The 56,731-nt window shown below is 55.4% G+C and carries 62 protein-coding genes and 1 riboswitch (1 of these 63 cut by a window edge); of the genes, 22 read left to right on the top strand and 40 right to left on the bottom strand.

Features of this window, described 5'->3' with window-relative positions:
* On the bottom strand, positions 1-1,488 hold the 5' portion of the coding sequence (thiC, locus tag Q675_RS25765) for a phosphomethylpyrimidine synthase ThiC (protein WP_031211222.1). The gene continues 390 nt to the left of window position 1, outside the view; only the first 1,488 of its 1,878 coding nucleotides appear in the window; it begins with the start codon at positions 1,486-1,488; the stop codon falls past the left edge of the window.
* Positions 1,489-1,571: 83 nt separating this feature from the next.
* Positions 1,572-1,685, bottom strand: a riboswitch (TPP riboswitch).
* Positions 1,686-1,871: 186 nt separating this feature from the next.
* Between thiC and Q675_RS25760 the strand changes: the two genes are divergently transcribed.
* The gene (locus tag Q675_RS25760; RefSeq protein WP_023010960.1) at positions 1,872-3,233 is read left to right on the top strand and encodes a TolC family outer membrane protein; all 1,362 of its coding nucleotides are present in this window, start codon (positions 1,872-1,874) and stop codon (positions 3,231-3,233) included.
* Positions 3,234-3,289: 56 nt separating this feature from the next.
* Here Q675_RS25760 and waaA read toward each other — a convergent pair whose 3' ends face one another.
* A complete protein-coding gene (gene waaA / locus Q675_RS25755; protein ID WP_031211220.1) occupies positions 3,290-4,543 on the bottom strand; it encodes a lipid IV(A) 3-deoxy-D-manno-octulosonic acid transferase in 1,254 nt (417 codons plus the stop codon).
* Between the two features lie 17 nt (positions 4,544-4,560).
* Here waaA and lpxL point away from each other — a divergent pair, with 17 nt between their 5' ends.
* The 15 genes from lpxL to Q675_RS25680 all read left to right on the top strand — a co-directional run bounded on the left by lpxL (position 4,561) and on the right by Q675_RS25680 (position 20,471).
* Positions 4,561-5,619 carry an LpxL/LpxP family Kdo(2)-lipid IV(A) lauroyl/palmitoleoyl acyltransferase gene (gene lpxL / locus Q675_RS25750; RefSeq protein WP_227499520.1) on the top strand — a complete coding sequence of 353 codons (1,059 nt, stop codon included), beginning with the start codon at positions 4,561-4,563 and terminating at the stop codon, positions 5,617-5,619.
* A complete protein-coding gene (locus Q675_RS25745) occupies positions 5,616-7,034 on the top strand; it encodes a mannose-1-phosphate guanylyltransferase/mannose-6-phosphate isomerase (protein WP_023010957.1) in 1,419 nt (472 codons plus the stop codon). The genes lpxL and Q675_RS25745 overlap by 4 nt, the downstream gene beginning before the upstream one ends.
* Positions 7,031-7,930, top strand: a complete 900-nt coding sequence (locus tag Q675_RS25740; protein WP_023010956.1) for a lysophospholipid acyltransferase family protein — start codon at positions 7,031-7,033, stop codon at positions 7,928-7,930. Before Q675_RS25745 ends, Q675_RS25740 begins: the two co-directional genes overlap by 4 nt.
* Before the next feature lie 69 nt (positions 7,931-7,999).
* Positions 8,000-8,866 (top strand): glycosyltransferase, encoded by an 867-nt coding sequence (locus Q675_RS25735; RefSeq protein ID WP_161629038.1) that lies wholly within the window; start codon positions 8,000-8,002, stop codon positions 8,864-8,866.
* Positions 8,867-8,905: 39 nt separating this feature from the next.
* Positions 8,906-9,805, top strand: coding sequence for a mitochondrial fission ELM1 family protein (locus Q675_RS25730; protein ID WP_031211213.1), 900 nt, complete (start codon positions 8,906-8,908; stop codon positions 9,803-9,805).
* Entirely contained in the window at positions 9,802-10,902 is a 1,101-nt protein-coding gene (locus Q675_RS25725) for a glycosyltransferase family 4 protein (RefSeq protein ID WP_023010953.1), read from the top strand. The genes Q675_RS25730 and Q675_RS25725 overlap by 4 nt, the downstream gene beginning before the upstream one ends.
* 60 nt (positions 10,903-10,962) lie before the next feature.
* Complete coding sequence (locus Q675_RS25720) at positions 10,963-12,003, top strand: glycosyltransferase (RefSeq protein WP_023010952.1); 1,041 nt, start codon at positions 10,963-10,965, stop codon at positions 12,001-12,003.
* Positions 12,000-12,728 carry a YrbL family protein gene (locus Q675_RS25715; RefSeq protein WP_023010951.1) on the top strand — a complete coding sequence of 243 codons (729 nt, stop codon included), beginning with the start codon at positions 12,000-12,002 and terminating at the stop codon, positions 12,726-12,728. Before Q675_RS25720 ends, Q675_RS25715 begins: the two co-directional genes overlap by 4 nt.
* A gap of 12 nt (positions 12,729-12,740) precedes the next feature.
* Positions 12,741-13,808: a glycosyltransferase family 4 protein gene (locus Q675_RS25710; RefSeq protein ID WP_200861833.1), complete on the top strand. Its 1,068-nt coding sequence runs from the start codon at positions 12,741-12,743 to the stop codon at positions 13,806-13,808.
* A complete protein-coding gene (locus Q675_RS25705; protein WP_023010949.1) occupies positions 13,805-14,842 on the top strand; it encodes a glycosyltransferase in 1,038 nt (345 codons plus the stop codon). Before Q675_RS25710 ends, Q675_RS25705 begins: the two co-directional genes overlap by 4 nt.
* Before the next feature lie 12 nt (positions 14,843-14,854).
* A complete protein-coding gene (locus Q675_RS25700) occupies positions 14,855-15,661 on the top strand; it encodes a glycosyltransferase family 25 protein (RefSeq protein ID WP_023010948.1) in 807 nt (268 codons plus the stop codon).
* A 72-nt stretch (positions 15,662-15,733) separates the two neighbouring features.
* Positions 15,734-16,867 (top strand): non-hydrolyzing UDP-N-acetylglucosamine 2-epimerase, encoded by a 1,134-nt coding sequence (gene wecB / locus Q675_RS25695; RefSeq protein ID WP_031211206.1) that lies wholly within the window; start codon positions 15,734-15,736, stop codon positions 16,865-16,867.
* An 11-nt stretch (positions 16,868-16,878) separates the two neighbouring features.
* Positions 16,879-17,991, top strand: a complete 1,113-nt coding sequence (locus Q675_RS25690) for a glycosyltransferase family 4 protein (RefSeq protein ID WP_023010946.1) — start codon at positions 16,879-16,881, stop codon at positions 17,989-17,991.
* Entirely contained in the window at positions 17,988-19,370 is a 1,383-nt protein-coding gene (locus Q675_RS25685; protein WP_081698850.1) for an O-antigen ligase family protein, read from the top strand. The genes Q675_RS25690 and Q675_RS25685 overlap by 4 nt, the downstream gene beginning before the upstream one ends.
* A 72-nt stretch (positions 19,371-19,442) precedes the next feature.
* On the top strand, positions 19,443-20,471 hold the full coding sequence (locus tag Q675_RS25680) for an IS630 family transposase (RefSeq protein ID WP_023010944.1): 1,029 nt from the start codon (positions 19,443-19,445) through the stop codon (positions 20,469-20,471).
* A 22-nt stretch (positions 20,472-20,493) separates the two neighbouring features.
* Here Q675_RS25680 and Q675_RS25675 read toward each other — a convergent pair whose 3' ends face one another.
* From Q675_RS25675 to glnE, 3 genes are all read right to left on the bottom strand, one after another.
* Positions 20,494-21,444 (bottom strand): KpsF/GutQ family sugar-phosphate isomerase, encoded by a 951-nt coding sequence (locus tag Q675_RS25675; protein ID WP_023010943.1) that lies wholly within the window; start codon positions 21,442-21,444, stop codon positions 20,494-20,496.
* Between the two features lie 36 nt (positions 21,445-21,480).
* Positions 21,481-22,407, bottom strand: a complete 927-nt coding sequence (locus Q675_RS25670; RefSeq protein WP_023010942.1) for a branched-chain amino acid transaminase — start codon at positions 22,405-22,407, stop codon at positions 21,481-21,483.
* An 80-nt stretch (positions 22,408-22,487) separates the two neighbouring features.
* Entirely contained in the window at positions 22,488-25,388 is a 2,901-nt protein-coding gene (glnE, locus tag Q675_RS25665) for a bifunctional [glutamate--ammonia ligase]-adenylyl-L-tyrosine phosphorylase/[glutamate--ammonia-ligase] adenylyltransferase (RefSeq protein WP_023010941.1), read from the bottom strand.
* Between the two features lie 80 nt (positions 25,389-25,468).
* Here glnE and Q675_RS25660 point away from each other — a divergent pair, with 80 nt between their 5' ends.
* On the top strand, positions 25,469-26,662 hold the full coding sequence (locus Q675_RS25660) for a potassium channel family protein (RefSeq protein WP_031211204.1): 1,194 nt from the start codon (positions 25,469-25,471) through the stop codon (positions 26,660-26,662).
* On the opposite strand, the gene Q675_RS25655 is transcribed toward Q675_RS25660, so the two are convergent.
* The 5 genes from Q675_RS25655 to typA all read right to left on the bottom strand — a co-directional run bounded on the left by Q675_RS25655 (position 26,639) and on the right by typA (position 32,537).
* Positions 26,639-27,499, bottom strand: coding sequence for a CYTH domain-containing protein (locus Q675_RS25655; protein ID WP_022992051.1), 861 nt, complete (start codon positions 27,497-27,499; stop codon positions 26,639-26,641). The two genes, Q675_RS25660 and Q675_RS25655, sit on opposite strands and share 24 nt — an antisense overlap.
* A gap of 95 nt (positions 27,500-27,594) precedes the next feature.
* Positions 27,595-28,602 (bottom strand): porin, encoded by a 1,008-nt coding sequence (locus Q675_RS25650; RefSeq protein WP_022992050.1) that lies wholly within the window; start codon positions 28,600-28,602, stop codon positions 27,595-27,597.
* Positions 28,603-29,065: 463 nt separating this feature from the next.
* Positions 29,066-29,536, bottom strand: a complete 471-nt coding sequence (gene dtd, locus Q675_RS25645; RefSeq protein ID WP_023010939.1) for a D-aminoacyl-tRNA deacylase — start codon at positions 29,534-29,536, stop codon at positions 29,066-29,068.
* Between the two features lie 107 nt (positions 29,537-29,643).
* Positions 29,644-30,606 carry a prolyl aminopeptidase gene (gene pip / locus Q675_RS25640; RefSeq protein ID WP_023010938.1) on the bottom strand — a complete coding sequence of 321 codons (963 nt, stop codon included), beginning with the start codon at positions 30,604-30,606 and terminating at the stop codon, positions 29,644-29,646.
* A 119-nt stretch (positions 30,607-30,725) separates the two neighbouring features.
* Positions 30,726-32,537 carry a translational GTPase TypA gene (gene typA, locus Q675_RS25635; protein WP_011784289.1) on the bottom strand — a complete coding sequence of 604 codons (1,812 nt, stop codon included), beginning with the start codon at positions 32,535-32,537 and terminating at the stop codon, positions 30,726-30,728.
* Positions 32,538-32,930: 393 nt separating this feature from the next.
* On the opposite strand from typA, the gene glnA reads away from it, so the two are divergent.
* From glnA to ntrC, 4 genes are all read left to right on the top strand, one after another.
* On the top strand, positions 32,931-34,334 hold the full coding sequence (gene glnA, locus Q675_RS25630) for a glutamate--ammonia ligase (RefSeq protein ID WP_011784288.1): 1,404 nt from the start codon (positions 32,931-32,933) through the stop codon (positions 34,332-34,334).
* Between the two features lie 205 nt (positions 34,335-34,539).
* Entirely contained in the window at positions 34,540-35,064 is a 525-nt protein-coding gene (locus tag Q675_RS25625; RefSeq protein WP_031209479.1) for a DUF4124 domain-containing protein, read from the top strand.
* Positions 35,065-35,307: 243 nt separating this feature from the next.
* A complete protein-coding gene (gene glnL, locus Q675_RS25620; protein ID WP_023010937.1) occupies positions 35,308-36,408 on the top strand; it encodes a nitrogen regulation protein NR(II) in 1,101 nt (366 codons plus the stop codon).
* A complete protein-coding gene (gene ntrC, locus Q675_RS25615; RefSeq protein WP_023010936.1) occupies positions 36,405-37,835 on the top strand; it encodes a nitrogen regulation protein NR(I) in 1,431 nt (476 codons plus the stop codon). The genes glnL and ntrC overlap by 4 nt, the downstream gene beginning before the upstream one ends.
* A gap of 56 nt (positions 37,836-37,891) precedes the next feature.
* On the opposite strand, the gene ssb is transcribed toward ntrC, so the two are convergent.
* Positions 37,892-38,416, bottom strand: coding sequence for a single-stranded DNA-binding protein (gene ssb / locus Q675_RS25610; protein ID WP_031211201.1), 525 nt, complete (start codon positions 38,414-38,416; stop codon positions 37,892-37,894).
* 57 nt (positions 38,417-38,473) lie between these two features.
* Positions 38,474-39,844: an MFS transporter gene (locus Q675_RS25605; protein WP_023010934.1), complete on the bottom strand. Its 1,371-nt coding sequence runs from the start codon at positions 39,842-39,844 to the stop codon at positions 38,474-38,476.
* Between the two features lie 164 nt (positions 39,845-40,008).
* On the opposite strand from Q675_RS25605, the gene uvrA reads away from it, so the two are divergent.
* The gene (gene uvrA / locus Q675_RS25600; protein WP_023010933.1) at positions 40,009-42,831 is read left to right on the top strand and encodes an excinuclease ABC subunit UvrA; all 2,823 of its coding nucleotides are present in this window, start codon (positions 40,009-40,011) and stop codon (positions 42,829-42,831) included.
* A gap of 71 nt (positions 42,832-42,902) precedes the next feature.
* Here uvrA and rplQ read toward each other — a convergent pair whose 3' ends face one another.
* The 28 genes from rplQ to rpsJ all read right to left on the bottom strand — a co-directional run bounded on the left by rplQ (position 42,903) and on the right by rpsJ (position 56,526).
* A complete protein-coding gene (gene rplQ, locus Q675_RS25595) occupies positions 42,903-43,298 on the bottom strand; it encodes a 50S ribosomal protein L17 (RefSeq protein WP_023007570.1) in 396 nt (131 codons plus the stop codon).
* Positions 43,299-43,331: 33 nt separating this feature from the next.
* Positions 43,332-44,336, bottom strand: coding sequence for a DNA-directed RNA polymerase subunit alpha (locus Q675_RS25590; protein WP_008174911.1), 1,005 nt, complete (start codon positions 44,334-44,336; stop codon positions 43,332-43,334).
* A gap of 35 nt (positions 44,337-44,371) precedes the next feature.
* Positions 44,372-44,992, bottom strand: a complete 621-nt coding sequence (gene rpsD / locus Q675_RS25585; protein WP_014420494.1) for a 30S ribosomal protein S4 — start codon at positions 44,990-44,992, stop codon at positions 44,372-44,374.
* 18 nt (positions 44,993-45,010) lie between these two features.
* A complete protein-coding gene (gene rpsK, locus Q675_RS25580) occupies positions 45,011-45,400 on the bottom strand; it encodes a 30S ribosomal protein S11 (RefSeq protein ID WP_007153992.1) in 390 nt (129 codons plus the stop codon).
* Between the two features lie 13 nt (positions 45,401-45,413).
* Entirely contained in the window at positions 45,414-45,770 is a 357-nt protein-coding gene (gene rpsM, locus Q675_RS25575; RefSeq protein WP_011784262.1) for a 30S ribosomal protein S13, read from the bottom strand.
* A 142-nt stretch (positions 45,771-45,912) separates the two neighbouring features.
* Positions 45,913-46,026, bottom strand: a complete 114-nt coding sequence (gene rpmJ / locus Q675_RS37845; protein ID WP_008174902.1) for a 50S ribosomal protein L36 — start codon at positions 46,024-46,026, stop codon at positions 45,913-45,915.
* Between the two features lie 33 nt (positions 46,027-46,059).
* Complete coding sequence (gene secY / locus Q675_RS25570) at positions 46,060-47,382, bottom strand: preprotein translocase subunit SecY (protein WP_011784261.1); 1,323 nt, start codon at positions 47,380-47,382, stop codon at positions 46,060-46,062.
* Positions 47,383-47,399: 17 nt separating this feature from the next.
* Positions 47,400-47,834: a 50S ribosomal protein L15 gene (rplO, locus tag Q675_RS25565; RefSeq protein ID WP_011784260.1), complete on the bottom strand. Its 435-nt coding sequence runs from the start codon at positions 47,832-47,834 to the stop codon at positions 47,400-47,402.
* A 1-nt stretch (position 47,835) separates the two neighbouring features.
* On the bottom strand, positions 47,836-48,024 hold the full coding sequence (rpmD, locus tag Q675_RS25560) for a 50S ribosomal protein L30 (protein ID WP_008174894.1): 189 nt from the start codon (positions 48,022-48,024) through the stop codon (positions 47,836-47,838).
* A gap of 4 nt (positions 48,025-48,028) precedes the next feature.
* A complete protein-coding gene (rpsE, locus tag Q675_RS25555; RefSeq protein ID WP_023010932.1) occupies positions 48,029-48,529 on the bottom strand; it encodes a 30S ribosomal protein S5 in 501 nt (166 codons plus the stop codon).
* A gap of 12 nt (positions 48,530-48,541) precedes the next feature.
* Positions 48,542-48,889, bottom strand: a complete 348-nt coding sequence (gene rplR / locus Q675_RS25550) for a 50S ribosomal protein L18 (protein ID WP_011784258.1) — start codon at positions 48,887-48,889, stop codon at positions 48,542-48,544.
* Between the two features lie 9 nt (positions 48,890-48,898).
* Positions 48,899-49,432, bottom strand: coding sequence for a 50S ribosomal protein L6 (gene rplF, locus Q675_RS25545; RefSeq protein WP_011784257.1), 534 nt, complete (start codon positions 49,430-49,432; stop codon positions 48,899-48,901).
* A gap of 9 nt (positions 49,433-49,441) precedes the next feature.
* Complete coding sequence (rpsH, locus tag Q675_RS25540) at positions 49,442-49,834, bottom strand: 30S ribosomal protein S8 (protein ID WP_023010931.1); 393 nt, start codon at positions 49,832-49,834, stop codon at positions 49,442-49,444.
* An 88-nt stretch (positions 49,835-49,922) separates the two neighbouring features.
* Complete coding sequence (gene rpsN, locus Q675_RS25535; RefSeq protein WP_011784255.1) at positions 49,923-50,228, bottom strand: 30S ribosomal protein S14; 306 nt, start codon at positions 50,226-50,228, stop codon at positions 49,923-49,925.
* A gap of 12 nt (positions 50,229-50,240) precedes the next feature.
* Positions 50,241-50,780, bottom strand: a complete 540-nt coding sequence (gene rplE, locus Q675_RS25530) for a 50S ribosomal protein L5 (protein WP_011784254.1) — start codon at positions 50,778-50,780, stop codon at positions 50,241-50,243.
* A 15-nt stretch (positions 50,781-50,795) separates the two neighbouring features.
* On the bottom strand, positions 50,796-51,116 hold the full coding sequence (gene rplX, locus Q675_RS25525; RefSeq protein ID WP_011784253.1) for a 50S ribosomal protein L24: 321 nt from the start codon (positions 51,114-51,116) through the stop codon (positions 50,796-50,798).
* Positions 51,117-51,133: 17 nt separating this feature from the next.
* Positions 51,134-51,502, bottom strand: coding sequence for a 50S ribosomal protein L14 (gene rplN, locus Q675_RS25520; protein WP_011784252.1), 369 nt, complete (start codon positions 51,500-51,502; stop codon positions 51,134-51,136).
* A gap of 18 nt (positions 51,503-51,520) precedes the next feature.
* Complete coding sequence (gene rpsQ / locus Q675_RS25515; RefSeq protein ID WP_011784251.1) at positions 51,521-51,787, bottom strand: 30S ribosomal protein S17; 267 nt, start codon at positions 51,785-51,787, stop codon at positions 51,521-51,523.
* A gap of 1 nt (position 51,788) precedes the next feature.
* Positions 51,789-51,980 carry a 50S ribosomal protein L29 gene (gene rpmC, locus Q675_RS25510; RefSeq protein ID WP_008174877.1) on the bottom strand — a complete coding sequence of 64 codons (192 nt, stop codon included), beginning with the start codon at positions 51,978-51,980 and terminating at the stop codon, positions 51,789-51,791.
* Positions 51,980-52,393 carry a 50S ribosomal protein L16 gene (rplP, locus tag Q675_RS25505; RefSeq protein ID WP_011784250.1) on the bottom strand — a complete coding sequence of 138 codons (414 nt, stop codon included), beginning with the start codon at positions 52,391-52,393 and terminating at the stop codon, positions 51,980-51,982. Before rplP ends, rpmC begins: the two co-directional genes overlap by 1 nt.
* Positions 52,394-52,405: 12 nt before the next feature.
* Complete coding sequence (gene rpsC, locus Q675_RS25500; RefSeq protein ID WP_011784249.1) at positions 52,406-53,089, bottom strand: 30S ribosomal protein S3; 684 nt, start codon at positions 53,087-53,089, stop codon at positions 52,406-52,408.
* 11 nt (positions 53,090-53,100) lie between these two features.
* A complete protein-coding gene (gene rplV, locus Q675_RS25495; protein WP_008940674.1) occupies positions 53,101-53,433 on the bottom strand; it encodes a 50S ribosomal protein L22 in 333 nt (110 codons plus the stop codon).
* 16 nt (positions 53,434-53,449) lie between these two features.
* Positions 53,450-53,725 (bottom strand): 30S ribosomal protein S19, encoded by a 276-nt coding sequence (rpsS, locus tag Q675_RS25490; RefSeq protein WP_007154011.1) that lies wholly within the window; start codon positions 53,723-53,725, stop codon positions 53,450-53,452.
* Between the two features lie 23 nt (positions 53,726-53,748).
* Positions 53,749-54,576, bottom strand: coding sequence for a 50S ribosomal protein L2 (rplB, locus tag Q675_RS25485; RefSeq protein ID WP_011784248.1), 828 nt, complete (start codon positions 54,574-54,576; stop codon positions 53,749-53,751).
* Positions 54,577-54,593: 17 nt separating this feature from the next.
* Complete coding sequence (gene rplW, locus Q675_RS25480; protein WP_008174862.1) at positions 54,594-54,887, bottom strand: 50S ribosomal protein L23; 294 nt, start codon at positions 54,885-54,887, stop codon at positions 54,594-54,596.
* Complete coding sequence (gene rplD, locus Q675_RS25475) at positions 54,884-55,489, bottom strand: 50S ribosomal protein L4 (protein ID WP_011784247.1); 606 nt, start codon at positions 55,487-55,489, stop codon at positions 54,884-54,886. The genes rplW and rplD overlap by 4 nt, the downstream gene beginning before the upstream one ends.
* An 11-nt stretch (positions 55,490-55,500) precedes the next feature.
* On the bottom strand, positions 55,501-56,139 hold the full coding sequence (gene rplC / locus Q675_RS25470) for a 50S ribosomal protein L3 (protein WP_011784246.1): 639 nt from the start codon (positions 56,137-56,139) through the stop codon (positions 55,501-55,503).
* Between the two features lie 75 nt (positions 56,140-56,214).
* Positions 56,215-56,526 carry a 30S ribosomal protein S10 gene (gene rpsJ / locus Q675_RS25465; RefSeq protein WP_004580743.1) on the bottom strand — a complete coding sequence of 104 codons (312 nt, stop codon included), beginning with the start codon at positions 56,524-56,526 and terminating at the stop codon, positions 56,215-56,217.
* Between the last annotated feature and the right edge of the window lie 205 nt (positions 56,527-56,731).

Raw genomic sequence — 56,731 nt, 5'->3', positions numbered from 1 at the left:
GGGCAGTCCAAGGTGTTCCTTGGGCGTGACATAACAAAGCATGGCACAACCGTACCAACCGATCATGGCCGCCCCAATGCCAGACGTGATGTGGTCATAGCCCGGGGCAATATCGGTGATCAGCGGTCCGAGCGTATAGAACGGCGCTTCGTCACAGCATTCCAGCTGTTTGTCCATGTTCTCCTTGATCAACTGCATCGGCACATGGCCGGGGCCTTCGATCATGCACTGGACGTCGTGCTTCCAGGCAATTTTGGTGAGTTCTCCGAGAGTTTCCAGTTCACCAAACTGGGCGGCATCATTGGCATCGGCAATAGAGCCCGGGCGCAAGCCGTCACCAAGACTGAAGGAGACATCATAGGCCTTCATGATTTCGCAGATGTCTTCAAAGTGCTCGTACAGGAAACTTTCCTTGTGGTGAGCCAGGCACCACTTGGCCATGATGGAACCACCTCGGGACACGATGCCGGTGGTGCGTTTGGCGGTCAGTGGTACGTGGTGCAGGCGCACGCCGGCGTGGATGGTGAAGTAATCCACGCCCTGCTCCGCCTGTTCAATCAAGGTGTCGCGGAAGATTTCCCAGGTCAGATCTTCGGCCACGCCGCCGACTTTTTCCAGGGCCTGGTAGATGGGCACGGTGCCGATGGGGACCGGGGAGTTGCGGATGATCCATTCCCGGGTTTCGTGAATGTTCTTGCCGGTGGACAGATCCATGATGGTATCCGCTCCCCAGCGAATGCCCCAGGTGAGTTTTTCCACTTCCTCTTCAATGGAGGAGGTCACTGCCGAGTTGCCAATGTTGCCGTTGATCTTCACCAGGAAGTTGCGGCCGATGATCATCGGTTCGATTTCCGGGTGGTTGATGTTGGCTGGAATGATGGCGCGGCCACGGGCCACTTCGTCGCGAACGAATTCCGGGGTGATTTCTTTCGGCAAGTTGGCACCGAATGACTGGCCGGGGTGCTGCTCGGCCAGCAATCCATTCTCTCGGGCTTCCTGCAGCTTCATGTTCTCCCGGATGGCAATGTACTCCATTTCCGGCGTAACAATGCCCTGCCGGGCGTAATGCATCTGGGACACATTGTTGCCGGGTTTGGCACGCAGGGGTTTGCGCTCGTCCATAAACCGGAGCGGATCCAGAGTCGGATCTTTCATACGCCGGCGGGTAAACTCAGAGGTATACCCTTCCAGTTGTTCGACATCGCCGCGTTCGGCAATCCATGCAGCGCGCACCGGCGACAGCCCCTTACGCAGATCGATGCTGGCTTCCGGGTCTGAATAGGGCCCGGAGGTGTCGTACACCACCACTGGCGGATTCTTTTCCCCGCCCATTTCAGTGGGCGTGTCACCCACAGTAATTTCCCGCATAGGCACGCGCAGATCGGCTCGGCTACCCTGCACGTATATTTTTCGTGAGCTTGGTAATGGTTTGATTGCTGCGGAGTCTACTTGTGCGGAATCGCTCAGGTAGGATGGGATGTCCGTCATCGTCTGCTCCCGTGTTTGCTCAGGTGGTCGGGTCGCGTATGACGGAGTTATGCCGAAGGTAATTCGAAACCTACTTCTGGCATGGTTCGTACGGTCTTAATCCCTACGCCGGTATTATCCGGATCAGGTCGCGGGTTCTGCGTTGCAATCTCAGCCGATCACCTGGTTCAGGCAAATCAGCACCCCGTCAAGACGCGATAAATATTCTGTTTTGCTCACAAAATGAGTGAGCTTTTCAAGTGTAGAGACGGGAACGATTATTGTCCATAATGGGCCACCAATACCTTTGGGTCACTATCGGGATAAACCCGAGCTCTACACGTTGACCTGCCAATACCTGTGTCCAGATCACGGATGCCCGGAGATAGTTTTCAGGAGCAATAATGAAGAAACGTTTACTTCCAGGTTTGATCACCCTGCTGGCAGCCCAGCCCGCTTTCTCTCTGGATCTTGTGGAGGCTTATGAGCAGGCACTGTCATATGACTCCGGCATCGCCTCTGCGCTGGCACAGTTTCAGGCCCAGCAAGCCGCCAGCGATGTGAGCAAGAGTACCTTATTGCCGCAGGTTGGTGCGTTTGCCGAAGCCAACCACACGGATTTCGACGCTGAAAACGGCCCGGGAGACAGCTACAAGTCATTCAACTATGGCGTGCAATTGTCGCAACCGGTTTTCCGCGCCGACAACTGGTTCCGCTACGACGCCAGCCAGTTCCAGACCGAAGCCGCCCAGGCCCAGTACAACCTGGCCCAGCAACAACTTATTCTGGATGTTGCAACCGCCTATTTTAATGTCCTGCGCGCTCAGGATACCGTTGCAACAGCTCGCGCGACTGAAGCAGCAATCCAGCGCCAGTATGAACAGGCGCAGGAACGCTTCGACGTCGGCCTGATCGCCATCACCGAGGTGTACGAAGCCCGCGCCAGCTATGACGACAGCAAAAGCCAGCGCATCGCAGCCGACAACCAGCTGAATGTCGCCCGCGAGCAGCTGGCGCGACTGACCGGCGAATACGCCGATGACCTGGAAAACCTGCGCGAGAATTTCCCGCTCGGTCGACCTGAGCCCATGAACCCGAATGCCTGGGAAACAACAGCCCTGGACCAGAACTGGTCCATTCAAGCGGCTTTATCACAACTGAACGCCAGCGAGGCCAATCTTAAAGTTGCCAAATCCGGCCATTTGCCAACACTGGACCTGGTGGCATCCTATGGCGAGTCCGAGCTGGACGGCGCCCGAAACCCTCAGCAGGAAGGAACCCAGGGGGTTATTGGCCTGGAGCTCAACGTGCCTCTCTATATGGGCGGCGGCACCCAGGCCGGCGTGCGCCAACAACGCTCTCTGGTCACCGCTGCAGAGCAGGATCTGAACACCGTCCGTCGCGATGTACAGGTAAACACCCGCAGCCTGTTCCTGACCGTGAACAACAACGTGGAGACAGCCTCTGCCCTTGAGCAGACCATCATCTCCCGCCGCAGTGCACTGGATGCAACCCGCGCCGGCTATGATGTAGGTACCCGGAACATTGTGGAAGTGCTGGATGCAGAACGTGCGTACTACGTGGCCCTGCGGGATTACGCCAACGCCCGCTATGACTACGTGATCAACACCCTGCAACTGAAGCAGGCGGCAGGCACCCTGAGCCCGCAGGACCTGATTGACCTGAACAACTGGCTCAGTGAAGGCGCTCAGGGCATAGAGGCACTGGCCAACGATGAGGAAGTGCTGGACGACCCGATGCAATAACGCTGGCCTTGAGCATTACACCAGCCAGGCGGGCCTCCTGATTCAGGGGCCCGTTTTTACAGGCGCTCGACAATACCCTCAACGACCCTGTCCAGTGCCCCGCGATTTTTATTCACCACCGCCAGTGCCCGCTCCCCCAGAGCCTGCCGTTCTTCCCGGGTCGCCATTAAACGGACCACGGCCTGGCCCAACTCGTCCCCGCTTTGGACCATCACCACACCCTCGCCGGCACGAAGGCGCTCATACACCGTCTCAAAGTTGAACACATGCGGGCCGGAAAGTACCGGAATACCCCAGGCCGCCGGCTCCAGCGGGTTGTGCCCGCCCCTTTCAATCAATGAACCGCCGACAAACGCCATGTCACCCGCGCCGTAGAGCATCATCAGCTCGCCCATGGTGTCGCCCAGGTATACCTGAGCATGGGCAGGATCTTGCTGCAGTGAGCGGCGGGCCACGTTGAAACCGGCTTTTTCCGCCAGCTCCGCCACCGAACCAAACCGGTCCGGGTGGCGGGGCACAATCACCAGCAAAGCCTGCGGGTGTTGCCCGAGCACCGCCCGATGGGCCTCCAGCAGCTGTTCATCTTCGCCGGCATGCGTACTGCCAGCGACCCACACGGGCCGCGCTCCCAGGATTTGTCGACACTGGCGGGCTGACTCACGAATGCCTTCGGTGATATCCACGTCAAATTTCACGCTACCCGTCACTTCCACACTGGCCGGTGCGACACCAATGCGCCGAAAACGCTCAGCATCTTTCTCCGCCTGGGCGGCGATCCAGGTAATTTTCTGCATGACCGGTCGGACCAGTCCCCGCACCCGCTCGTAGCCCCGGGCCGAACGCTCCGAGAGACGGGCGTTGATGAGGAAAACGGGAACCTGTTTGCGGTAGCACTGGGTGATCAGGTTCGGCCAGATTTCGGTTTCCATCACTACCAGGATGCGAGGCTTTATTTGTTTCAGAAAGCGCCCTACGGAGCCTGGCGTGTCGTATGGGGCGTAGGCGTAGGCAATTTTGTCGCCAAACATCTTCCGGGCCTGGGCCAGTCCTGTTTCAGTTGTCGCAGTCATTAGAATGGAGGCATCGGGATTTTCCGCAACCAGCCGCCCGACCATAGGACCTGCTGCAATCGTCTCACCAACGGATACCGCATGTACCCATATAACTGTACCCGACATCTCTGGAACATAGCCTAAACGATGCCACCATTTCTCTCGACGCGCGGGCGCCTTCCGACCACGCCACCATAACCGGCACAAAATCAATGGCAACGCCAACCTGATTAGCTGCGAATAAATGAAGAGCAACACGCGGGACTCCCGGCGAAATGATGCGTTATCATAGTGAAATCATTGTATCGCGGGGCATCTTGCCTTCGGACAAACTTTTTGTCGATTCAGGAACAGCAATTTTGAATAAGAAGTACCGCCAAAAATCCCGGAATACTGACTACTCAGCCTACCTCCATCCCCGCTGGTGGCCAACCTGGGTGGGCATTGCTCTCATGTGGTTTACCGCACAGCTTCCCCTGCGTATTCAGTGGAAGTTGGGGAAAGCTGCCGGACTGATCACATGGAAGTTGGCGAAGAGCCGCCGGCACATCACCGAAACAAATATCCAGCTGTGTTTTCCGGAATACAATGACAAACAACGGGCGGCCTTGGTCCGCAACTCATTTATCGCCAATGGCATTGGCCTGATGGAAATTGGAATTGGGTGGTTCAGAAACACTGAAAAGCTGAAAAAAATCACCTCTATTCATGGCCTCGAACATTTCGAGAAAGCCAAACAGGAAGGTCACGGCATTTTGCTGATTGGCGGCCACTACAGCACATTGGAAATGGGTGGTTCCCTGGCAACCCTGTATATCGATTCTGATGTCATGCAGCGCGACCACAACAACCCGCTGATGAACGCCGTAATGACCCGCTCACGCGCCAAACGCTACGGCAAAGTACTGGCGGCCAAAGATCTTCGCGGACTGTTACGCAGCCTGAAAGACAACCATGCTGTGTGGTACGCCACCGACCAGGACTATGGCAGGAAAGACATCGTCTTCGCACCCTTTTTCGGCGTACCCGCAGGCACAATCACAGCAACCTCCCGCATTGCTGAACGCAGTAAGTGCGTAGTGATGCCATTCAGTCATTTCCGTCGAGAAGACAAGCCCGGATATGACATCTATTTCCACCCACCTTTAGAGCATTTCCCAAGCGGGGACGATCTCGAAGATGCCACGCGCATCAACGCGGTTATTGAAAATGAAATTCGAAAAGCACCGGATCAGTATCTCTGGATGCACCGCCGGTTCAAGACCCGACCGAACCCAGAGGACCCCGGATTCTATAACAAGAAGCGCAGGAAACGCTCCGGAGCATCAAAATGATCTATCCAGTCATCATGGCCGGTGGCACCGGCTCGCGCCTATGGCCGATGTCCAGACAACTGAATCCGAAACAGTTCCTGAAACTGACCGATGACAAACTGTCGATGCTGCAGCTGACAGTTGCGCGACTGAAAAGCATGGAAGCAGCCGACCCAACGCTCATCTGCAACGAGGAGCACCGGTTCCTGGCCGCTGAGCAGATGCGCCAAGCAGGCCATGACGACGCCAGAATCATTCTGGAACCCTGCGGGCGAAACACCGCGCCGGCCATAGCCCTGGCTGCCCTCCAACTGGCAAAAACCGTCGACGAAAACGAAGACCCTTTGATGCTGGTACTGGCAGCGGACCACCTTATTCAGGATACGCCAGCCTTCCAGGCGGGCATTGCCCGCGCCATTCCACTGGCCAACCAAGGTAAACTGGTTACCTTCGGCATTGTGCCGGGACACCCAGAAACCGGTTATGGCTACATCCAGCAAGGCCCGGCACTGGACGAGGAGAGCTTCAAGGTTAATCGCTTTGTCGAGAAGCCGGACCAGAAGACGGCCGAAGAATACCTGGCCTCGGGGGACTACCTGTGGAACAGCGGCATGTTCATGTTTGGCGCCCGCACCTATATTGAAGAACTGAAAAAGCATCGCCCCGACATCCTGGCCATCTGCCAGGCAGCCATGGATGATGCCAGCGAGGACCTTCACTTCGTTCGTGTGAACGAAAACGTATTTGCCGATTGCCCGGAAGATTCCATCGACTACGCGGTCATGGAAAAAACCGACAACGCCGCCGTCGTATCACTGGACGCCGGCTGGAGTGACATTGGCTCCTGGTCCGCCCTCTGGGCAGTCAGTGAGAAAGACACCAACGGCAACAGCTTCAACGGCGACGTGATTGCCCAAAACACAGCCAACACCCTGGTTCGGGCCGACAGCCGCCTAGTGAGCACCGTCGGCGTGAAAGATCTGGTCATCGTGGAAACCAAAGACGCACTGCTGGTCGCCCACAAGGACCATGTGCAGGATGTGAAAAAAATCGTGGAAACCATCAAGAACGATGGCCGGCACGAGCACATGAACCATCGGGAAGTCTATCGCCCCTGGGGTGTGTACGATTGCATCGACAACGGCAGCCGTTATCAGGTCAAACGCATTACCGTGAAGCCCGGCGCCAAGCTCTCGGTGCAAATGCATCATCACCGGGCAGAACACTGGATTGTTGTGAGCGGGACCGCAAAAGTGACCAACGGAGAGAAAACCTATCTGGTCACGGAAAACCAGTCCACCTATATTCCCATCGGGCAGGTTCACTCCCTTGAAAACCCCGGCGTTATAGATCTGGAGCTTATTGAAGTTCAGTCCGGCTCCTATCTCGGAGAGGACGACATCGTGCGCTTTGATGACAAATACGGAAGGTCATGAGCAAGCTAAAATACTATCTGATCATCAGTCCCATTAAGGTCGTTGGCACACTCTCTCTGGGCCTGGCGCAGCGTCTTGGAGCCTGGGGCGGCAAACTGGCGTGGGCGTTGGGAGCCGATGCCCGAAAAGTCACCGAGACCAACATCCGGCTGTGCTTTCCCGAGCTTTCCCAAAAGGAACAGACAGAACTCGCCCGAACGTCTTTGATGCATACGGGCATGACTGCCCTGGAAATTCCCATGATGTGGGAATGGCCGGTGGAGAAATGCCTGGACCAGATCCGCGAAACCCAAGGCATTGAACTGGTTGATCAGGCACTGGCCTCCGGCAAGGGGCTGATCTTCCTGGCTCCACACCTGGGCAACTGGGAACTGGCCGGCCTTTACTTTTCGGCCCGCTACAACATGGCGGCGCTGTACAGCCCTCCCAAGATCCCCGAGTTTGAGGACTACATGATCAAAGTCCGGGGCCGGCTTGGCTGCGAACTTGTCCGCGGTGACCGTAAAGGGCTTTCCAGGCTGGTCACGATCCTCAAGGAAGGTGGCATTGCCGGCATTTTGCCGGACCAATCCCCCCGGGGGAAAACCAACGCCTACGCCCCGTTCTTCGGCACAGAGATTCGCACCATGACCCTGGCAGGCAAGCTACTTCAGAAAACCGGCGCTGCGGTTCTGGTAACCTACGCCGAACGATTGCCGGATCATCAGGGTTATCGCCTGGTGGTCACCGAAGCGGAACCCGGCCTGACCGACCAGGATTCAACCACTGCGGCTGCCGCCCTGAACCAGTCGGTGGAAAACGTAGTCCGCCTTATTCCTGAACAATACCAGTGGGAATACAAGCGTTTTCGTCATCAGCCTGACGGCAAAACAAACCCTTACAATTTCAAAAGCTAGAATCGCAACCTTATGTTCAAAGCACAGAGACGGCAAAAGCGCCTTAAAGCGAAACAGGAAGCGTTGGAGTTGACCAAAAAAACGGTGGTCTCTGCGCAACTCTTACAGTCGGCCCTGGCATCCCGGGAGGCGGGGGTCGGCAATGCCAAGCCTCATGAAATAACGGTTTCCCTGACCAGCTTCCATAAGCGTATTGATAATGTTCACCTCACCATTGAGAGCATTTTTCAGCAGTCCCTGCGCCCTGACCGGATTATCCTGTGGCTCGCCCGGGATATGGATGAGGATAACCTTCCGGAGATCCTCACGCAGCAGCAACGGCGAGGCCTGGAAATCCGGTTTATGGAAAGAGACCTGGGGCCCTATGGCAAGTTTTTCCACACACTGAAGCAACACCCGGATAGTCTGATCATCACCATCGATGACGACATCCTATATCCACATGACATGGTCGACATGCTGTACCGGAACTGGGTAAAAGAACCGGAAGTGATTCACTGTCACCGGGCTCATACCATTGGGTTTGATGGCAATGGGAAGCTGCTGCCCTACAAGCAATGGAACAAAGGAAAAGCGAGCACAACCCCTTCCTTGCTGACCTTTCCCACCGGCGTCGGCGGCGTACTTTACTTTCCGGGCTGTTTCGATGAAAGAATTCTGGATGAAGAACTTTTTATGTCTATTTGCCCCAAAGCAGATGACATCTGGCTAAAAGCCATGAGCCTCAAAAAAGGCGTTCTATGCAAGCGCGTGGAAGACTATCGCAACTGGGGCACTCGGTTCCTTGTCGTGGAAGACTCTCAGGTAACCGCACTGAAACGATCCAACAAATCCGGCCCCCAAAGCAACGATGTCAAGTTCAAAGCGGTTTGGGACTATTTTGATTTGTGGGACAAGATCGGAGCCGATGCCCCGGAATCCAGAAGGACATCCTAATTCGTGAGCGCCAGCTTTCCCTCCGCCCCCGTAGTGTGGATGATCACAGACCAGAAGCCCGGCCACCGGAACCAGCTACGCGGGCTCGGTGACCGGTTAACCACTCGCTTCGCCCCCCAAATACACTGGATCGAAGCCCAGCGGTATAGCGCATCCTGGTGGCAAGCCATTTTTGGGCGAGCACCAGTGATCGATCAACCGACGCCAGACATCATCATCGCTGCCGGCAGCCAAACCCAAAAACTGCTGCTGGCCTGCCGCAAACGTTATGATGCAATGACTGTTGTGCTGATGCGCCCGGCACTTCCATTCGCAAAACCAGACCTTTCGATCATTCCGGCCCACGACAACCCGCCGGACCGCCCGGATGTACTGATCACCCGAGGTGTTCTCAACGCCATCAAACCACAAGAGCAGCCCGTCGAAGCACAAAACGGTCTGATCTTGATTGGAGGCCCTTCAGAGCATTACGAATGGGACGGTGAAGCCATCTTAGGGCAGGTCAGCACCCTGGCCGACGAATACCGCGATTGGCACTGGACAGTCACCTCTTCACGCCGGACGCCAGCCGCCCTGCTCGAACAACTGACCGACATCCAGCGGAACAACGTGACATTCCACCACCACGAAAAGACCGGCCCCAACTGGTTAATCGACACGCTGGCCGAGACACGCACTACCTGGGTCTCCCCAGACAGCGTGTCCATGGTTTATGAAGCACTCACCGCAGGCACATCTACAGGATTATTAGATCTGAAAGCCCGCAACAACAGCCGTGTCGTTCGGGGCCTGGAGTCACTAAAGGCCGATGGATTGGTGACTGAATGGCAGGACCGCGCTCAACTCATGCAGGCGGAACCCGGCAAAGCCCCCAAACTGTGGGAAGCCGACCGTGCCGCTGAGTGGGTGATCAGAAAATTCAGGGAGTTTCATCAATGAGAGTACTGCAAGTCCTGCCGGCACTGAACAGTGGCGGCGTGGAACGGGGCACGGTGGAGTTCGCCCGGGAACTGGTCAAACAGGGCCATGAATCCATCGTGCTTTCCTCCGGCGGGCGCCTGGTTGATCAACTAGAAGCCGAAGGTTCCCGTCACGTCACCATGCCGGTCCACCGTAAATCCCTGGCCTCATTTGGACAGATACTGCCGGTGCGCCAACTCCTGAAACAACTGAAACCGGATGTTGTTCACGTCCGCTCACGGCTCCCGGCCTGGATCATCTGGCTGGCCTGGAGGGGTGTGCCGGAAAAGGATCGCCCGGCCCTGGTCAGTACCTTTCACGGCATGTATTCCGTGAACGCCTACAGTGCCATCATGGCCAAACCGCAGCACCTGATCGCCATTTCCCACTGCGTAAAACAGTACATACTCGATAACTACAAGGTGGACCCTGGGCGCATTACCGTCATTCAGCGCGGCGTGGATACCCGCGCCTTCCACCCGGCACCTCCCGATGCCGCCTGGCTGGAGCAGCTTTACTCTGAACATCCTCAGCTAAAAGACAAAAAGCTGATCCTGATGCCTGGCCGGCTGACTCGCTGGAAAGGTCAGGAGGCGTTCCTGGCCATGATGGCGGACCTGCTCCAGCGCGAGCCCGAGGCACACGGCGTTGTTGTTGGCGGCGCCGAGAAAAACAAGGAGAGTTACCTGGCAGAACTGGAAGCACAGGCAAGAGAGCTTGGCATTGACCAGCAGATCACCTTCACCGGCCACCGCTCGGACATTGTCGAGTTCTATCGATTGGCCGACGTGGTCTGCCATATGTCGAACAAACCCGAACCTTTCGGCCGCACCCTCACGGAAGCCCTGGCGGTGGGCACACCGGTTGTCGCCTTCGACCGTGGCGGGGCGGCAGAGTCGCTGTCCGCCTGTTTCCCCGAAGGCCTGGTACCACCGGATAACCTAACAACCTTTGCCGCCAAAGTGCATGAACAGCTACACCAGCATCCCCGGATTGTTGTGCATCCAGAGTTTCAGTTGGAGCACCAGGTTCAGGCAACCCTTGAGGTCTATCACAGAGCTGTAACCCACAGCTGAAGACCCTGACCAGGCCGGCTGGTACAATAGTCGTTTTATTATCCAAGGGACCCGCCAGACATGCGAGTACTACACATTGCCTACCAGCAGCTGCGCCGGTACGGCCAGACCCGGGTAAGCTGGGCTCAGAAGCTGACCAACGGCCTGATCAAGAATGATCACTATGTCTCTGTCTTTAGTGACCGGGACGTGGCAGCCTTCGAAGCACCGCTGGGTATTCGCGACCTGGGTAAAAACAAGGCCAACCAGAAACTACTGGAAACCGTGGATGCCGTTGAGCCCGATCTGATCATCGCCGGGCATTGCGACATCATCACCAACGACACCCTGGCAGAGATCCGCAAGCGGCGCCCCTCGATCACCATTGCCCACTGCAACAACGATCCCCTGTTTGTGCCGGACAATGTCGAGCGGATCAAGCACCGTGCCTCAGTGGCCGATGCCATCTTTGTTTCCACCGGCCGCCGCGAACTGGATATCTTCGAGGGCCTGGGTGCTCGGGTTTACCACATGCCCAACCCCGTAGACCCTGCCATCGAGTGCATGAGCAACGACCAGCGCATGGACCTGGATATTGACCTGCTGTTCTGCAGCAACAGCACCAACTTCACCAAGCGCCTGGAAATGGTCAAATGGCTGAAGGACCAACTCGGTGACGAGTTGAACTTCAAGACCTTTGGCAGCTTTGGCGAGCCCCCAGTCTGGGGACGGGACTACGACCGCGCGCTGGCACAGACCCGCATGGGCCTTAACCTGAACCGTCAGGAGGGTCACTACTGGTATTCATCCGCCCGAATGGCGCAATTGGCGGGTAACGGCATCCTGCAGTTCACCCACAGCGGCCCCCGGTTTGACGAGCTTCTGCCGCCGGAAAGCGTGGTCTATTTCAACGACCAGGAAGACCTGCTCAGCAAAATCCGCGAATTCCATCATGACGATGCCAAACGCCGCTTGTGGGCTTCCCGGGCACGGGAATTCTTCCATACCGAAATCAACTCCCGACTTTACGCCCAGTACATTGTTGAAGCGTCCCTGATGCAGCCCTTCTCACATGAGTATGTCTGGGCCCGGGATATCAACCTGGATGGCAGTCAGCGATGACCGTGATTCTGTCCGGACAGGAACCGTTTGCCCAAGGCGGTAACCGCCTGTGCTTTGTGCATCCCGAAGACGACCAGAGATGCATCAAGGTCCGGCGGCCGGATTTCACCCTGGAAGATCTCCGCAGATCCAAAGGGTTTCCAAAAAACTTGAGACCACTAAGCAGCTTCGATGACAATCTGGAGGAATACCGCGTCATCAATGACATCTGCCAGCAGGTCGGGCCAGAGACATTCCGACACATCTACAAGTGTTACGGTTTTGTAGAAACAGACCTAGGTCTCGGCCTGGAATGCGAACTGATACGGGATGCATCCGGCCTGATTTCCCTGTCTCTGAAACAGTACATCTGGGAACATGGCTACACCGACAGCTGCCGTAAAGCCGTAGACGTCCTGACACGCTTCTGGGTTAGCCATCGGGTGCCCTCCAGAAAACTACTGACCCACAACATCATGGTGCAGCAGACCGAGAATGGCGAGATCCGTCGCCTAGTTGTAATTGACGGGCTCGGCTCCCCCAACTTGCTTCCGTGGGGCTGGTTACCGGCCTCCCTCCGGGATAAACGCGTGCAAGGTCGGATCCAACATCTGCAGCAAAAGATCAAAGAAGCCATGGACAACAGAGAGCGTGGAATCGCACCTAGTCAGGTGGGCTTTCTGAACCACAGAGGCGACCGAGACACACCTGAACCATCTCGGCCAGGTATGCATGGGGACCATTGATTCATGCGGATAATGCAAATACTCCTTTCCCAGTCCCAGGCAGGGGCGGAAACCTACTTTGAGAAAGTAGCAGCGGCGATTGCCCAGGACCCTTCCATCACACAGAAGGTTGTAATTGAAGCGCTGCCCCCGAGAGAGCGGCGACTGGACAACGCCGGTGTCGACTACTTCACGCTGCCCATGGGCAAACTGAGTAAGCCCTTGCTATATGACTGGAAGCTGAAATCCATTGTGCGGAATTTCAAGCCGGACTTGATTGTTACCTGGGTCAACCGGGCATCCAGAAAGTGCCCGCCCACCAGCGCGGTGGTCGTAGGCCGGCTCGGTGGTTACTACAATCTGAAAAACTACCAGAAGTGTGACCACCTGATTGTAAACACCCAGGACCTCGTGAGGCACGTCACCGACAATGGCTGGTCCGCCGAACATGTCAGCATGATCAGCAATTTTGGCGAACTGCCCTCACGCCTGAGCGTACCAGCCCCAAAGCCAGAAATTCCCGAGGGACACCGAGTGCTCCTGGCGCTGGGCCGTCTCCACGAAAAAAAGGCTCACGATACGTTAATCAAGGCGCTGCCAGACATCCCGGACACCACCCTGCTAATTGCAGGTATCGGGGAGCTTCAAGAGCAGTTAGAACAGCTAGCGGAGGGCCTCGAGGTTGGGGATCGGGTTCAGTTCCTGGGGCTCAGAAAAGACATTCAGGAGCTCTTCGACCTAGCGGATGTCTGCGTGTTCCCATCGCGCTTTGAGCCCTTGGGAAATGTGGTGCTGGAGGCCTGGGCCACTAGGACACCGATCGTTGCGGCAGCCAGCCAAGGCCCTTCCTGGCTCATCAGTCATGAGGAAAACGGGCTGCTTTTCGAGGTGGATTCCTCCCCCGAATGCGCCCGAGCTGTGAACCGTGTCCTGGCAGACGAGGATTTGGCTCAACGACTAGCCGAGCATGGCCACCAAATTTTCTTGGAGCGGTTTTCCAAAGACGTCATCGTGGGCCAATACAAAGCCCTCTTCCAAAGCCTAATCGACAATCGTAACAGTGCATCGTTTACACGAAACCAACTAGGGGGCCAGACATGACCCAGCCACGCATTGCCCAGGTACTTGCCGGTGCCGAACGGGGAGGCGCCGAGAATTTCTTCGTGCGACTGGTCAAAGGCCTCCAGGAAAGCGGGAAAGTAGATCAGCAGGCCTTCATCCGGGCTCACCAGAATCGAATAGATTCTCTGGAGTCCGCCGGTGTACCCACACGCGGCTTCCGCTTTGGGGGGAAACTCAACCTGGTGGACCGCATACAATTCAAAAAAGCACTTCGGCAGTTCCATCCCGACATTGTCATGACTTGGATGAACCGGGCTTCCATTGCGACACCTCCTGGTGACTACACGCTGGTAAGTCGACTGGGACACTATTACAACTTGAAATACTACCGCCACGCCGACTACTGGGTGGGCATTTCCCGGGGCATCTGTGACCACCTGGTCAAGGGAGGCATGCCCGCCGAAAGAGTGTTTTACATCCCTAACTTCGCTGATGAAACCCCAGTCGAGGCCTTGCCTCGAAACAGCTTCGACACTCTCGAAGACAAGCCGCTGATCCTGGCCGCCGGACGCTTGCACGAAAATAAGGGGTTCGACATCCTACTCAAGGCACTCAAACAAGTACCCGAAGCCACACTATGGTTGGCAGGTAGCGGCCCAGAGGAAAAAGCCCTCAAGCAGCAATGCTCGGAACTGGGGCTGGACAAACGGGTTCGGTTTCTAGGTTGGCGAAACGATGTAACTACCCTGATGAAAACGGCCGACCTCTTTGTCTGCCCTTCCCGACATGAAGGGCTGGGGTCTATTGTCATGGAGTCGTGGGCGCACGAATGCCCAATTATCGCCACCAACTCCCAAGGACCGGGGGAGCTGATAGATTCTGGCGAGACCGGCATCATTACGCCGGTTGATCAAGCAGAGCCTCTGGCTAGAGCGATTCGCGAGCTTCTGGAAAACCCGACGGAAGCAGGCCGGCTTGTCCATAACGCAAGCCAGCATTACTGGCAAAACTTCAGCGAGTCAGTCATTGTTCGGCAATATCTCGATCTCTACCAATCCATCCACAAGAAGTAACTGACAACCTCAATGAACACGAGCTACTGGATTATTACTCTCAAACCGGAATCAGAGAGTGTTCAGGAGCTGCAGCAAGCACTGAAAAGCCAGGGACTAGAGGCAAGCCTGTTTCAGGCCGTGGATGGCCGTACTGCTATGCCAGCCCTTGAACCTGGTGAAAAGCTGGCGAAACACCGGACTCGCCTACGCCATCTGTGCGACTTAACCCCTCCTGAGGTGGGCTGTTATCTCTCACACCTGAGACTGATTAAAAAGGCGTGGAACGAAGGCTTCGAGTCAATCTGTATTCTGGAAGATGACGTTAAGCTTGAGCCGGACTTCGCCCGGATTATGGAAGAGATCACGAAGCTACCTTCCGAGGTAGAGATGGTCCGGCTGATGGGACTAAAAATCCGCAAGCGGAAGGTTGTCCAGCCCCTGGGAGATGGCAGCCACCAACTTGTGCGTCCGGAGCGAGGCTGGCTGGGAACCCAAGCGTATTACCTGAATCGCACAGGCATGGAAAAGGTGCTAAAACATGCCAGCACGATTAAAGAGCCTATCGACAAGATGTATGACCACTTTTGGGAAGGCGGGCTTCGCCTGTTCGGTGTTGAACCTCACCTGGTGTACGAAGCCAACGCTGCGCCCAGCAGTATTGCCAAGTCCAATAGACAAAGGGCCAAGGTTTCGAGAATTTACTATCTACTCCACCCTATCGTTAAGGCCGTTTTTAGCATAAATCGTCACGCCCATCTATTAAGAAACAAGAATGGGTTTTATCCAACAGCCAAACCACCATATCGGGTGGGAAAAAGCTCACGACTGCGCCACTAGTCCCTGATCATAATTCAACACGATCACAGACTAGTTAATTACTCATTTTATTTTGAGAAACTTCTACCTACTATGAAAATTCTGCTCGTATTTGGCACACGCCCTGAAGCAATCAAAATGGCTCCGTTAATCAAGCGGCTCAAAGAAGCCTGCTGTGATGTTCGTGTGTGCGTTACCGGACAGCACCGCCAAATGCTAGACCAAGTCATGTCACTTTTTGAGATTGTGCCTGACTATGACTTGAATCTTATGAGACCACATCAGAATCTCACAGATATCACTGTAGGCGTTTTGAAAGGCCTTGAAGCCGTTTTGGAGACTGAGCACCCAGATTGGGTGGGGGTTCACGGAGATACCACTACCACAATGGCGGCAAGCCTCGCTGCATTCTATAAGAAAGTGCCTGTTTTCCACGTAGAGGCCGGCCTGCGAACAGGTAACATTTATGCACCTTGGCCGGAAGAAATGAATCGTCGACTTGCCGGAACAATTGCCAATACGCACTTTGCTCCCACAGAAGCTGCAAGTCGAAACCTTCTTCAGGAAGGTGTATCTCCGGATAATGTATTAGTTACAGGAAATACGGTCGTTGATGCGCTGTTTGATACAGTACAGAAGCTGGAGCAAGATAAGGAGCTACAAGCCCGATGTCGTCAGGCTTCAAAGCTGGATGAACTATCAAGCTACAAGCACATACTTCTTGTTACGGGCCACCGCAGAGAAAATTTCGGACAGGGCTTCCAACAGATCTGTCAAGCACTGCGAAGGCTTGCCAATAAGCGCCCTGACCTTGGCATTGTATACCCCGTCCACCTGAACCCAAAGGTCCGAGAGCCAGTATACAAATTACTATCAGGGCTACCCAATGTAAGCCTCATTGAACCCTTGGATTATCTTCCCTTTGTTTATCTGATGCAGAAAGCAACCCTAATAATGACAGATTCCGGCGGAATCCAGGAAGAAGCACCATCGTTAGGGAAGCCAGTGCTAGTCACCCGGGAATCTACGGAACGCCCCGAAGCCGTTGAAGCCGGCACAGTGAGACTGGTCGGCACGCGAGAGGACGATATCGTCGCAAATGTGGAAGAACTCATGAATGATCCCGACTCCTATCGCCGGATGGCTTTCGCCCACAACCCTTATGGCGACGGACAAGCCTCCACGAGGATTGTGGAGTACTTTCTCAAACATACACACCATTCTTAAAAGGGGCGACCATGAAAATTGCAATGCTGACAAATGAATTTCCCCCGAGTATTGGGGGTGTGCAAACGCACGTATTTGAGCTAAGTAAAGCGCTCGTCGATCTGGGCCACGAGGTGCATGTTCTGACCCGCTGGAAAGATAGATCAACGCCTCGACAAGAAACCCTAAATGGAATGCATGTTCACCGAATTCCGCTTGCGAAAAGCCACTGGATCTACGATTGGCAACTGAGCCGCTACCTCAAGAAATTAAATACTGAAGGAAAGCTTGACATCCTTCATGTACACGGCATGAGGCCTCTAAGGGCCTGCTCAAATCTAGACATTCCGGTGATATTTACTAACCACACATCGTCTTTTCTTAAGCGCGTAAAGCAACACCAAAGTCAACTGGATAAAATGGCAGCTGAGCTATCTGTAGCCAACTTAATTCTTGCACCTAGCGAAGAGTTAGCCGAGGCAACGAGAAAGTGCGGCTATAAAGGCCCAGTGAAATTCATTGCCAATGGCGTTGACACCAAAATATTTGCACCAAGTCCATCCAATTTGAGAGAGCGACTTAATATCCCTCATGATTCATTTGTTGTCGCTCTCGCCAGACGTCTCTATGAAAAAAACGGGGTTCTCTATTTAGCCGATGCCATTGCTCAGCTTAACCACCCCCGCCTCCACCTGGTTGTAGCCGGGGCAGGAACTGATCAGGAAGCGTTTGAGCGAATTATCCGAAACGCGGGAGTTGAAGATCGGGTTCACATGCTCGGCGGAGTGCCCAACCATGAGATGCCAGAAATTTATCGAGGATGCGATGTATCTGTACTGCCATCCCTGATGGAGGCAACAAGTATAGCCGGACTGGAGGCCATGGCGTGCGGCCTTCCATTAATCGGCACCAATGTTGGCGGCATACCCGCCATTTTACGTCATCGAGATAATGGGTTACTTGTAGAACCCAAGTCCCCAGAGCAATTGGCTAATGCACTTCAAGAATTAATAAATGCGCCATCCACCTGCTCCCAAATGGGGCATCGCAGCCGTGAACGTACAATAGAGGAGTTTTCATGGACCGCAATTGGTGGCGAAACAATCACCCATTATAAGACCTGCTTGAATATACATAAATCATGAGCTCAAAAGGTAGCCATCTTTTGTTAACAGACTTCCCCAAAGACTCTTCGCTCAAGCGAATTACACCACTTGGAAACAACCATTGCCAAAGGTGGCTATCTATCGTGGGTTTTTTGGTTCTTCTTATTTATACCGCCACTAGACTGCTTATAGAACCAGTTGAGAGTTATGTATCCGTACTCTTGGTCTTACTGGGCTTTGGCGGCATTTTCTTAATGGGCCGTGAGCTACGATTCTCCCCTCCCATATGGATGCTACTTGGAGCCGTCATTGTCGTCCTACTATCCTGGACCTTTTCTCATGTCCACCATCCAGATTGGGCAGAAAGCTCTCCTAAAGTACATCGCCTTACCATCTGGTTTCTATTTATTGCTGTGGCTTGGTTATTAGGAGGAGAAACCCACCGAACTTTTGCAACTTGGGGCGTGTTCGCCCTCTCACTACTCTCCGCACCCTGGTTAACTGGAGACGGCATAGAGGAATTGCTCCTAGGATTCCAAGGGAAACGAATCGATTTTGGAATAAACAATGCTCAGCATACAGCCATGCTCTATGCCCTAGCATTTCTTGGGCTAATCGCATTCAGTCGGAGGTTCATCAAACCAGGCAAAGCACGAATCTTACGTACATCACTCTGGATAGCTGGATTGCTTATTTCTGGCGCAGTTACTGTCATGGCGCAAACTCGTGGCGTATGGTTAGGCTGCATTGCTGCAGGCTCTATCTTCGTTACAGCCCTAATCATCTGGTTAATCCGCATCCGTTCGCCACAAATACGTAAAAAAATTATCATCGTGGCTATAACCGTAGCAGCCTTCATATCAGCATTCACAACTTTCGCATTAAGTAACGTCATTGAACACCGAATCATCGCCGAAACCAAAGTTATTGAGAAGCTTTTTTCTGACGTTAGTATCGACAACACGTCCTCAAGTATCGCCTACCGTATTGTTAGCTGGGAAGCGGCCATCCCTTGGATTAAGGAACGACCGTTAATTGGCTGGGGAGGCAACGGTCGAAAGTTGGTGCTTGACCATTCGAAACACCTTCCTTCCTGGATAGAGGCCCGCACTGAGCATTTACACAGCTCATATATGGATATTCTAACGAACTTTGGATTTCTTGGACTCGCTCTTTTTCTGGCGATCCTGATTTGGACAACACAACAGGGAATCAAAGCTTGGAGACGAGGTGTTATGCCGGGCGATATGCTTACATTCTACTTAGGTTTCGTTACGTTCTGGCTAATAGTTAATTCCTTTGAGTCTTTTATGTTTTACTCAACTGGCCAATACGCTTTCGCACTAGTTGTAGGCGGCATTGTTACCCATATTTGGAGGATGCAAACAAACGATTCTAACAAAGTAAAAAATTACTAATGGGTACGAAAGTAAGCGAACATCATTTATAATGTAGCGGTCGCTCGCCAAGCTTATCGGATATTTGCACACATGCGCCACGATGACGGTCGTAAACTTGATCACAAAACCTTAGAAGCAATTCGCGTTCGCGCCGTTCAACGAGTCATGGATGGTGAGAGCCCGGAAGTCGTCATCAAAGCACTTGGCATGAGCCGCGCACGAATCTATGAATGGCTGGCTGCCTACCGCGAGGGTGGCTTTGACGCACTCAAGGCCAAGCAAATTTCTGGTCGCCCCAAAAAACTGAGCGGCGCCCAGATCCGGGAGCTGTATACCTGGATAACGACCTTTACACCGGACCAGCTGAAGTTTGATTTTGCCCTGTGGACCCGGGGGCGTGTGCGTGAGCTCATCCGGCAAAAGTTCAACGTCCGGTTAAGCGATGTCTCGGTGGGTCGTCTGCTTCGAAACCTGGGGCTGACGCCCCAGAAACCACTGCATCGGGCTTACCAGCAAAAACCAGAGGCTGTGAAGCAGTGGAAAGAAGAGACCTACCCGGAAATCCGCAAGGAAGCCAAAAAAGTCGGTGCTACCATCTACTTCGGTGACGAAGCCAGTATCCGGTCTGATTATCACAGTGGTACAACCTGGGCACCCAAGGGTGACACTCCGGTCATCCGCAATACCGGCAGTCGATTCAGCATCAATCTGATCTCGGCTATCTCCCCTCGCGGTGAGCTTCGCTTCAAAACGATTCAGGGCACCATGAACACCGATGCGTTTCTCGGTTTCCTCAAGGCTCTGGTGCAAGACGCTGACAAGCCGGTTTTCCTGATCCTCGATAACCACCCGGTTCACCATGCTCGTCGCGCTCGCGAGTATGTCGAGAGTCTTGACGGCAAACTCAAGCTGTTCTTCCTGCCACCGTACTCACCGGAGCTGGATCCTGATGAGTCTGTTTGGGGCTACATCAAGTACCACCACGTCGGTAAAAAGATCATCAACAGTAAAGAACAACTTCGGAGCATTGTTTACCGGCAGCTTCGGCGCTTGCAGAAACTGCCACGGTTATTGAAGTCGTTTTTTGGTCATCCGGACTTGGCTTATATATCCGGGTGATGTCCGCTTACTTTATTTCGGATTAGTAAACAACCCTACCCGCATCCTGCAGCTTCAACACCCCACTTAAAGCCCCTTGCTCACTAACAACCAAAAGAGAAGTGATACTCGCTTTCAGCATGATATTCTCTGCGTCAGCAAACATCTCATTCTCGTTGATCAGCATTGGGCTGCGAGTCATCACGCTTTCTGCTGTTAAACCATCAAGCGAGTCATGATTGAACAACGCCCGGCGAAGGTCGCCGTCGGTGATAATACCTTTTATTTCGCCATCATCGACAACAACAGCAAGCCCCAATCCCGCCTGGCTTGCGGTCATGATCACTTCCTTCATGCTATCGCGCGATGTGCATATCGGCAGATCGGTATGCATCACATCTTTCACACGCGTGAGCAATCGCCGCCCAAGGCTCCCGCCGGGGTGGAAAACAGCAAAATCATGCGGTTTAAACTGGCGGCGCTCGATTAAGGCAACTGCCAGAGCATCGCCCATCGCCAACGTTACTGTGGTGGAGGTAGTTGGTGCCAGGTTGTTTGGGCAAGCTTCTCGCTCCACCGACACATCTAAAACAAGATCACTGTTGCGCCCCAATGTCGACTGAGGATTGCCCACCAGGGCAATGATCTTGACTCCGAAATGGCGCAATGAGGGAACCAGGCGTATCACCTCTTCTGTTTCACCACTGTATGAGATCAAAATGGCAACATCATCTGCCGTAAACATCCCCAAATCGCCGTGATAGGCTTCCGCAGGATGCACAGAAAAGCTGGGGGTGCCGGTAGAGGCCAGTGTAGCCGCAATCTTGTTACCGATAATCCCGGACTTCCCCATGCCAGACACAATAACCCTACCGGACGTTGACAGAATCATGTCTACCGCCTGATCAAACTCCTGGCTCAACTTTTCTGCCGTTGCGCGCAAGGCCTCGGCCTGCACTTCAAAGACTTCTCGACCAATACCTTGACTCGACATGATTCTCCAATCCTTTTACCCAGGACTATGGCGGAATTAAGCGTTAACCAGCGTCAACCAATCCGAATGCTCCGGCAACTCACCCTTAACCGCCGCAAAGTACTTAGCCTGCAGCTTCTCGGTAACCGGCCCACGCTTACCTTCACCAATCTGACGGCCATCCAGTTCACGGATGGGCAGTACTTCGGCGGCGGTGCCGGTGAAGAAGGCTTCTTCGGCGATGTAGACTTCGTCGCGGGTAATGCGGCGCTCGCGAACTTCCAGGCCCATGTCGCGGGCGAAGTCGAGGATCGTGGCGCGGGTGATGCCTTCCAGGCAGGAGGTCAATTCCGGGGTATGCAGCACGCCGTCGCGTACGATGAAGATGTTCTCGCCAGAACCTTCAGCCACGTAGCCTTCGTTATCCAGCAACAGGGCCTCTTCCGCGCCGCCGGAGATGGCTTCGTTCAGGGCCAGCATGGAGTTGATGTAGTTGCCGTTGGCCTTCGCCTTGCACATGGTGATGTTCACGTGGTGGCGGGTGTAGGAAGAGGTGCGCACCTTGATGCCCAGCTCTTTGGCTTCCGGCGACATGTACGAGGGCCAGCTCCAGGCGGCGACCATCACGTGGCTGTTCAGGTTGTCAGCGCGCAGACCCATGCCTTCGGAGCCCAGAAACACCATCGGGCGGAGGTAGGCTTCGTCCAGATTGTTTTCACGAACCGCAGCACACTGGGCTTCGTTCAGCTCTTCCTTGGTGAACGGCATCTTCATGTTCAGGATGTGGGCCGAGCGGAACAAGCGGTCGGTGTGCTCTTTCAGGCGGAAAATGGCCGGGCCGTTCGCGGTGTTGTAGGCACGCACGCCTTCAAAGCAGCCAAGGCCGTAATGAAGGGTATGGGTGAGTACGTGGGTTTTGGCTTCCCGCCAGGGAACCATTTCACCATCCAGCCAGATAACGCCATCGCGATCAGCCATCGACATTGTATTTTGCTCCTGAATAAGCGGTTTTTCGGGGATCGGGCATTCTAGCAGGAAAGCCGGACAGAAATAAATTTAGCTTGCTACTGAATCATCACTTTTTTCCACATACTTTGGATGTAGTCACGCTCTTCCTGAAAGGCACTACCCTCCACCTGGCTGTTCAGGTTTTGTAGCGCCCTGCGGTGAATGGTCGAACGCAGGGTGATGTATACCTCCCGCAACTTCTCTGTGTCCTCCACCGGCAATACACCGGCACGGCCCAGCTCTTCCATCTGGCGAATATTGTCGCTCCACTGGGTCAGCTCCGGGTGTTCAGCACTCCAGGCCAGCATCAGGTACTGCATCATGAATTCGATATCCACAATACCGCCGGCGTCGTGTTTGATGTGAAACACTTCGTCCCGCCGGATTTCCGGCGTGCCGAGGCTGCTGCGCATTTTCTCCCGCATCTCCACCACCTCCTGGCGCAGGGCGGTTTTATCCCTTGGCGCGCACAGAATCTGGTGGCGAATATCCTCGAAGGCTTGAAGGGTATCCGGGCAGCCGGCCACGCCACGGGCCCGGGCCAGGGCCTGGTGCTCCCAGGTCCAAGCATCGTTCTGCTGGTATTTCTCAAAGGCCTGCAGGGTACTCACCAGCAAGCCGGAGTTACCGGACGGGCGCAACCGCATATCCACTTCATAAAGCTGGCCTGAGGGCGTCTGGGTGCTGAGAATGTGCACAATGCGCTGGCCCAGGCGGGTGTAGAACACCGCGTTGTCGATGGGCTTGTCACCATCGGTGGCCAGTTGCGGATCGGCCTGATGCACAAACACCAAGTCGAGGTCCGAGGTGTAACCGAGTTCGATACCGCCGAGCTTGCCGTAACCGATGATGGCGAAGTCTGTGTCACACGCCGAACCATCGGCCCGGCGCGGATAACCATGGCGGCTGACGAGGTTGGAGAAGGCCACATCCACCACATGGTCCAGCACCACTTCGGCAATCCAGGTCAGGTAATCACTCACCTTCATCAGGGGCAAAGTTCCCTTGAGCTCAGAAGCCGCCACCCGCAGCACATGGGCCTTTTTGAAGTAGCGCAACGCCTCCATCTGCTCTTCCAGGTCTTCATAGGGAATGCGCAGCATCTGCTGGCGCAGGTCGTCCTGCAGCTCTTCCTTGGCAGGCGGGCTGTACAGGCTCTCGGCATTCAGCAGTTCGTCCAGCAGCAGCGGGGTTTCTGCCAGCAGGCGGGCAATCCAGGGGCTGTCGCTACACAGGCGCACCAGCTGCGTAAGCGCGCCGGGGTTTTCCACCAGCAGCACCATGTAGGCGGTGCGGCGCAAAATGGCCTCGACCAGCTGCAATACCCGGTCGAGGGTTTCCGACGCATTCTCAACATCCATCAACGCGTTCAGCAATAACGGCATGAACTGGTTGAGGCGTTTGCGGCCTTGGGTTTGCAGGGTCTGCACGGTTCGGCTATCCCGCAGGCTCGCCAGGCGCTTGTAACTGTCTTCCGGGTTTTCGAAGCCCTTTTCCGCCAGCCACTCTATAGCGGCGGGCTCTTCCATTTCTGCCAGCCAGAGCTCGTAACAGCCGTCATCAACGCCGTTTTCGGAATCGCCTTCCTCGTCCTCGGTCGCAATGATGTTGGCGAAGTGCCGGGCCACGCGGTTGCGGTGTTCATCCAGCGCATGCTGGAAGGCGGCCCAGTCATCAAACTCCATAATGCGCGCAACCCGGGCCTGCGACAGTTCATCGTCCGGCAGAACCTGGGTCTGCTTGTCTTCCATACCCTGCAGGGCGTGTTCCAGGTTGCGCAGAAACACATAGGCCTCGCGCAACTCCTTCACAACAGAAGACGGCAGCAGCTCCAGCTCTTCCAGTTCCTTGAGGATATTCAGCAATTCCCGCTGTTGCAGCTCCCGGTCTCGGCCGCCGCGGATCAGCTGGAAAGCCTGCACCACGAATTCGATCTCGCGGATACCGCCACTGCCCAGTTTGATATTGTTCTCCAGCCCCTTCCGGCGAACTTCCCGGCTGATCATTTCTTTCATGCTGCGAAGCGATTCAAAGGCGCTGAAATCAATGTATTTGCGGTAAACGAAGGGTTTGAGGCTAGCCATCAGCACCTCACCGGCACGCTGGTCGCCTGCCACGACGCGGGCCTTGACCATGGCATAACGCTCCCAGTCGCGCCCCTGATCCTGGTAATAGGTTTCCAGGGCGGCAAAGCTAAGAGCGAGCGCGCCACTCTGGCCGTAGGGCCGCAGGCGCATGTCCACCCGGAACACAAAACCATCCGCCGTAATCTGGTCCAGCGCCTGAATCAGTCGCTGGCCAAGGCGGATGAAAAACTGCTGATTATCCAGAGCACGCCGGCCGCCATGGGTTTCGCCTTTCGAGGGAAACGCAAAAATCAGATCGATATCCGAGGAAACGTTCAGCTCCCGGCCGCCAAGCTTGCCCATTCCAAGCACCACCATTTTCTGGGGTGCCTCTTGCCCTGTTACCGGATCATCGCCCATTGGAGTACCGAACTCTTCACAGGCTCGTTCGTAGAGCCAATTCAAGGCACCATCAATGGCGGTATCCGCAAAGGCACTGGTGGCGGCCATGGTTTCATGCAGATCGGCCCACTTCATGAGATCGCGCCAGATAATCCGGAACTGCACTTCCCGCCGGTACTGGCGAAGTGCTGCATGCAAGGCCGGTTCAGAGTCAACGCCCTGGAGGTAATCCCGCCAGCGATCGGCCAGCCAGCCATCTGCGGTTGGTTCGGTCAGAGGCCGGGCAGCAACGGCGGCGCGAATCTGCTCCGGATGTCGCTCAAGGGTTTGCCGGAGAAACAGGCTCCGGGAAATAGCCTCTGCCACATCGGCTTCTGAGACATGGTCACCAGCCAGCCAGCGGGGCAGCCCCTCCGGGAATACCGATGGCCAGCATCCGGAAATCTCGTCCGCGAGTGCTCCCGGCAGTGAAGCCCATGGCTCAGACATAACGCATCCTTCTGTCTCTCTGATATATTTCAGGTACTGTATAACGAACTCGCCAAGGACTGAACAGGCACCCGCTCTCCATGATGCGAAATAAACGCCCTCTGAATCCGGAACATACCCAATCCCACCTCCCTATGGGCGGGCTTATAAGAAGCCGGATCAACCGGCTCTTTGCCATCCTCGGGGGACTGGTATCGGCGCAGATTCTTATCCTGTGGGCAGCAGAGCCACTCTCGTTCTTTGAAGCCGTATGGCTCACCATGACGACGCTGGTTACCGTGGGCTATGGCGACTACTCCCCGGTCACGCCCGTCGGCCGGATCAGCACCATTGTGCTGATGTTCGTCTCCGCCATTACCCTGTTAACCCTGATCGTAAGTGATTACATCGAATACCGATTCTACCGCAGAGAACGCATACTGACCGGACGCTGGATTTACAAAATGAAAGACCACATTGTCATCATCAACACCCCTCGAAGCGGCGGCGAACAGTACTTCATGCGATTCGCCTCGCAGATTCGCTCGGTTCCTGAGTACCACACGGTGCCGATAATGCTGCTTACGCGGCAATTTCCGGGAGGTCTGCCTGCAGAACTGTCCGACTGCGGCGTCGTTCACTTTCACGGCGCAGGAAATGACCCGGAAGCCCTGAAATCCGTGCACGCTGGCAGCGCCAAGCACATCATCGTGTTGGCAGCCGACGAATCAGACCCGATGTCAGACAGCCTGACCTTCGATATCGCCCATCGACTGGCCGAATCCAATCTGGGCGGCAGAACCACGGTTGAATGTGTCGGCGACCACAACCGTGCAAGATTCAAAGCACTGGGCGTTCGCACCACCATTCGCCCCGTGCGCACCTACCCTGAAATCATGGTTCGCTCCGTGGTTGCCCCTGGTTCCGAAAAAGTTCTGGAAGACATGTTCAACTACGAGCGAGATCATCCGCATCGTTATGATCTCAAGCTCGACGACCTTACCTGGGCGGATATTGTCAGTGCTCTGATCCGCCACGGTATTGGAACCGCTCTGGCCTACATCGATCACGACAATGAAGTCATCTGCCACCCGGATACCAACACTGAGGTTGAGGGCAAGGGGCTGATTGTTCTGGTGCGTTCCAGCGAGACGCCGGAGGTTTCAGTGGTAGAGGAAGCGCTGGACCGGTACCGGGAGTTTCTCAAGCAGTGGCGCACCATGCATGAGCAAAACCAGAAAGCCGCCACCGAGAGCTCTGAAGAGCCCCCGTCAGCCGGCGGCAGCGAGCGCTAGTTGCAACTGACCGAACTCAGGAAATTGCTCAACCAGGGTCGGCACCGTAATTCCGGCTTGCAGCGCCTTGGCTACCGGCCTCCAAACGGGCAATAGTCCGGCCGCTTCCACCTGCGGCTCAATCTTCGCAAGCGCGCTTGCGGGCAGACATATCGTGTCACCGGTTAACCAGGCCTGACTCAGATAATGCAGAAAAGATACCGAGCTGACCCCGGAAGCAGGCAGCACCAGAGACGGGCAGTAGATTCCGGCAAGGTAATAACCTTGCTCGGCTTTGCTTACCAGGTTAAGAAAAACCGGAACCGTTTGCGCAAGAGCACGGGCGTTTTCAAGCAACGCTGCGGGCTCTCCCGCTTTCAGCTCAAATTCCACCTCATGAAGAGGCCTTGCCCGCGTTCCACCTACCACTTCGCCTGAGTCCAGAGCGACCTCAATTACAGACTCCGCTTGTTCCAGCATGATAATGCGCCGCTGGAAGTTGGTTTCGAATGCCAACGCCAACTCGTCAAGGTCGACCTGAGACCTCAACGGAGTCTGCTCCAAAAGCCCAAGATCCAGATCCGGCCCCGGCAGATCCCACTCCCACTCCTGGCGGCGATGGGCTCCGTTTACGAACTCGCCCTGGGTTTTCAAGGTCTGGATATAGCGATCACCAGCCTGACGGACTCGCAAAGCAGCACGGGCCTGGTTTAACCCGGCATTCGGGGTGTCGTAGTAGCGATTGACCAGTATTTTGACCGGACCTTCGCTTGCACCCGGTCGACCTTTGAGCCACTCGAAGGCCCGGGACTGCGCGGATTCTGAAAGGGTCAGCTTTACTTCAAGTTCCGTGGCCACTGAAACGCTCCTGATGATTTCTCTTCCTGTAAAAACAGAAAAGCCGGTGACAGAATCACCGGCTTTCGATACTACTTGACTAGCTTATTAGCTGATCAGAAGTAGTAAACAGCGCCGATAGCGGCGATGGACTGCTCGTCGCCAGAACCTGACGTGGGCTCATCTTCAATAGAATAGATTTCTTCGTCTGCGTTGCTCAGGTAGCCTTCAACATACACGTACATGTGGTCAGACACGTTGTGCAGCGCCTGCAGAATGATGGTGTCGTTCTTATCACCAGACTCATCGTCGTCATTCAGCTGATAGGACAGAGCGAACTGGTTTTTACCCATGGTGTAAACGCCCATCACACCGAAAATGTCAGCAACATCTTTACGGGTTTCGTATGAGCCTGTCAGACGCAGATTGTCCAGGTTATAGCTTGCACGAAGGCCATAGGTGTTTTCGTTGTTGCCATTGCCGTTATCGTTGGAGTCAATCGCGAATGCCAACTCGAGGGCGTCAACTTCATACATGGCAGCCAGCTGATACGGGAACGACTTGTCGCCATCTTTAGCATCGTTGTCGCCATTGAACTGCACAGCAGCACCGAAAGTCAGGCCACTGAAGCTCGGAGACAGATACTGAATCAAGTCACCTTCGCCAGTGTCGTAGTTGCCCTGAATATCTGAACCAACTTCGTGAAAGTTGTAGATTTCGTCAATGGCAGACTCGTACATGGAGTCGTCAGAACCCACCCAAACTTGACCAAAACTGTCGCCCTTAATACCGATGTAGGCTTCGTCAAGACCGTCGATACCGTTGCTGCCACTCTTATCATCAGCATTGATATCTTCGAGCTCCAGCTTGAAGAAGCCTGTGATTCCCGGAGCAACTTCGTGGTCATGCTTCACACCAAGAGTAGTGCCGTTGTCAAAGTGCTTGACCTCGGAGCCACCACCGTCAACGTTGGTGTGGGTGATCGCGTACTGAATGTTACCGTAAACAGTCGGCATGGAATCCATCTTTGCCGCCAGCTCAGAGGCAGACAGAGTAGACTGTGCCATGGCAGCGCCAGAGAAGGTTGCAGCTGCAATAGCAGAAGCAAGAATCGTTTTTTTCATGTTGCGTCTTCCTTTTTGAGTTAACTCAGGTTTTCGACGGGTCTAAATCCCGATTTTTATTGGCCGGCACAACGCTTGGCTCTGCCTGCCGGGTATCTGACTGGCCCCTGTCATTCCTGCGGGACCAGCTTTTCTTCTTTTTATAAGACAAGCACGCTTGCCTTAGATCTCAACCACTTACACAGCTTTATTAAAGCTCTGCGTGATGAACCTGTTTTAATACAATGTTCCATTTTTTGCAAATTTTTAATGGCTATTTTTTAGCCCCATTTGCATTCGTAACCTTTGTCGTTAGATCAGCCTGGACTAACAACCTCTCCCATTTCCACAACAAATTCAGGGCCAGATAACCAAAAAAATCTGAAAAACAACCGGTTATCTTACGCTCAACGCTTCCTCAGCTGAGAGCCACAAAACAATACCTCAAATCACGCACTTTCGTGAGGCACTGCTGGCAACTGCGTCACATTTTTGTGCACGACCCTCTCTGGCCAGATTCCAACATAAAGGTAACCGGACCATCGTTGATCAGTGCCACTTTCATATCAGCACCAAACTCCCCCGTACCCACACGTCCAGCACCCAGCAGCCCACTCGCTTCAGCCACAAAGTCACCATAAAGCCGATTCGCCAGCTCCGGCGCAGCCGCCAGGGAAAAACCCGGGCGCGTGCCAGAAGATGTGTCGGCAGCAAGCGTAAACTGGGGGACAACGAGCAGAGAACCACCGGCATCCTGAACATTCACGTTCATCCGGCCCTGCTCATCGGGAAAAACTCGATAGGAGAGGATTTTTCGGCACAGATCCTGTACCGCTTGTATTGTGTCATTGCGCTCTACGCCAAGAAGCAAGAGCAACCCGGGACCAATACGGGTAATCGTTTCACCTTCTACGGCCACACTGGCTTCCGAAACGCGCTGGATTAGTCCTTTCATTCAGTCCCTTGAGCGTTGACACCGAGGATTAAATTCATGACACGGAAAAAGTGTATAGACCCCGTGTAACCACCGCAACCCTGCCAGATCAATAAAAGGTCGCATTCTCAGCCAGCAGTGGGAAGACTTCTGGCAACCACATTCTCAACGCCCCGCATCAGGGCATCCACAATCGCCGGCTCGGAGGCGGAGTGGCCAGCATCCCGGATAATCTGAAGCTCCGCCTCCGGCCAGGCCTTGCTCAGCGCCAGGGCATTATCCAGCGGGCAAACCATGTCATAGCGGCCGTGCACAATGACGCCCGGAATGTCCTTTAGCCGCGAGGCATCACGCACGATCTGGTCGGGCTCAAGGAACGAATTATTCATGAAATAGTGGCATTCAATCCGGGCCAGCGCTATGGCCACATGAGGATGCCCAAAATGCTCCACCACCTTGGGATTGGGATGCAGAGTGGCGCACCGCCCTTCCCAGACGGACCAGGCTTTCGCGGCCTGAATCTGTTCCAGCTCATTAGCGCTGGTCAGGCGCCGGTAGTAGGCCGCCACCATATCGTCGCGCTCCACCTCCGGAATCTGGGCAAGGTAATCCTGCCAGTAATCCGGGAATACCCGGCTGGCGCCGTCCTGATAAAACCAGTGAATATCCCGGGGCCGACACAGAAAGATACCCCGCAACACCAACCCCAGAACCCGGTCAGGGTGGGTCTCGGCATAAACCAGACTTAGCGTCGAGCCCCAGCTTCCCCCAAACAGCAACCAGCGATCGATGCCGAGAAAATGCCGAACCGCTTCAAGATCCTCAACCAGTTTGTCTGTCCTGTTACCCTCCAGCTCGGCCAACGGGGTCGATCGTCCGGCGCCCCTCTGATCCAGCAAAATAATCCGGAAACGTTCGGCATCGAAAAAGCGCCGGTGGTAGTCCTCACAACCGCCACCCGGCCCGCCATGAACGACAATCACCGGAATTCCGTCCGGATTGCCGGATTCCTCGAGGTACAGCTCATGGGGATGATCCACCGCCAATCGGTGGCGGGCGTAGGGCTCGATTTCAGGATAGAGGGTCAGCATGAAAAACTCCGTTTCGGGGATAACGGCAGTCTAGCTGAGACAGGCGAGAAAAATACAGGGGCCAGGAAAACAGACGGAAGCGTTTACCGCCTCACAACGATGTCCCGGCCCCTGAGGGATTACTTCTTGTTAGCGCGCTTACGCTCGTTTTCGGTCAGGAGCTTCTTGCGCAGACGAATCGACTTGGGCGTCACCTCAACCAGTTCATCATCGTCGATAAACTCCAGCGCCTGCTCCAGAGTGAACTTGATGGGCGGCACCAGGCCGATCACTTCGTCCTTTCCAGAGGCACGCATGTTGTCCAGCTTCTTGCCCTTGGTGGGGTTAACCACCAGGTCGTTGTCACGGCTATGGATACCGCAGAGCTGGCCTTCATAGATTTCCTGGCCAGGGTCCAGGAACAGCTTACCCCGGCTCTGTAGAGTTTCGAGGGAGTAGGTCAGCGCAGTACCGGTGGCCATGGAAACGATGACACCGTTCTGACGGCTGGTTACGTCACCCATCTTCACCGGGCCGTAGTGGCTGAAGGTGGAGGTCAGGATGCCGGTACCGGAAGTCATGGTCAGGAAGGTGTTACGGAAACCGATCAGGCCACGGGCCGGAATGGTGTATTCCAGGCGGATACGGCCCTTGCCGTCCGGGATCATGTTAGTCATGTCACCTTTGCGCAGCCCCATCTGCTCCATAATCGGGCCCTGGTGCTGCTCTTCGATGTCGATGATCACGTTTTCGTACGGCTCTTGCTTCTGGCCGTCGACTTCCTTGATGACCACCACCGGCCGGCCCACGGCCAGCTCGAAGTTTTCGCGGCGCATGTTCTCGATCAGAACCGACAGGTGCAGCTCACCACGACCGGATACCTTGAACTTGTCGGCCGAGTCGCCTTCTTCAACCCGCAGCGCTACGTTGTGCAGTAGCTCTTTTTCCAGGCGCTCCTTGATGTTCCGGCTGGTCACATACTTGCCTTCTTTACCGGCAAACGGTGAATCATTTACCTGGAACGTCATGGATACGGTGGGCTCATCAACGGTCAGCGCCGGAAGGGCTTCTACGTTGGAGGGATCACAAAGAGTGTCAGATATGAACAGCTGGTCCAGACCACTCACGCACACAATGTCGCCAGCCTGGGCTTCCTCAACTTCCACACGCTGCAGGCCAGAGTGGCCCATGATCTTCAGGATACGACCGTTACGCTTCTTGCCGTCGGCACCGATAGCCACCACCGGGGTGTTGGTCTTCACTTTACCTCGCATAATGCGACCGATACCGATAACACCCAGGAAACTGTTGTAGTCCAACTGGGAGATCTGCATCTGGAACGGGCCATCCAGATCAACCGAAGGCGCTGGCACATGATCAACAATGGCCTGGAACACAGCGTCCATGTTGTCGTCCAGATTCTCATGATCCATGCCGGCGATGCCGTTCAGCGCACTGGCATAGACTATCGGGAAGTCGAGCTGTTCATCGGTGGCACCAAGGTTGTCGAACAGGTCAAACACCTGATCCACCACCCAATCCGGGCGGGCACCCGGACGGTCAATTTTGTTCACGACCACAATCGGGTTCAGGCCCGCTGCGAAAGCTTTCTGAGTCACGAAACGGGTTTGCGGCATGGGGCCGTCGATGGAATCCACCACCAGCAGCACACTGTCCACCATACTCATTACACGCTCTACTTCACCACCAAAGTCAGCGTGGCCCGGGGTGTCTACGATATTGATGTCGTAGTCTTTCCATTTTAGAGCAGTGTTTTTTGCCAGAATGGTAATGCCACGTTCTTTTTCCTGGTCGTTGGAGTCCATTACACGCTCGTTTTCGAGCTCTTTCCGGTCCAGCGTGCCAGACTGGCGCAGCAGCTGGTCAACCAGGGTAGTCTTGCCATGGTCAACGTGGGCAATAATGGCAACGTTTCTAAGCTTATCAATCACAACGGGTATCCTGAAGAAATTAGCGGCGCGCAGTATATCGAAAAGTCCATGGCGATAATATGAAGATTAGTGCCTAATATGTAACCAATCGGGGCTTGCACCATAATTATGCGTTATCAGAGAACTTGCACCACCATGGTGCACTGCAGTGGTGCAATAAGCATGGTCTTCGGCCAGAAAGCTGCGCCACATTAGCCCGAAAGCCTTGTCGCTGCGCTGTTCTGGCGCAGCCGACAAAAACTGGCAAGCCGATTGCTTATGCCAAAGCAGCCGCATAGTGAAGGTAAGGACCACAAGCTTCTGGTAAGCTTCCCTGACCTGAAAAAAGATCGGGCCTCAGAACACTGAACGATCCGGCACAACGAACATGTAAAACCTTACGGAGCATGCACAATGTCCAAGACGATTGATTTGATCAAAGAACACGAAGTCAAGTGGATTGACCTGCGTTTCACCGACAGCCGTGGTAAAGAGCAGCACGTAACCCTGCCCGCCACCGAGGCGGACGAAGACTTTTTCGCTGACGGCAAGATGTTCGACGGCTCCTCCATTGCCGGCTGGAAAGGCATCAACGAATCCGACATGATCCTGATGCCGGACGACGAAACCGCCGTTCTGGACCCGTTCACCGAAGAAACCACCGTCAACATCACCTGCAACATTGTAGAGCCTTCTACCATGCAGGGTTATGAGCGCGATCCCCGTTCTGTTGCCCGTCGCGCCGAAGAATACCTGAAGTCCACCGGCATCGCTGATGGCGCTCTGTTCGGCCCGGAGCCTGAGTTCTTCGTGTTCGATTCCGTCAAATGGAACGTGGACATGCAAGGCGCTTCTTACCACATCCATTCTGAAGAAGCCGCGTGGGTTTCCGGTGAAGACTTTGACCGCAACAACATTGGCCACCGCCCGGGCGTAAAAGGCGGCTACTTCCCGGTTCCGCCGGTCGACAGCCTGCACGACCTGCGTGGTGCCATGTGTGCCGCCATGGAATCCATGGGCCTGGAAATTGAAGTTCACCACCACGAAGTGGGCACCGCTGGCCAGTGTGAAATCGGTGTTGGCGCCAACACCCTGACCCGCAAAGCAGACGAAGTTCAGATCCTGAAGTACTGCGTGCACAACGTAGCTCACGCCTACGGCAAGACCGCCACCTTCATGCCCAAGCCGGTTGTGGGCGACAACGGTTCCGGCATGCACGTGCATATGTCCCTGAGCAAAGACGGCAAGAACCTGTTTGCCGGCGACAGCTACGCAGGCCTGAGCGAAGCGGCTCTGTACTACATCGGTGGCGTGATCAAGCATGCCAAGGCCATCAACGCCTTCACCAACCCGGCCACCAACAGCTACAAGCGTCTGGTTCCGGGTTACGAAGCACCGGTTATGCTGGCCTACTCCGCCCGTAACCGTTCTGCCTCTATCCGTATTCCGTACGTGAACAGCCCGAAAGCTCGTCGTATTGAAGTGCGCTTCCCGGATCCGGCCGCTAACCCGTACCTGGCCTTTGCTGCCCTGATGATGGCCGGCCTGGACGGTATCCAGAACAAGATCCACCCTGGCGATGCCATGGACAAGGATCTGTATGACCTGCCGAAGGAAGAAGCCCTGAACATTCCGAAGGTTGCCGAGACTCTGTCCGAGGCCCTGGACTGCCTGCAAGCAGACCACGAGTTCCTGACCCGTGGCGGCGTGTTCACCGAAGACATGATCAAAGGCTACATCGACCTGAAGCGTGGCGAAGTCGAGCGTCTGAACATGACCACTCACCCGGTCGAGTTCGATCTGTACTACTCCTGCTAAAGCCCTGCACCAATTCGGTGCAGACTATGCAGACTATGCAGACCAGAAGCCCCGCCCCGTGCGGGGCTTTTTTGTGGCCTCAATCCCAGTTCTTAACCAAGACCCACGCCCTTAACGATATGTAACCAAGGAAGCAGGCCACAACATTGAAATGACCTTGCCCGCAATCGATAATCAAAGCAGTTCATTACCACAGGTTATCGCCATGAAAGCACCGTTCGTACTCGCCGCTGGCCTGCTGATGCTGGCTTCGACCACAGCACATAGCGAGGTCTACCGCCACGTTGACGCCTATGGCAACGTCACCTTTTCCGACGAACCCATGGAAGGCGGTGAAGAGGTCCAGGTGAAGCCCGTGACCACCATCACCCTGCCCAAGCCGGAAGCGGTTCAGGAACCCGAACAACTCCGCGAGCGGGTGGAACGTGAGGGCGCAGCCTACCAGGCTGTCTCATTCCAGTATCCGGCCAATGAACAGGCCTTTCACAGCGGCAACGGCAACGTCACTTTCGAGGTTCAAAGTACACCACCGCTGAAGCGGGGCCATAAATTTGAAGTGACCCTGGATGGACAACCGGTCGGGCAAAGCAGCTCAGGCTCAGTAGCCGTCAGCAATATCGACCGGGGCACTCACAATGCGGGCGTTCATATTGTCGATGAAAACGGAGTACGCGTGAAATCCGGCAATTCAATTACCTTCACGATTCACCGCCCATCCGTTCTCAACTAAATCTTATCTGCACCACCATGGTGCAATTGCACCATGTTGTGACCATACTTTGGGCAGCCAAGGGGCAAAATCCGGGCTGCCTGTCGCCTGACCGTTCACTACTGCACCAAGCTACAGCAGCACGCACCGGCCGCTGCGCCCGCTCTGCCCGACCCTTGCCCATTGGCTACCCGACATCACAAAACTGGTTCGCTTTTTGCAGCCACAGGGATACAACCAATGAGTCGAGAACGGAAGCAACGCATGCCATCCCATCCAGTCACCACATCCGGAAGCAGTTACAAGAGCATTCTGGACAGTCTGACAACCGCAGTACTGGTACTTGGCGATGATCTGGCTATCCGTTACCTCAACCCCGCCGCCGAGAGCCTGTTTGAAACCAGTATGACCCGAAGCCATGGCCTCCCCTTACAGGAGGTTCTGGTGGATTCCGAGGATGCCCTGACCACTCTGCATGCCGCGGTGGAGAACGGCCAGTCCTACACCCGCCGGGAAGCTGAATTTGCTTTGATCAGCGGTGCCAGACTGACGGTGGATTATTCAGTGACTCCCATCAGCCTGGACCCGACCGAACTGCTGATCGAGATCCAGCCCCGAGACCGACTGATGCGTATCAGCCGGGAAGAAGACATCATCTCGCAACAGGAGACCACGCGAATCCTGGTGCGGGGCATGGCCCACGAGATCAAGAACCCGCTGGGCGGAATCCGTGGCGCGGCGCAACTGCTGGACCGTGAGCTTTCAGACGACGACCAGCGTGAGTATACCCGTGTGATTATCGACGAGGCGGACCGTCTGCGCAGCCTGGTGGATCGCATGCTCGGCCCGAACAAAGCCCTGAAGATTGCGCCCACCAATATCCACGAAATTCTGGAGCGGGTCCGTACTCTGATTGAGGCCGAAAGCAAAGGCCGAGTGCGCCTGAGACGCGACTACGACCCGAGCATCCCGGAATTTCCCGGCGACAAAGAGCAACTGATCCAGGCCTTCCTGAACATCGCCCGCAACGCCATGGAGGCGGCGTTCGAAAACGAAGCCGCAAGCGGGCGTTCCGCAACGCCCACCATTACCTTTCGCAGCCGGGCCTTGCGGCAGTTCACCATCGGCCATCGTCGCCACCGGCTGGTGTGCCGGGTCGACATCATCGATAACGGCCCGGGCATCCCGCCGGAGCTGGTGCAGAACATCTTCTACCCCATGATCAGTGGTCGGGCCTCGGGCACCGGACTCGGCCTTTCCATTACCCAAAGCATCATCGGCCAGCATCGGGGGCTGGTGGAGTGCGAGAGTGAGCCCGGAAGAACCGATTTCATCATCTTCCTGCCTCTGGAGGACAGCAAATGAGCCAACCGGCAAACGTCTGGATTATCGACGATGACAGAAGTATTCGATGGGTGCTGGAACGCGCCCTGAGCCAGGCGGGCATGCAACCGCGCGTATTCGACAGCGGCGACAGCATCATGATGCGGCTGGAACACGAGCAACCGGACGCCATCATCAGCGATATCCGGATGCCAGGGGTGGATGGTATTACTCTGCTCTCCCAGATCGTCGAACTGCATCAGGATGTGCCGGTTATCATCATGACTGCGCACTCGGATCTTGAAAGCGCGGTGACCAGCTACCAGACCGGCGCCTTCGAATACCTGCCCAAGCCCTTTGATGTGGATGACGCAGTAGCACTGGTAAAACGGGCCGTTGCCCACAGCCATGAAAAACGCGCCGCCAGCGAACCCCAGGCCGATGCTACACCACGCAATACTGAAATTATCGGTGAAGCCCCGGCCATGCAGGAGGTTTTCCGGGCCATTGGCCGGCTGTCTCACTCCAACATCACCGTACTGATCAACGGTGAGAGCGGCACCGGTAAAGAACTGGTGGCCCAGGCCCTGCACAATCACAGCCCCAGAGCACGAAACCCGTTCATCGCCCTGAACATGGCGGCAATTCCGAAAGACCTGATTGAATCCGAATTGTTCGGCCACGAAAAAGGCGCCTTCACCGGCGCCGGCGCCGCCCGCCAGGGCCGCTTTGAACAGGCCAACGGCGGCACCCTGTTTCTCGACGAAATCGGCGACATGCCCGCCGACACCCAGACCCGCCTGCTGCGGGTGCTGGCCGATGGCGAGTTTTACCGGGTAGGCGGTACCACCCCCATCAAGGTGGATGTGCGCATCATCGCCGCAACCCACCAGGACCTGGAAAAACTGGTACAGGCCGGCAACTTCCGGGAAGATCTGTTTCACCGCCTGAATGTGATTCGCGTGCACCTGCCCAAGTTGGCCGAACGCCGCGAAGACATTCCACGACTGATGCAGCACTTTCTCAAAAGAGCAGCCAAAGAACTGGCAGTAGAACCCAAAATCCTGCGCCCGGATGCCGAGGAATACCTCACCACCCTGCCCTGGCCCGGCAACGTCCGCCAGCTGGAAAACACCTGCCGCTGGCTGACCGTCATGGCCAGTGGCCGGGAGATCCACATTGATGACTTGCCCCCGGAACTGCTGCATCAAGCGGAAAACGAGCATGCTGCTACCGGTCTGACCTGGCAGGAAGGTCTGAGGAACTGGGCAGAACAGGAACTGAAGCGCGGCAAGAAAGGCATACTGGACAGCGCTGTGCCCGAGTTTGAGAAAATCATGATCGAAACCGCATTGAAGCACACCGGCGGCCGCCGCCGGGATGCCTCCATCCTGCTGGGCTGGGGGCGGAATACGCTGACCCGGAAGATTAATGAGTTGGGGATGGATCAGCCGGAAGGGGATGACTGACCCCCACCCGGCTGCTGCTCAGCTCTCTCGCTTGTAGTTTATCCGTATGCTCTCGACTAAAACGGAATATCATCGTCAAAGTCATCAATCGGCTCTGGCATGCTGTTGCTAGGCTGCTGCGACGGCGGGTTGTTGTAACCACCCGAAGGCCCACCCTGTTGCTGCGGCGCATTGTATTGTGACTGCTGCTGAGGCCGTCCCTGGGGAGCGCCCTGATTCATGCCACCCTCGGAACCGCGGCTGTCCAGCATCTGCATCTGGCCATTGATATCCACAACCACTTCGGTGGTGTATACATCCTGACCTTCCTTGTTCTGCCATTTCCGGGTCTGCAGCTTGCCCTCAATGTAAACCTTGGAGCCTTTGCGCAGGTATTGCCCAGCCACTTCAGCCACCTTGCCGAACAGCACAACCCGATGCCACTCAGTTTTCGGCACCAGCTGTCCGGTCTGGCGATCCTTGTAACTCTCGTCTGTGGCAAGGTTCAGGTTGACCACGGCATTGCCGTTGGGGGTATAGCGGGTGTCCGGGTCCTGCCCCAGGTTACCAATGAGAATTACCTTGTTTACGCCTCGTGCCATCGTATGCTCCTGATCATGTTTTGCGGAGTGCCAGCCATCCATGCCAGCATCCTGTGTTTAAGAACTCTTACCCTGCCGGACAAAGTCAAAGTCCGCAAGCTGATCTTCCCGAAAATGCTGACGGTCCACCTTCAGGTAGGCTGTGGATGCATCCTCAACAATCACAACATCCTGCACGCCCGGCAGCTTCCGTAGCTGGCGGTCTACCTCATCGAAGGTATTTTCCAGCGCATCTCTCAGCTCCACAACCAGGCTGGTCGTGTAACTCGGGGCCGGCATGGTTAACGCTGCCAGCAGCCACACCAGGAGGCAGCCGGCCATCAACCAGAGCACCCCCTCAACGCCGGTATTCTGCAGCAGGTACCCTCCCAGGGCCCCGCCCAGAAAAGCACCAAAAAACTGGGAGGTGGAATAAACCCCCATGGCCGTTCCCTTACTGGCAGCGGGAGCCTCTTTACTGATTAACGAAGGCAGACTGGCTTCCAGAAGATTGAACGCCATAAAGAAGAAAAATAGCACACCCCAGGCCGCCCAGAGGCTGGCATTTACCTGGGTCAGCGTTGCCGTTGCCGCTGTTAGCAAGGCAATGGCCATGCATAGTATCGGCTTCATTTTGCGTTTCTTTTCGCCAATGATGATAAAGGGCACCATGGCCAAGAAAGAAAGCACCATCACACTCAAATAGAACCACCAGTGGGAGCTGCTGGCCAGGCCCAACTGATCCTGAAGCATGGTCGGGAATACCAGGAACAGGGCTGTCAGAACAAGATGCAGCACAAAGATTCCGAAGTCGAGCCGGAGCAGACGGCCATCGGCCAGAACGCGCCCGACCATTTCACGGGCAGGATGGGTATCGGCGCTGACTTTATGGGTATGCGGTGTAGGCACCACCCTGGCGACCACAACAAGGGCCAATAGAGCCATCACGGCCGTCACGTAGAAAATGCCCGACAAGCCCCAGGCCGCGCCCAGCAACGGGCCCAGCACCAGCGATACCGAAAACGACAGGCCGATGGAAATACCCACCGTGGCCATGGCCTTGGTTCGCTCTTCCTCCCGGGTGAGATCTGACAGCAGTGCCATCAGTACACTGGCGATGGCACCGGCACCTTGAAGAATCCGACCGGCGATCACAACGTATATTGAGTCGGTCGACGCGGCCAGCAGGCTCCCGCTGGCAAACAGAATAAGCCCCAGGTAGATCATCTTCTTGCGGCCAACCCGATCCGACAACAGGCCGAAGGGGATCTGAAGCAGCGCCTGACTCAGGCCGTAAGCGCCAATCGCCAGGCCCAATAGCGCCGGCGTCGCACCCTGCAGGTCCGTACCCAGCAGCACAAACACGGGCATGACCATAAACAGGCCCAGCATACGCATGGCGTAAACCGAAGCCAGAGCCACAACTGAGCGTTTTTCGAGCGCGTTCATGCCTACCCGTGCGGTTTGAATGAATGGTGAGCGGCCGGTAACCGCAGGCGGCGCATTGTACCAGAACCACCCCGGCGACGGGACACCCGCAGAGCGGGTCGTTCCGCACTTAGCCGGAACGACCCGAAACCGATATACTGGCAGTTTTTACCAAGCGAGGTGTTATGGACCATATCCAGATCAAGGGCGCGCGCACCCACAACCTGAAAAACATCGACCTGGATATGCCAAGGGACAAACTGATCGTCATTACCGGTCTGTCCGGCTCCGGCAAGTCCTCATTGGCGTTCGATACGCTCTATGCCGAGGGCCAGCGCCGGTATGTCGAGTCGCTGTCCACCTACGCACGGCAATTCCTCTCGATGATGGAAAAGCCCGATGTGGATCACATTGAAGGCTTGTCGCCAGCCATCTCCATCGAGCAGAAATCCACGTCTCACAACCCCCGCTCTACCGTGGGGACCATCACCGAGATCTATGACTATCTGAGACTGCTTTTCGCTCGCGCTGGTGAACCCCGCTGTCCTGATCACGGCCAGCCGCTGGAAGCCCAGACCGTGAGCCAGATGGTTGACCAGGTTCTCGCCATGCCGGAAGGCAGCAAGCTGATGATATTGGCGCCGGTGATCCGGGATCGCAAAGGTGAGCATCTGCAGGTGATCGACACCATGCGCAGCCAGGGCTTCATCCGCCTGAGAGTGGACGGAGCGGTATACGACATAGACGACGTTCCTGCCCTGGACAAGAAGCGCAAGCACCAGATTGACGTTGTGGTCGATCGATTCAAAGTCAAGGAGGGGCTGGAGCAACGATTGGCCGAGAGCTTCGAAACCGCCCTGGAGCTGGCCGACGGCATTGCTCTGGTGGCGCCCATGAGTGGAGAAGGCGAGGAACACACCTTCTCGGCGCGCTATGCCTGCACCCAATGCGGCTACTCCCTGAGCGAACTGGAACCTCGCCTGTTTTCGTTCAACAACCCGGCCGGCGCCTGCCCCACCTGCGACGGCCTGGGGGTGCGCCAGTTCTTTGATGCCGAAAAGGTGATCCAGAGCCCGGAAGCGACCCTGGCATCAGGAGCCATCAAGGGCTGGGACCGTCGTGCCGTGTATTACTTCCAGATGCTGACCAGTGTTGCCGAACACTACGGCATTGACCTGGAAACGCCTTGGGAAGAGCTGCCCGAAAACTTCCAGGAGGTGCTCCTGTATGGCTCCGGCGACGAGGACATTCCCTTTCGCTATGTGAACTCTCGCGGCCATATCATGGAAAAAGCGCACCCATTCGAGGGAATACTGCCTAACCTGGAACGCCGTTACCGCGAGACGGAATCCCAGAGCATGCGTGAGGAACTGGCTCGCAACCTGAGTACACAGCCCTGTAAAGACTGCGGCGGTTCGCGCCTGCGTCGCAGTGCCCGTCACGTCTTTATCGAAGAGCGAAACCTTCCGGAAATAACCCACCTGCCCGTGGGTGATGCCCATCGCTACTTCAGCACTCTGGCATTGCCCGGGCGTAAAGGTGAGATCGCCGAAAAAATCCTGAAAGAGGTACGGGAGCGCCTGCAATTTCTGGTCAACGTGGGCCTCGAATACCTCACCCTGGAACGCAGCGCAGACACCCTCTCAGGCGGCGAAGCCCAGCGCATCAGGCTGGCCAGCCAGATAGGCGCAGGCCTGGTGGGCGTGATGTACATTCTGGACGAGCCGTCCATTGGCCTGCACCAGCGGGACAACGACCGACTGCTTGCCACCCTCACCCACCTCCGGGACCTTGGCAATACGGTGATTGTGGTGGAACACGACGAAGATGCTATCCGGGCTGCCGACTACGTTATTGACATTGGCCCCGGCGCTGGCGTCCACGGCGGAGAGATTGTCGCACGGGGAACCCCGAAAGAGATTATCGCCAACCCGGCTTCAATGACTGGCCAGTACCTCAGTGGCGAGAAGGAGATCTCGGTACCTTCTGAGCGAAACAAGGGTAACGGCAAGAAGCTGGTACTGACCGGCGCCTCTGGCAACAATCTTCAAGACGTAACGCTCACGCTGCCGCTGGGCGTGATGACCTGCGTTACCGGGGTATCGGGCTCAGGCAAATCCACTCTGATCAACAGCACCCTCTATCCGGTCGCGGCCGCCAAACTGAACAAAGCGACGAGCCTCAATCATGCGCCCTACAAGAGCCTGAAAGGACTTGATCAGCTCGACAAGGTGATCGACATTGACCAGAGCCCTATCGGACGGACACCCAGGTCTAACCCTGCCACTTACACCGGCCTGTTTACCCCCATCCGGGAACTCTTCGCCGGCACTCAGGAGGCACGTTCACGCGGTTACAAACCTGGCCGCTTCTCCTTCAACGTGAAGGGCGGCCGGTGCGAGGCCTGCCAGGGCGATGGTGTCATCAAAGTCGAAATGCACTTCCTGCCAGACGTCTACGTGCCCTGCGACATCTGTAAAGGCAAACGCTACAACCGGGAGACCCTCGAGGTTCGGTATAAAGGCAAAAACATTCACGAAGTTCTGGAAATGACCGTTGAGGAGGGCCGGGAGTTTTTCGACGCAGTCCCCTTCATTGCCAGAAAACTGCAAACGCTGATCGACGTGGGCCTGTCTTACATTCGTTTGGGCCAGAGCGCAGTGACCCTCTCGGGGGGCGAAGCACAGCGGGTCAAGCTGGCTAAGGAATTGTCCAAACGGGACACAGGCAAAACCCTGTACATTCTGGACGAGCCCACGACCGGCCTGCACTTCTACGATATCCAGCAACTTTTGAACGTGCTGGAGCGCTTGCGCGATCACGGCAATACCATCGTTGTCATCGAGCACAACCTGGACGTCATCAAGACCGCAGACTGGATTGTCGACCTCGGCCCGGAAGGTGGGTCCGGTGGCGGACAGATTATTGCTGAAGGAACGCCCGAGGAAGTGGCCGCCAATCCGGCTTCGCACACCGGACGTTACCTCAAACCGATGCTCACCAAATAGCCCGCCCGAGCGACGGGCACAAAAAAACCGGGAACCTTGCGGAACCCGGTTTTTTTTGGACTCAGAAGAACTTACTCTTCGTCGTCCATCTCTTCAGCTTCGATGTCCAGAGGACGGCCGACCAGCTCAACGAATGCCATCGGGGCATTATCGCCAGCGCGGAAACCGCACTTCAGAATACGAAGATAACCACCCGGACGCTCGCTGTAACGGGGGCCCAGCTCATCAAACAGCTTGGCTACCGCAGCATCGTTACGCAGGCGAGAGAACGCCAGACGACGATTTGCTACCGAATCATTCTTTGCGAGCGTGATCAACGGCTCAGCTACCCGACGCAGCTCTTTGGCTTTCGGGAGCGTCGTTTTGATCAGCTCGTGCTCAACCAGTGACGCAGTCATGTTACGGAACATGGCCTTGCGATGCGCACTGGTCCTGTTGAACTTACGACCACTCTTACGATGACGCATTGCTCTGATTCCTTACCTTAAACTAATCGGCGATCAACCGCCCAGAACCCGGTCATCACCACGAAGGCTTGCCGGCGGCCAGTTATCAAGACGCATACCCAAAGACAGACCACGGGACGCAAGAACGTCCTTGATCTCGGTCAGCGACTTTTTGCCAAGATTAGGCGTCTTCAGCAGCTCCACTTCCGTGCGCTGGATCAGATCGCCGATATAGTAAATGTTTTCAGCCTTCAAGCAGTTAGCTGAACGCACAGTCAACTCCAGATCATCAACCGGGCGCAGCAGAATCGGATCGATTTCTTCCTCTTCCTCTACACGCTCAGGCTCTTTCTCATGATCGAAATCGACGAACACAGCCAGCTGCTGCTGGAGAATGGTAGCGGCCCGGCGAATTGCTTCTTCCGGATCGATGGTACCGTTGGTCTCCAGATCAATAACCAGCTTGTCCAGGTCTGTACGCTGCTCAACCCGAGCGCTCTCGACGGCATAGGCCACACGACGAACCGGGCTGAACGTTGCATCCAGCTGCAAGCGTCCGATGGCACGAGTTTCGTCCTCGTCCAGACCACGCTGATCAGCCGGCTCGTAGCCACGGCCCCGTGCCACGCGCAAGCGCATGTTCACTTCGCCGTTTTCGCTCAAGTGACAGATCACGTGCTCCGGGTTAGCGATTTCCACATCGTGGTCCAGCTTGATATCGCCGGCAGTCACCACGCCCGGACCTTTCTTGCTGAGGGTCAGCTCAGCATCGTCACGGCCGTTCATCTTTACGGCAACGCCCTTGAGATTCAGCAGAATCTCGATGACGTCTTCCTGGACACCTTCAATGGCACTGTACTCGTGCAGGACACCGTCGATCTGTGCTTCAGTCACGGCGCAGCCCGGCATCGAAGACAGAAGAATACGACGCAGCGCGCTGCCCAGGGTGTGCCCGAAACCGCGTTCGAGCGGTTCCAGGGTCACCTTGGCGCGCGTAGCGCTGGATTCTTTCACGTCAATGGTACGAGGTGTCAATAACTCATGTACTGAACGCTGCATAGACGCCCCTATCTGCTATCGTTGCTAACTGGGCTTTACTTGGAGTAAAGCTCGACGATGAGGTTCTCGTTGATGTCGGCCGGCAGTTCAGTACGCTCAGGTACTGACTTGTAAACGCCGGACATCTTGTTGGCGTCAACCTCTACCCAGCTTACCGGTGCACGGCTTGAAGCCAGATCCAGCGCGCCTTTAACACGCAGCTGATTCTTGGCCTTTTCGCGCACGCTCACAACGTCGCCCGGCTTGACCTGATAGGACGGGATGTTAACCGGCTTATCATTGACCAGGATCGCCTTGTGAGAGACGAGCTGACGGGCTTCTGCACGGGTAGAACCAAAGCCCATGCGATATACAACGTTATCGAGACGGCCTTCCAGCAGCTGCAGCAGGTTTTCACCAGTTGCACCTTTGCCTCGGGCGGCCTCTTTGTAATAGTTGCGGAACTGCTTCTCAAGAACGCCGTAGATACGACGGACTTTCTGTTTTTCACGAAGCTGAACGCCGTACTCGGACAGACGACCGCGACGCGCGCCGTGCATACCCGGCGGAGTCTCGATGTTGCACTTGGAATCGAGCGCGCGAACGCCGCTCTTCAGAAAAAGATCTGTCCCTTCACGACGAGACAGCTTGCACTTCGGGCCTATATAACGAGCCATATTTCACTGTCTCCTGTGTTAGACGCGGCGCTTCTTGGGCGGACGACAGCCGTTGTGGGGAATCGGCGTCACATCAGTGATGTTGGTGATCTTGTAGCCACACGCATTCAGCGCGCGAACTGCAGATTCACGTCCGGGCCCAGGACCCTTAACCTCTACGTCCAGGTTTTTAAGGCCGTATTCAGCAGCCGCATTACCGGCTCTTTCAGCTGCTACCTGCGCAGCAAAAGGTGTACTCTTACGTGAGCCGCGGAAACCGGAACCACCAGAAGTGGCCCAGGACAGGACGTTGCCCTGACGGTCCGAAATGGTCACGATGGTGTTGTTGAAGGACGCGTGAATGTGCGCGACGCCATCAACAACCGTCTTTTTCACCTTTTTACGGGTACGTGTACCTGGCTTTGCCATGTTTGCCTACCTGTTACTTACGAATAGGTTTGCGAGGACCTTTACGGGTGCGGGCGTTGGTCTTGGTGCGCTGGCCACGGACCGGAAGGCCATGACGATGACGCAGACCACGGAAGCAACCGAGATCCTTCAAACGCTTGATGTTCATCTGTACTTCACGACGCAGATCGCCTTCGACGGTAAACTTGCCCACTTCAGTACGAAGTGCTTCAAGTTGCTCGTCGCTCAGGTCTTTGACCTTGGCGTCCGGCTTAACGCCGGTTGCATCGCAAAGCTTCTGGGCTGTTGTCTTGCCAACACCGAAGATGTAGGTCAGCGAGATAACAGCATGTTTGTTATCGGGTATATTGACACCGGCTATACGTGCCATCCAAATTACTCCGCGTTCAAAGCTTTGCTGTGTGAATTTTCCGCCACAAAAAGGGCGCGAAATAATAGCGCCTGACCCACCTGTGAGTCAAGCGCCACTATTCCGAACCCCTTTTACAATGTCAGCGCTTATCCGAAACGGATCAGCCCTGGCGCTGCTTGTGACGAGGCTCCGAGCAGATGACTCGAACTGAGCCATTGCGTCGAATTACTTTGCAGTTACGGCAAATTTTCTTTACCGAAGCGCGTACTTTCATTGTCGACTCCAGTTTTCAAGGGGAACGGCTTGTTCAGCCGTTCCGTCCATAGCCCTTGAGATTGGATTTCTTCATCAGCGATTCATACTGGTGAGACATCAGGTGCGACTGAACCTGAGCCATGAAATCCATCACCACGACTACAACAATCAGCAGAGAGGTGCCCCCAAGATAGAAAGGCACATTCCCGGCCACCATCAGGAACTGAGGGAACAGGGACACTGCTGCAATATACATAGCACCGAACAGAGTCAAACGGGTCAGCACACCATCGATGTACTTGGCCGTCTGTTCGCCGGGACGAATACCGGGGATAAACGCGCCGGAACGCTTGAGGTTATCCGCAACTTCCTTGGGGTTGTACATCAGCGCTGTATAGAAGTAGCAGAAGAAGATAACTGCTGCTGCGAACAGGATAATATACAACGGCTGGCTCGGTGCCAATGCCTGAGAGATATCGCTCAGCCACTCCATGCCTTCGCCCTGACCGAACCACTGCCCCAGAGAAGCCGGGAACAGAAGAATCGAAGAGGCGAAGATCGGCGGAATGACGCCGGCCATATTCACCTTCAGCGGCAGGTGGCTGGACTGCTGGGCAAATACCCGCCGCCCTTGCTGCCGTTTGGCATAGTTGATGGTCAAACGACGCTGCCCACGCTCCATGAAGACCACGAAACCGACAACAGCAATCGCCAGAACACCAATTCCGAGAACAACCAGCAAGCTCATTTCACCGTTACGAGCCTGCTCCAGAGTCTGGCCAATGGCGCCAGGAAGACCGGCAACAATACCCGCGAAGATCAGCAGCGAAATACCGTTACCAATACCTCTTTCGGTGATCTGCTCACCGAGCCACATCATGAAGACCGCACCGCAGACAAAAGACACAACCGCCACAAAGTGGAAGCTGAAGCTGTCATTAAAGGTAACGCCCTGTGATGCCAGACCCACAGAAATACCAAAGCCCTGAACCAGGGCCAGGATAACCGTACCATACCGCGTATACTGGCTGATCTTGCGACGACCAGCCTCGCCTTCTTTCTTCAGCTGCTCAAGCTGCGGACTAACCGCAGTCATGAGCTGCATGATAATAGAAGCCGAAATGTACGGCATGATACCGAGTGCGAAGATACTCATGCGCTCAAGCGCACCACCGGAGAACATGTTGAACAGACTCAGGATGGTTCCCTGGTTCTGATCAAACAGTGCCGCCAGCCGATCCGGGTTGATACCGGGAACCGGAATGTGGGCACCGATCCGGTACACCAGCAGCGCCAGAAACACGAACCAGAGCCGCGAGCGCAGCTCTGCAAATCCTTTTCCGGCGCCCGCAGGCAATGATGCTGTCTTGGCCATTTAGTCCTCGACTCGTCTTAGTCTTCGACTTTACCACCCGCGGCGGTAATCGCTTCGCGTGCGCCCTTGGTGACTCGAAGGCCTTTCACGGTTACCGCACGGTCCAGCTCGCCGGACAGGATAACCTTGGCCTCGCGAATTTCTTCGCGAATGATGTCAGCCTTTTTCAGGGCCGCCAGATCCACTACGTCGCCTTCAACCTTGGCCAGCTCGTTCAGGCGGATTTCCGCCACGTAACGCTGCTGACGCGAGGTGAAACCGAACTTAGGCAGACGACGGGCCAAAGGCTGCTGACCACCCTCGAAACCAGGGGCAACGGAGCCACCGGAACGGGATTTCAGACCTTTATGACCACGACCGCCGGTTTTGCCGAGACCGCTACCGATACCACGGCCGACACGCTTGGCGGACGGACGTGAACCGGGTTCCGGAGCAAGTTCGTTCAGACGCATCTTAGTTCTCCTCAACCCGAACCAGGTAATTTACCCGGTTGATCATGCCGCGAATGGAAGGAGTGTCTTCCACTTCCACGGTGTGACCGATTTTACGAAGACCCAGGCCCTTGACGCACAGCTTGTGCTTGGGCTGACAGCCGATCGGGCTGCGGGTCAGAGTTACTTTGATCGTTTTTGCGTTCGCCATGACTTCAACCCAGAATATCTTCCACGGATTTACCGCGCTTGGCTGCAACGTCTTCAGGCGCCTTCATGGCCTGCAGACCCTTGATGGTGGAACGTACTACGTTCACCGGGTTGGTGGACCCGTAACACTTGGACAGTACGTTCTGCACACCGGCCACCTCGAGTACGGCGCGCATCGCACCGCCGGCAATGATACCGGTACCCTCAGAAGCAGGCTGCATGTAGACCTTGGAACCACCGTGCTGCGCCCGAACCGGGTACTGCAGGGTAGTGCCGTCCAACGCTACGTCTACCATGTTTTTGCGTGCAGCTTCCATGGCCTTCTGGATGGCAACCGGAACTTCCCGGGCCTTGCCACGACCGAAACCAACGCGACCTTTACCATCACCCACTACAGTCAGTGCAGTGAAGGCAAAGATACGGCCGCCTTTAACTACCTTGGCGACGCGATTGACCTGAACCAGCTTCTCCTGGAGCTCAGGCGCCTTCTGTTCGTTAACGCTCATCTTCTCCACCTCTTAGAATTGCAAGCCAGCTTCACGGGCAGCGTCGGCAAGAGCCTGAACACGACCGTGATAACGGTAACCTGAGCGGTCAAAAGCGACCTTCTCAATGCCTGCTGCCTTGGCGCGCTCAGCAATCAGCTGACCGACCTTCTTGGCAGCGTCCACGTTACCGGTTGCACCCTGGCGCAGCTCCTTATCCAACGTGGAGGCAGTGGCAAGCACTTTGCTGCCATCTGCAGTCGTAACCTGGGCGTACATATGACGCGGTGTACGGTGCACGCACAAACGGTCAGTACCCAGCTCACGGATCTTCATGCGCACTTTGCGCGCGCGACGCAGTCTTTCGTTATTTGCGCTCATAGTCCCGCCTTATTTCTTCTTGGCTTCTTTGCGTCTGACCTGCTCATCCGCATAACGCACACCCTTGCCCTTATACGGCTCGGGCGGACGGAACGCGCGGATTTCCGCAGCGACCTGGCCAACCTGTTGCTTGTCGATACCGCGAATCACAACTTCCGTATTGGACGGAGTTTCAGCGGTAACACCCTCGGGCAGCTCATACTCGACCGGGTGGGAAAAACCCAGTGTCAGGTTGAGCTTCTTACCTTGCGCCTGCGCACGGTAACCTACGCCCGTCAGCTGCAGCTTACGCTCCCAGCCTGTGGATACGCCGGTAACCATATTGTTAACCAGCGCACGAGTAGTACCAGCAAGAGCGCGGGACTGTTTTGCACCATCGCGGGCCGCAAAACGCAGGACGTTTTCTTCCTGCTTTACTTCAACCGCCTGGTGAATGGTGAACTGAAGCGCTCCTTTGGAACCCTTCACATTGATTTCCTGTCCGTTCAGCTTAACCTCAACACCGGAAGGCAGCACGACAGGATTATTGGCAACCCTGGACATGTGTATCTCCTAGAATACGGTGCAGATGACTTCGCCACCCACGCCTGCAGCTCGTGCGGCGCGGTCTGTCATAACGCCCTTGGACGTTGAGACAATCGCGACTCCCAGACCACCGGCTACTTTCGGCAGTTCCCCGGCGCCTTTGTACTGGCGCAGACTCGGACGGCTGACCCGCTGAATCTCCTCAATAACCGGCTTGCCGCCGAAGTATTTCAGAGTGATGGTCAGCTCGGGCTTCGCGTCAGCTGAAACAGAAAAATCTGCTACGTAGCCTTCGTCCTTGAGGACCTGGGCTACTGAGACCTTCATTTTTGAAGATGGCATCGTTACGTCAGCTTTTGACGCCATCTGGGCATTACGGATACGGGTAAACATATCCGCAAGCGTGTCTTGCATACTCATTGGTATGAGGCTCCTGATCTTTTTAGTTGTGCAGCGGCTTGCCGCACCGCTTACCAACAGGCACCTGACCGAAGTCAGGCGGCCTATCTTACCAGCTTGCCTTGGTCAGGCCCGGAACGTCACCGCGCATGCCGTATTCACGGAGTTTGATCCGTGACAGCTCGAACTTGCGCAGAACGCCGTGGGGACGACCAGTCACCTGGCAACGATTCCGAAGACGCGAAGGAGATGAATCACGCGGAAGCTGCTGGAGCTTCATCTGTGCATCCCAACGGTCATCATCGCTGGTATTCGGGTTTTTGATAATCGCCTTGAGCTCGGCGCGCTTGGCAGCATACTTTGCTACCAGTTTTTCGCGCTTTTGCTCACGGTTTTTCATTGAAACCTTCGCCATGTCACTCGTTCCTTATTTCTTGAACGGAAAGCCAAAGGCTTTCAACAGTTCGCGACCTTCGTCGTCGGTACCGGCAGTGGTGGTGATGGTGATATCCAACCCGCGGATCTTGTCGACTTTGTCGTACTCGATCTCCGGGAAGATGATCTGCTCACGCACACCCATGCTGTAGTTACCGCGACCGTCGAAGGATTTCGGGTTCAGACCGCGGAAGTCACGAATGCGGGGAACCGCAATGTGTACCAGACGATCAAAGAAATCCCACATGCGCTCACCGCGCAGGGTCACTTTACAGCCAATCGGCCAACCTTCACGGATTTTGAAGCCCGCGACGGATTTACGCGCTTTGGTAACAACCACTTTTTGACCTGCCAGGCGCTCAAGATCTGCCACGGCATTTTCAATCAGTTTCTTGTCACCAACCGCTTCGCCAACACCCATGTTCAGGGTGATTTTCTCGATACGCGGCACCTGCATCACGTTCTTGTAACCGAACTCTTTCTGCAGGGCGGGTACCACTTCCTTAGTGTACTGCTCTTTCATGTTAAGCATCGTAACCACCACCGCTTACTGGTTATCGACAGCTTCGTTCGTGGACTTGAAGATCCGCACTTTGGTGCCGTCTTCCTTGATCTGGAAGCCAACACGATCGGCTTTGCCGGTCTGCGGATTAAAAATAGCCACGTTGGAAGCCTGGATAGGCGCTTCTTTTTCGACGATACCGCCCGGGGTGCCAAGCATCGGGTTCGGCTTTGTGTGCTTCTTCATCATATTGATGCCAGAAACAAGCACGCGACCGTCGTCCAGAACTTTCAGGACTTTACCACGTTTGTCTTTGTCTTTCCCCGTGGTGACGATTACTTCGTCATCTCGTTTGATCTTTTTCATAACCGGCCTCTGGTCCTTTAAAGTACTTCGGGTGCCAGTGAGATAATCTTCATGAACTTCTCGTTACGCAGTTCACGGGTAACCGGTCCGAAGATACGGGTACCAATGGGAGCGTCCTGATTGTTCAGAAGTACCGCCGCGTTACCGTCAAAACGGATCAGAGAACCGTCCGGACGACGCACACCCTTACGGGTACGTACTACAACAGCCTTCAGGACCTGGCCTTTTTTCACCTTGCCGCGGGGGATGGCTTCCTTGACGGTTACCTTGATGATATCCCCAACGGTTGCATAACGCCGGTGAGATCCGCCCAGGACCTTGATGCACATAACCTGACGTGCACCACTGTTATCCGCGACTTCAAGCATTGTTTGAGTCTGAATCATGGTTGTTCTCCGGGCGAATTACACCTTGGCAGCGCGTTCGGTAACTTCCACCAGGGCCCAGCTCTTGGTCTTGGAGACCGGACGGGTTTCCTGGATGGTTACGGTGTCACCAATGTTGCACTGATTGCTTTCATCGTGTGCATGAATCTTGGTTGAACGCTTCATGTACTTACCGTACAGCGGGTGTTTAACCTGACGCTCAACCAGGACCACGATGGACTTGTCCATCTTGTTGCTCACGACCTTGCCGCTCAGAGTTCTGGCAGTTTGGGTAGCTTCGGTCATGTCACTGTCCTGCCTTTTCGTTCAATACTGTTTTCACGCGAGCGATATCGCGCTTCACCTTGCCGAGAAGGTGAGACTGATTCAGCTGACCTGTCGCCTTGCGCATGCGCAGGTTGAACTGCTCCTTCAGGAGGTCGATCAGCTCTTTGTTCAGCTCCTCGACTGACTTTTCACGCAGCTCTGTTGCTTTCATCACATCACCGTCCTCTTAACAAAGGTGGTCTGTACCGGCAGTTTGGCGGCAGCCAGAGTGAAAGCTTCGCGTGCGATTTCTTCCGCGACACCTTCCATCTCGTACAACATGCGGCCTGGCTGAATCTCAGCCACCCAATACTCGACAGAACCTTTACCTTTACCCATACGTACTTCCAGCGGCTTACCGGTGATCGGCTTATCCGGGAATACCCGGATCCAGATCTTACCGCCCCGCTTGATGCGGCGAGTCATGGTACGACGCGCTGCCTCAATCTGGCGCGCAGTTATACGCCCACGGCTGGTCGCCTTCAATCCGTATTCACCGAAGCTCACCTTGTTTGCGCGCTGAGCAAGACCGGTGTTACGGCCTTTCATTACCTTGCGGAATTTGGTGCGTTTTGGTTGCAGCATAAGAGTGCCCCTTTACTTAGAACCTTTCTTCCCAGAGGCTTTCTTGTCAGCACGGACCTGCTCCATACCACCAAGAATCTCACCTTTGAAGATCCATACCTTTACGCCGATAACGCCGTAAGTGGTGTGCGCTTCATAGGTTGCATAATCAATATCTGCACGCAGTGTGTGCAGAGGTACACGACCTTCGCGATACCACTCGGAACGTGCGATTTCAGCACCCCCAAGACGACCGCCAACCTGAATCTTGATACCCTTGGCTCCCTGACGCATGGCGTTTTGAACCGCACGCTTCATAGCGCGACGGAACATCACACGACGCTCCAGCTGGCCGGCAACGTTTTGCGCTACCAGGCGGGCATCCAGGTCCGGCTTGCGGACTTCTTCGATGTTGATGTGCACAGGCACACCCATCATGTCGCTGACTTCGCGACGCAGACGGTCAACATCTTCACCCTTCTTACCGATAACAATACCGGGGCGGGCGGTATGGATCGTGATCCGGGCGTTCTGAGCAGGGCGCTCGATCACGATCTTGCTGACAGACGCCTTAACCAGGCGCTTGTCCAGGAATTCGCGAACCTGAATATCATTCAGAAGATTCTTCGCGTAGTCCTTTTTGTCGGCGTACCACACTGAGTTGTGCTCTTTGATCACACCCAGGCGAATGCCGGTTGGATTTACTTTATGACCCATCTGAGCATCTCCTACTTGTCGGCGACCTTGACGGTGATATGACAGGTGCGCTTGAAAATACGGTCAGCGCGCCCCTTGGCTCGAGCTTTGATTCGCTTGAGCGTTGGGCCCTCATCCACCATCACGGTGGAAACCCGCAGATCATCTACGTCCAGACCTTCGTTGTGCTCAGCGTTGGCAATGGCGGATTCAAGAGCTTTCTTGATCACAACCGCTGCCTTCTTAGGGCTGAAAGTCAGAATGTTCAGGGCGTCCTCAACAGCCTTGCCGCGTACTTGGTCAGCGACAAGACGTGCTTTCTGAGCTGAGAGGCGAGCGCCCTTGTACTTGGCTGCTACTTCCATTTCTATTACCTCAGAATCAGCGTTTAGCTTTCTTGTCGGCCGCATGACCACGATAAGTACGCGTTGCCGCGAACTCACCCAGCTTATGTCCAACCATATCTTCGGTGACATAAACCGGCACGTGCTGCTTGCCGTTGTGGACTGCAATGGTCAGGCCTACCATCTCCGGGAAGACTGTTGACCGGCGGGACCAGGTTTTAATGGGCCGCTTGTCATTTGCTTCCAGAGCTGCCTCGACCTTCTTCAACAGATGCAGGTCTATAAAAGGACCTTTCTTCAAAGAACGTGGCACAGCAATTACCTCTATGTAGTCGTTTACTTGGCCGAACGACGACGTACTATCATCTTGTCAGTACGCTTGTTCTTACGAGTCTTATGCCCTTTGGTCGGAACACCCCACGGAGTAACCGGGTGACGTCCGCCAGAGGTACGCCCTTCACCACCACCATGCGGGTGGTCAACTGGGTTCATAGCAACACCACGTACTGTTGGCCGTTTGCCGCGCCAACGTGATGCACCCGCTTTACCAAGCTGCTTGAGGCTATGCTCACTGTTGGACACTTCGCCCAGAGTGGCACGGCAATCTACAAGCACCTTACGCATTTCACCTGAACGCAGGCGGATGGTGGCATACGCCCCTTCCCGAGCAACCAGCTGTACGGATGCGCCCGCAGAGCGAGCCAGCTGTGCACCTTTGCCAGGCTTGAGTTCGACGCAGTGGATTACGGAACCGACCGGAATGTTCCGGAGCGGCAACGTGGAGCCCACCTTGATCGGCGCGTCGACGCCGGAGCGCACAGGATCACCAGCCTTCATACCTTTGGGAGCGATAATGTAACGACGCTCGCCATCGGCATATTTGACCAGCGCAATGTGCGCAGAGCGGTTAGGATCGTATTCCAGGCGCTCGATGACCGCCGGGATACCATCTTTGGTCCGCTTGAAGTCGATAACACGGTAGTGCTGCTTATGACCACCACCAATGTGACGAGTAGTAATGCGGCCAACATTGTTACGGCCACCAGACTTACTCTTTGTTTCTACCAACGGCTCGTAAGGACGTCCTTTGTGCAGATCCGGGTTGTAAAGTTTTACAACGTGACGGCGTCCGGCAGATGTTGGCTTGGTTTTGACGATCGGCATATTACGACCCCTTTACCTTATTCCACATCCAGAAAATCGATGTCCTGACCTTCTGCCAGCTTGACGTAAGCCTTACGAATGTCATTACGCTTGCCGAACCCGCGGATAGTGCGCTTGAGCTTACCCTTACGGTTCAGAACCTGAACACCTTCGACGGTGACGTTGAACAGTTGCTCAACGGCTTTCTTGATCTCGGGCTTGGTCGCATCAGGCGCTACACGAAACACCACCTGACCACGCTCTGCCGCCAGAGACGCTTTTTCTGATACGTGCGGCCCTAACAGGACCTTGTAAATACGTTCCTGATTCATCCCAGCATCTCCTCGATCTTCTTCAGAGCGGGAACAGTCACCACGACTTTCTCGAAGGCAACCAGGCTGACCGGATCCAGACCTGCCACATCGCGAACGTCCACATGAGGAACGTTGCGGGAAGCCAGGTGCAGATTCTGCTCAACATTCTCAGACAGGATCAGGGCGTTGGACACACCCAGATCGCTCAGCTTGGCAGTGAAGGCCTTGGTCTTGGGTGTATCGACATTCATGTCGTCAACCACAACCAGACGCTCCTGGCGTACCAGCTCGGAGAAAATGGAACGCATCGCCGCACGGTACATCTTGCGGTTAACCTTTTGCTCGAAGTCACGGGGCTTGGCAGCAAAGGTTACGCCGCCTGAACGCCAGATCGGGCTACGAATGGTACCAGCACGGGCACGACCAGTACCCTTCTGACGCCATGGCTTCTTGCCACCACCACTGACTTCGGAACGTGTCTTCTGGGCCTTGGTACCCTGACGGCCAGCTGCCATGTAAGCAGTAACCACCTGATGCACCAGAGCTTCGTTAAAATCTTTGGCAAACGCAGCGTCGGAAACAGAAATCCCCTTGCCGCTACCAGTAATTGTCAATTCCATCGCACCGCTCCTCAGGCTTTAACTGCAGGCTTGATGACAACGTCGCCGCCAGTTGCGCCAGGTACGGCACCACTTACCAGCAGCAGGTTGCGCTCGGCATCGACACGGACGATTTTCAGGTTCTGCACAGTAACCTGCGCATTACCCATCTGACCGGCCATCTTCTTGCCCTTGAACACCTTACCCGGAGTCTGGTTCTGACCAATGGAACCCGGAGCACGATGAGACAGGGAGTTACCGTGAGTAGCGTCCTGCATGGAGAAGTTCCAGCGCTTAACACCGCCCTGGAAACCCTTACCCTTGGACTGACCTACTGCGTCAACCACCTGACCGTCTTCAAACACGGAAACGGTCAGCTCGCCACCGGCGGCCAGGTCTTCACCTTCGCCATCAGCCAGACGGAATTCCCAAACGCCACGACCAGCTTCAACACCTGCTTTCGCAAAGTGCCCGGCAGCCGCCTTGTTTACACGGGAGGAACGACGAGAACCTACGGTTACCTGCACTGCACGGTAGCCGTCGCTTTCGAGGGTCTTGAGTTGGGTAATGCGGTTGGGCTCAACCTCAATTACCGTGACAGGCAGCGCCTGCCCTTCATCCGTAAAAATACGGGTCATACCGGCCTTACGACCGACAACACCAATTGCCATGTTTCACCTCTTAAGTGTACGGGGCTTGCACCCTCTATGGCCTATGACAGTTACACAGACTAATACCGGGCGGTATTAGCCGAGGCTGATCTGAACGTCTACACCTGCTGCCAGGTCCAGTTTCATCAGAGCATCTACTGTCTTTTCCGTCGGCTCAACAATGTCGAGCAAACGCTTATGCGTACGAATTTCATACTGATCACGCGCGTCTTTGTTGACGTGCGGAGAGATCAATACCGTGTACTTTTCCTTCCGCGTCGGCAGAGGAATGGGACCACGCACCTGAGCGCCGGTCCGCTTGGCGGTATCGACAATCTCCTGCGTGGACTGGTCGATCAGGCGATAATCAAACGCCTTCAACCGGATTCGAATTTTTTGGCTTTGCATGATGCACCAAACTCCACTCGTAGCAGCTACTAGTTAGCCGACCTTCAAAAAAAGGAGCCGCATTGTATGCATAATACCCAACCCTGTCAACAGCATTGCCATTGACAGGGTTGAGCGACATTTGCGACCTAAACAGAAAAAGGGGCTGAACGCTCAGCCCCTTTTTCCTGATCAATCGAATAAATTACTCGATGATCTTGGCGAC

Source organism: Marinobacter sp. EN3 (genome assembly GCF_000475315.1).
Classification (GTDB): Bacteria; Pseudomonadota; Gammaproteobacteria; order Pseudomonadales; family Oleiphilaceae; genus Marinobacter; species Marinobacter nauticus.
The sequence above is the reverse complement of the archived record's forward strand: the minus strand, read 5'-3'. Positions and strand labels throughout refer to the sequence as shown.

Bases quoted from the DNA above. Each gene is read 5' to 3' on its own strand.
- rpsM (WP_011784262.1), bottom strand. From the start codon at position 45,770: ATGGCACGTATAGCCGGTGTCAATATACCCGATAACAAACATGCTGTT.
- rpsK (WP_007153992.1), bottom strand. From the start codon at position 45,400: ATGGCAAAGCCAGGTACACGTACCCGTAAAAAGGTGAAAAAGACGGTT.
- Q675_RS25740 (WP_023010956.1), top strand. From the start codon at position 7,031: ATGAGCAAGCTAAAATACTATCTGATCATCAGTCCCATTAAGGTCGTT.
- Q675_RS25725 (WP_023010953.1), top strand. From the start codon at position 9,802: ATGAGAGTACTGCAAGTCCTGCCGGCACTGAACAGTGGCGGCGTGGAA.
- rpsJ (WP_004580743.1), bottom strand. From the start codon at position 56,526: ATGCAAAGCCAAAAAATTCGAATCCGGTTGAAGGCGTTTGATTATCGC.
- wecB (WP_031211206.1), top strand. From the start codon at position 15,734: ATGAAAATTCTGCTCGTATTTGGCACACGCCCTGAAGCAATCAAAATG.
- glnE (WP_023010941.1), bottom strand. From the start codon at position 25,388: ATGTCTGAGCCATGGGCTTCACTGCCGGGAGCACTCGCGGACGAGATT.
- Q675_RS25745 (WP_023010957.1), top strand. From the start codon at position 5,616: ATGATCTATCCAGTCATCATGGCCGGTGGCACCGGCTCGCGCCTATGG.
- rplR (WP_011784258.1), bottom strand. From the start codon at position 48,889: ATGAGCGCAAATAACGAAAGACTGCGTCGCGCGCGCAAAGTGCGCATG.
- glnL (WP_023010937.1), top strand. From the start codon at position 35,308: ATGCCATCCCATCCAGTCACCACATCCGGAAGCAGTTACAAGAGCATT.
- Q675_RS25625 (WP_031209479.1), top strand. From the start codon at position 34,540: ATGAAAGCACCGTTCGTACTCGCCGCTGGCCTGCTGATGCTGGCTTCG.
- rpsH (WP_023010931.1), bottom strand. From the start codon at position 49,834: ATGAGTATGCAAGACACGCTTGCGGATATGTTTACCCGTATCCGTAAT.
- Q675_RS25720 (WP_023010952.1), top strand. From the start codon at position 10,963: ATGCGAGTACTACACATTGCCTACCAGCAGCTGCGCCGGTACGGCCAG.
- rplB (WP_011784248.1), bottom strand. From the start codon at position 54,576: ATGCCGATCGTCAAAACCAAGCCAACATCTGCCGGACGCCGTCACGTT.
- rplE (WP_011784254.1), bottom strand. From the start codon at position 50,780: ATGCTTAACATGAAAGAGCAGTACACTAAGGAAGTGGTACCCGCCCTG.
- Q675_RS25605 (WP_023010934.1), bottom strand. From the start codon at position 39,844: ATGAACGCGCTCGAAAAACGCTCAGTTGTGGCTCTGGCTTCGGTTTAC.
- rpmD (WP_008174894.1), bottom strand. From the start codon at position 48,024: ATGGCGAACGCAAAAACGATCAAAGTAACTCTGACCCGCAGCCCGATC.
- Q675_RS25730 (WP_031211213.1), top strand. From the start codon at position 8,906: ATGATCACAGACCAGAAGCCCGGCCACCGGAACCAGCTACGCGGGCTC.
- Q675_RS25660 (WP_031211204.1), top strand. From the start codon at position 25,469: ATGATGCGAAATAAACGCCCTCTGAATCCGGAACATACCCAATCCCAC.
- rplQ (WP_023007570.1), bottom strand. From the start codon at position 43,298: ATGCGTCATCGTAAGAGTGGTCGTAAGTTCAACAGGACCAGTGCGCAT.
- pip (WP_023010938.1), bottom strand. From the start codon at position 30,606: ATGCTGACCCTCTATCCTGAAATCGAGCCCTACGCCCGCCACCGATTG.
- rpsN (WP_011784255.1), bottom strand. From the start codon at position 50,228: ATGGCGAAGGTTTCAATGAAAAACCGTGAGCAAAAGCGCGAAAAACTG.
- ntrC (WP_023010936.1), top strand. From the start codon at position 36,405: ATGAGCCAACCGGCAAACGTCTGGATTATCGACGATGACAGAAGTATT.
- rplW (WP_008174862.1), bottom strand. From the start codon at position 54,887: ATGAATCAGGAACGTATTTACAAGGTCCTGTTAGGGCCGCACGTATCA.
- Q675_RS25590 (WP_008174911.1), bottom strand. From the start codon at position 44,336: ATGCAGCGTTCAGTACATGAGTTATTGACACCTCGTACCATTGACGTG.
- Q675_RS25705 (WP_023010949.1), top strand. From the start codon at position 13,805: ATGACCCAGCCACGCATTGCCCAGGTACTTGCCGGTGCCGAACGGGGA.
- rplN (WP_011784252.1), bottom strand. From the start codon at position 51,502: ATGATTCAGACTCAAACAATGCTTGAAGTCGCGGATAACAGTGGTGCA.
- ssb (WP_031211201.1), bottom strand. From the start codon at position 38,416: ATGGCACGAGGCGTAAACAAGGTAATTCTCATTGGTAACCTGGGGCAG.
- rplD (WP_011784247.1), bottom strand. From the start codon at position 55,489: ATGGAATTGACAATTACTGGTAGCGGCAAGGGGATTTCTGTTTCCGAC.
- rplF (WP_011784257.1), bottom strand. From the start codon at position 49,432: ATGTCCAGGGTTGCCAATAATCCTGTCGTGCTGCCTTCCGGTGTTGAG.
- Q675_RS25700 (WP_023010948.1), top strand. From the start codon at position 14,855: ATGAACACGAGCTACTGGATTATTACTCTCAAACCGGAATCAGAGAGT.
- rplV (WP_008940674.1), bottom strand. From the start codon at position 53,433: ATGGAAGTAGCAGCCAAGTACAAGGGCGCTCGCCTCTCAGCTCAGAAA.
- Q675_RS25710 (WP_200861833.1), top strand. From the start codon at position 12,741: ATGCAAATACTCCTTTCCCAGTCCCAGGCAGGGGCGGAAACCTACTTT.
- rpsD (WP_014420494.1), bottom strand. From the start codon at position 44,992: ATGGCTCGTTATATAGGCCCGAAGTGCAAGCTGTCTCGTCGTGAAGGG.
- rpsC (WP_011784249.1), bottom strand. From the start codon at position 53,089: ATGGGTCATAAAGTAAATCCAACCGGCATTCGCCTGGGTGTGATCAAA.
- rpsQ (WP_011784251.1), bottom strand. From the start codon at position 51,787: ATGACCGAAGCTACCCAAACTGCCAGAACTCTGAGCGGCAAGGTCGTG.
- dtd (WP_023010939.1), bottom strand. From the start codon at position 29,536: ATGAAAGGACTAATCCAGCGCGTTTCGGAAGCCAGTGTGGCCGTAGAA.
- uvrA (WP_023010933.1), top strand. From the start codon at position 40,009: ATGGACCATATCCAGATCAAGGGCGCGCGCACCCACAACCTGAAAAAC.
- Q675_RS25715 (WP_023010951.1), top strand. From the start codon at position 12,000: ATGACCGTGATTCTGTCCGGACAGGAACCGTTTGCCCAAGGCGGTAAC.
- Q675_RS25760 (WP_023010960.1), top strand. From the start codon at position 1,872: ATGAAGAAACGTTTACTTCCAGGTTTGATCACCCTGCTGGCAGCCCAG.
- lpxL (WP_227499520.1), top strand. From the start codon at position 4,561: ATGATGCGTTATCATAGTGAAATCATTGTATCGCGGGGCATCTTGCCT.
- Q675_RS25675 (WP_023010943.1), bottom strand. From the start codon at position 21,444: ATGTCGAGTCAAGGTATTGGTCGAGAAGTCTTTGAAGTGCAGGCCGAG.
- rplX (WP_011784253.1), bottom strand. From the start codon at position 51,116: ATGAAAAAGATCAAACGAGATGACGAAGTAATCGTCACCACGGGGAAA.
- rplC (WP_011784246.1), bottom strand. From the start codon at position 56,139: ATGGCAATTGGTGTTGTCGGTCGTAAGGCCGGTATGACCCGTATTTTT.
- Q675_RS25650 (WP_022992050.1), bottom strand. From the start codon at position 28,602: ATGAAAAAAACGATTCTTGCTTCTGCTATTGCAGCTGCAACCTTCTCT.
- Q675_RS25690 (WP_023010946.1), top strand. From the start codon at position 16,879: ATGAAAATTGCAATGCTGACAAATGAATTTCCCCCGAGTATTGGGGGT.
- rpmJ (WP_008174902.1), bottom strand. From the start codon at position 46,026: ATGAAAGTACGCGCTTCGGTAAAGAAAATTTGCCGTAACTGCAAAGTA.
- rplP (WP_011784250.1), bottom strand. From the start codon at position 52,393: ATGCTGCAACCAAAACGCACCAAATTCCGCAAGGTAATGAAAGGCCGT.
- rpmC (WP_008174877.1), bottom strand. From the start codon at position 51,980: ATGAAAGCAACAGAGCTGCGTGAAAAGTCAGTCGAGGAGCTGAACAAA.
- rpsE (WP_023010932.1), bottom strand. From the start codon at position 48,529: ATGAGCGTTAACGAACAGAAGGCGCCTGAGCTCCAGGAGAAGCTGGTT.
- Q675_RS25680 (WP_023010944.1), top strand. From the start codon at position 19,443: ATGCGCCACGATGACGGTCGTAAACTTGATCACAAAACCTTAGAAGCA.
- glnA (WP_011784288.1), top strand. From the start codon at position 32,931: ATGTCCAAGACGATTGATTTGATCAAAGAACACGAAGTCAAGTGGATT.
- Q675_RS25670 (WP_023010942.1), bottom strand. From the start codon at position 22,407: ATGTCGATGGCTGATCGCGATGGCGTTATCTGGCTGGATGGTGAAATG.
- secY (WP_011784261.1), bottom strand. From the start codon at position 47,382: ATGGCCAAGACAGCATCATTGCCTGCGGGCGCCGGAAAAGGATTTGCA.
- Q675_RS25685 (WP_081698850.1), top strand. From the start codon at position 17,988: ATGAGCTCAAAAGGTAGCCATCTTTTGTTAACAGACTTCCCCAAAGAC.
- rplO (WP_011784260.1), bottom strand. From the start codon at position 47,834: ATGCGTCTGAACGAACTTGCTCCGGAACCCGGTTCACGTCCGTCCGCC.